At 69.9% G+C, this 56,497-nt stretch carries 56 protein-coding genes and 1 pseudogene (1 of these 57 running past the window's edge); 37 read left to right on the top strand and 20 right to left on the bottom strand.

Annotation, left to right across the window (positions count from 1 at the left end; genetic code table 11):
* The 3 genes in view from SPF06_RS08525 to SPF06_RS08535 are tightly spaced (at most 23 nt apart) and all read left to right on the top strand, a layout consistent with a single transcriptional unit that may run on beyond the window.
* A protein-coding gene (locus SPF06_RS08525; protein WP_323278612.1) for a flagellar biosynthesis protein FlhA crosses the window boundary here: on the top strand, positions 1–1,197 show its 3' portion. The gene continues 846 nt to the left of window position 1, outside the view; only the last 1,197 of its 2,043 coding nucleotides appear in the window; its start codon lies off the left edge, out of view; its stop codon occupies positions 1,195–1,197.
* Positions 1,175–2,047 (top strand): hypothetical protein, encoded by an 873-nt coding sequence (locus SPF06_RS08530; RefSeq protein ID WP_323278613.1) that lies wholly within the window; start codon positions 1,175–1,177, stop codon positions 2,045–2,047. Before SPF06_RS08525 ends, SPF06_RS08530 begins: the two co-directional genes overlap by 23 nt.
* Before the next feature lie 23 nt (positions 2,048–2,070).
* Positions 2,071–2,328 (top strand): carbon storage regulator, encoded by a 258-nt coding sequence (locus SPF06_RS08535; protein WP_323278614.1) that lies wholly within the window; start codon positions 2,071–2,073, stop codon positions 2,326–2,328.
* Between the two features lie 501 nt (positions 2,329–2,829).
* Here the strand turns inward: SPF06_RS08535 and SPF06_RS08540 are convergent.
* Positions 2,830–3,276 (bottom strand): annotated as a pseudogene (locus SPF06_RS08540) (hypothetical protein); the annotation flags it as partial.
* A gap of 339 nt (positions 3,277–3,615) precedes the next feature.
* On the opposite strand from SPF06_RS08540, the gene SPF06_RS08545 reads away from it, so the two are divergent.
* The 5 genes from SPF06_RS08545 to SPF06_RS08565 all read left to right on the top strand — a co-directional run bounded on the left by SPF06_RS08545 (position 3,616) and on the right by SPF06_RS08565 (position 8,975).
* The gene (locus tag SPF06_RS08545) at positions 3,616–4,461 is read left to right on the top strand and encodes a sigma-70 family RNA polymerase sigma factor (protein ID WP_323278615.1); all 846 of its coding nucleotides are present in this window, start codon (positions 3,616–3,618) and stop codon (positions 4,459–4,461) included.
* A gap of 117 nt (positions 4,462–4,578) precedes the next feature.
* Positions 4,579–5,799, top strand: coding sequence for an NAD(P) transhydrogenase subunit alpha (locus SPF06_RS08550; RefSeq protein WP_323278616.1), 1,221 nt, complete (start codon positions 4,579–4,581; stop codon positions 5,797–5,799).
* Positions 5,799–6,122: an NAD(P) transhydrogenase subunit alpha part 2 gene (locus tag SPF06_RS08555; RefSeq protein ID WP_323278617.1), complete on the top strand. Its 324-nt coding sequence runs from the start codon at positions 5,799–5,801 to the stop codon at positions 6,120–6,122. The genes SPF06_RS08550 and SPF06_RS08555 overlap by 1 nt, the downstream gene beginning before the upstream one ends.
* Positions 6,119–7,504, top strand: coding sequence for an NAD(P)(+) transhydrogenase (Re/Si-specific) subunit beta (locus SPF06_RS08560; protein ID WP_323278618.1), 1,386 nt, complete (start codon positions 6,119–6,121; stop codon positions 7,502–7,504). Before SPF06_RS08555 ends, SPF06_RS08560 begins: the two co-directional genes overlap by 4 nt.
* Positions 7,505–7,607: 103 nt before the next feature.
* On the top strand, positions 7,608–8,975 hold the full coding sequence (locus SPF06_RS08565; RefSeq protein ID WP_323278619.1) for an FAD-binding oxidoreductase: 1,368 nt from the start codon (positions 7,608–7,610) through the stop codon (positions 8,973–8,975).
* A 15-nt stretch (positions 8,976–8,990) separates the two neighbouring features.
* Here SPF06_RS08565 and SPF06_RS08570 read toward each other — a convergent pair whose 3' ends face one another.
* Positions 8,991–9,701, bottom strand: coding sequence for a DUF4386 domain-containing protein (locus SPF06_RS08570; protein WP_323278620.1), 711 nt, complete (start codon positions 9,699–9,701; stop codon positions 8,991–8,993).
* A gap of 116 nt (positions 9,702–9,817) precedes the next feature.
* Here SPF06_RS08570 and SPF06_RS08575 point away from each other — a divergent pair, with 116 nt between their 5' ends.
* Positions 9,818–10,534 carry a TetR/AcrR family transcriptional regulator gene (locus SPF06_RS08575; RefSeq protein ID WP_323278621.1) on the top strand — a complete coding sequence of 239 codons (717 nt, stop codon included), beginning with the start codon at positions 9,818–9,820 and terminating at the stop codon, positions 10,532–10,534.
* A gap of 34 nt (positions 10,535–10,568) precedes the next feature.
* Here the strand turns inward: SPF06_RS08575 and SPF06_RS08580 are convergent, their stop codons facing one another.
* The 3 genes from SPF06_RS08580 to SPF06_RS08590 form a co-directional block, all read right to left on the bottom strand.
* Complete coding sequence (locus tag SPF06_RS08580; RefSeq protein ID WP_323278622.1) at positions 10,569–11,270, bottom strand: hypothetical protein; 702 nt, start codon at positions 11,268–11,270, stop codon at positions 10,569–10,571.
* A 152-nt stretch (positions 11,271–11,422) separates the two neighbouring features.
* Positions 11,423–11,983, bottom strand: a complete 561-nt coding sequence (locus tag SPF06_RS08585; RefSeq protein ID WP_323278623.1) for a TetR/AcrR family transcriptional regulator — start codon at positions 11,981–11,983, stop codon at positions 11,423–11,425.
* A 1-nt stretch (position 11,984) separates the two neighbouring features.
* Positions 11,985–12,320 carry a hypothetical protein gene (locus SPF06_RS08590; protein ID WP_323278624.1) on the bottom strand — a complete coding sequence of 112 codons (336 nt, stop codon included), beginning with the start codon at positions 12,318–12,320 and terminating at the stop codon, positions 11,985–11,987.
* Positions 12,321–12,639: 319 nt separating this feature from the next.
* Between SPF06_RS08590 and adh the strand changes: the two genes are divergently transcribed.
* The 3 genes from adh to SPF06_RS08605 all read left to right on the top strand — a co-directional run bounded on the left by adh (position 12,640) and on the right by SPF06_RS08605 (position 15,695).
* Positions 12,640–14,163, top strand: a complete 1,524-nt coding sequence (gene adh / locus SPF06_RS08595) for an aldehyde dehydrogenase (RefSeq protein WP_323278625.1) — start codon at positions 12,640–12,642, stop codon at positions 14,161–14,163.
* Between the two features lie 108 nt (positions 14,164–14,271).
* A complete protein-coding gene (gene adhP / locus SPF06_RS08600; protein WP_323278626.1) occupies positions 14,272–15,291 on the top strand; it encodes an alcohol dehydrogenase AdhP in 1,020 nt (339 codons plus the stop codon).
* Entirely contained in the window at positions 15,291–15,695 is a 405-nt protein-coding gene (locus SPF06_RS08605; RefSeq protein WP_323278627.1) for a DUF779 domain-containing protein, read from the top strand. Before adhP ends, SPF06_RS08605 begins: the two co-directional genes overlap by 1 nt.
* Positions 15,696–15,794: 99 nt before the next feature.
* Here the strand turns inward: SPF06_RS08605 and SPF06_RS08610 are convergent, their stop codons facing one another.
* Complete coding sequence (locus SPF06_RS08610) at positions 15,795–17,147, bottom strand: MFS transporter (protein ID WP_323278628.1); 1,353 nt, start codon at positions 17,145–17,147, stop codon at positions 15,795–15,797.
* Positions 17,148–17,244: 97 nt separating this feature from the next.
* Entirely contained in the window at positions 17,245–18,222 is a 978-nt protein-coding gene (locus SPF06_RS08615) for a LacI family DNA-binding transcriptional regulator (RefSeq protein ID WP_323278629.1), read from the bottom strand.
* Between the two features lie 404 nt (positions 18,223–18,626).
* Here SPF06_RS08615 and ftsH point away from each other — a divergent pair, with 404 nt between their 5' ends.
* From ftsH to panC, 8 genes are read left to right on the top strand one after another with little or no spacing between them, the layout of a single operon-like run.
* Positions 18,627–20,759: an ATP-dependent zinc metalloprotease FtsH gene (ftsH, locus tag SPF06_RS08620; RefSeq protein ID WP_323278630.1), complete on the top strand. Its 2,133-nt coding sequence runs from the start codon at positions 18,627–18,629 to the stop codon at positions 20,757–20,759.
* 23 nt (positions 20,760–20,782) lie between these two features.
* Entirely contained in the window at positions 20,783–21,397 is a 615-nt protein-coding gene (folE, locus tag SPF06_RS08625) for a GTP cyclohydrolase I FolE (protein ID WP_428985735.1), read from the top strand.
* 3 nt (positions 21,398–21,400) lie between these two features.
* Positions 21,401–22,306, top strand: a complete 906-nt coding sequence (gene folP, locus SPF06_RS08630) for a dihydropteroate synthase (RefSeq protein WP_323278631.1) — start codon at positions 21,401–21,403, stop codon at positions 22,304–22,306.
* A gap of 10 nt (positions 22,307–22,316) precedes the next feature.
* Positions 22,317–22,694 (top strand): dihydroneopterin aldolase, encoded by a 378-nt coding sequence (gene folB / locus SPF06_RS08635; protein WP_323278632.1) that lies wholly within the window; start codon positions 22,317–22,319, stop codon positions 22,692–22,694.
* On the top strand, positions 22,691–23,242 hold the full coding sequence (gene folK / locus SPF06_RS08640) for a 2-amino-4-hydroxy-6-hydroxymethyldihydropteridine diphosphokinase (protein WP_323278633.1): 552 nt from the start codon (positions 22,691–22,693) through the stop codon (positions 23,240–23,242). The genes folB and folK overlap by 4 nt, the downstream gene beginning before the upstream one ends.
* The gene (locus SPF06_RS08645; RefSeq protein ID WP_323278634.1) at positions 23,239–23,754 is read left to right on the top strand and encodes a DUF3180 domain-containing protein; all 516 of its coding nucleotides are present in this window, start codon (positions 23,239–23,241) and stop codon (positions 23,752–23,754) included. The genes folK and SPF06_RS08645 overlap by 4 nt, the downstream gene beginning before the upstream one ends.
* A 60-nt stretch (positions 23,755–23,814) precedes the next feature.
* A complete protein-coding gene (locus tag SPF06_RS08650; protein ID WP_323278635.1) occupies positions 23,815–24,756 on the top strand; it encodes a Rossmann-like and DUF2520 domain-containing protein in 942 nt (313 codons plus the stop codon).
* The gene (panC, locus tag SPF06_RS08655) at positions 24,757–25,707 is read left to right on the top strand and encodes a pantoate--beta-alanine ligase (protein WP_323278636.1); all 951 of its coding nucleotides are present in this window, start codon (positions 24,757–24,759) and stop codon (positions 25,705–25,707) included.
* Positions 25,708–25,724: 17 nt separating this feature from the next.
* Here panC and SPF06_RS08660 read toward each other — a convergent pair whose 3' ends face one another.
* On the bottom strand, positions 25,725–26,573 hold the full coding sequence (locus SPF06_RS08660; RefSeq protein ID WP_323278637.1) for an alpha/beta hydrolase: 849 nt from the start codon (positions 26,571–26,573) through the stop codon (positions 25,725–25,727).
* Positions 26,574–26,657: 84 nt separating this feature from the next.
* On the opposite strand from SPF06_RS08660, the gene lysS reads away from it, so the two are divergent.
* From lysS to SPF06_RS08710, 10 genes are all read left to right on the top strand, one after another.
* The gene (lysS, locus tag SPF06_RS08665) at positions 26,658–28,139 is read left to right on the top strand and encodes a lysine--tRNA ligase (RefSeq protein ID WP_323278768.1); all 1,482 of its coding nucleotides are present in this window, start codon (positions 26,658–26,660) and stop codon (positions 28,137–28,139) included.
* A 1-nt stretch (position 28,140) separates the two neighbouring features.
* Positions 28,141–28,308: a hypothetical protein gene (locus SPF06_RS08670; protein WP_323278638.1), complete on the top strand. Its 168-nt coding sequence runs from the start codon at positions 28,141–28,143 to the stop codon at positions 28,306–28,308.
* Positions 28,309–28,457: 149 nt separating this feature from the next.
* Positions 28,458–28,799: a histone-like nucleoid-structuring protein Lsr2 gene (locus tag SPF06_RS08675; protein ID WP_323278639.1), complete on the top strand. Its 342-nt coding sequence runs from the start codon at positions 28,458–28,460 to the stop codon at positions 28,797–28,799.
* A gap of 213 nt (positions 28,800–29,012) precedes the next feature.
* Positions 29,013–31,532: an ATP-dependent Clp protease ATP-binding subunit gene (locus SPF06_RS08680; RefSeq protein WP_323278640.1), complete on the top strand. Its 2,520-nt coding sequence runs from the start codon at positions 29,013–29,015 to the stop codon at positions 31,530–31,532.
* Between the two features lie 197 nt (positions 31,533–31,729).
* Positions 31,730–32,731: a dihydroxyacetone kinase subunit DhaK gene (dhaK, locus tag SPF06_RS08685; RefSeq protein WP_323278641.1), complete on the top strand. Its 1,002-nt coding sequence runs from the start codon at positions 31,730–31,732 to the stop codon at positions 32,729–32,731.
* 1 nt (position 32,732) lies between these two features.
* Entirely contained in the window at positions 32,733–33,380 is a 648-nt protein-coding gene (gene dhaL / locus SPF06_RS08690) for a dihydroxyacetone kinase subunit DhaL (RefSeq protein WP_323278642.1), read from the top strand.
* Entirely contained in the window at positions 33,377–34,054 is a 678-nt protein-coding gene (dhaM, locus tag SPF06_RS08695) for a dihydroxyacetone kinase phosphoryl donor subunit DhaM (protein ID WP_323278643.1), read from the top strand. Before dhaL ends, dhaM begins: the two co-directional genes overlap by 4 nt.
* Before the next feature lie 126 nt (positions 34,055–34,180).
* Entirely contained in the window at positions 34,181–36,361 is a 2,181-nt protein-coding gene (locus SPF06_RS08700; RefSeq protein WP_323278644.1) for a prolyl oligopeptidase family serine peptidase, read from the top strand.
* Between the two features lie 2 nt (positions 36,362–36,363).
* Positions 36,364–36,837, top strand: a complete 474-nt coding sequence (locus SPF06_RS08705; RefSeq protein WP_323278645.1) for a GNAT family N-acetyltransferase — start codon at positions 36,364–36,366, stop codon at positions 36,835–36,837.
* Positions 36,838–36,899: 62 nt separating this feature from the next.
* Positions 36,900–37,460, top strand: a complete 561-nt coding sequence (locus tag SPF06_RS08710) for an amino-acid N-acetyltransferase (RefSeq protein ID WP_323278646.1) — start codon at positions 36,900–36,902, stop codon at positions 37,458–37,460.
* Between the two features lie 7 nt (positions 37,461–37,467).
* On the opposite strand, the gene SPF06_RS08715 is transcribed toward SPF06_RS08710, so the two are convergent.
* The 3 genes from SPF06_RS08715 to SPF06_RS08725 all read right to left on the bottom strand — a co-directional run bounded on the left by SPF06_RS08715 (position 37,468) and on the right by SPF06_RS08725 (position 39,409).
* Positions 37,468–37,932: a hypothetical protein gene (locus tag SPF06_RS08715; protein ID WP_323278647.1), complete on the bottom strand. Its 465-nt coding sequence runs from the start codon at positions 37,930–37,932 to the stop codon at positions 37,468–37,470.
* A gap of 124 nt (positions 37,933–38,056) precedes the next feature.
* On the bottom strand, positions 38,057–38,554 hold the full coding sequence (locus SPF06_RS08720; RefSeq protein ID WP_323278648.1) for a hypothetical protein: 498 nt from the start codon (positions 38,552–38,554) through the stop codon (positions 38,057–38,059).
* Between the two features lie 27 nt (positions 38,555–38,581).
* Positions 38,582–39,409 (bottom strand): HhH-GPD family protein, encoded by an 828-nt coding sequence (locus SPF06_RS08725; RefSeq protein ID WP_428985736.1) that lies wholly within the window; start codon positions 39,407–39,409, stop codon positions 38,582–38,584.
* Between the two features lie 338 nt (positions 39,410–39,747).
* Between SPF06_RS08725 and SPF06_RS08730 the strand changes: the two genes are divergently transcribed.
* Positions 39,748–40,359, top strand: a complete 612-nt coding sequence (locus tag SPF06_RS08730) for a hypothetical protein (protein ID WP_323278649.1) — start codon at positions 39,748–39,750, stop codon at positions 40,357–40,359.
* A 24-nt stretch (positions 40,360–40,383) separates the two neighbouring features.
* Here the strand turns inward: SPF06_RS08730 and disA are convergent, their stop codons facing one another.
* Positions 40,384–41,460, bottom strand: a complete 1,077-nt coding sequence (gene disA / locus SPF06_RS08735; RefSeq protein WP_323278650.1) for a DNA integrity scanning diadenylate cyclase DisA — start codon at positions 41,458–41,460, stop codon at positions 40,384–40,386.
* A gap of 167 nt (positions 41,461–41,627) precedes the next feature.
* On the opposite strand from disA, the gene SPF06_RS08740 reads away from it, so the two are divergent.
* Positions 41,628–42,851 (top strand): MFS transporter, encoded by a 1,224-nt coding sequence (locus SPF06_RS08740; protein WP_323278651.1) that lies wholly within the window; start codon positions 41,628–41,630, stop codon positions 42,849–42,851.
* Between the two features lie 35 nt (positions 42,852–42,886).
* Here the strand turns inward: SPF06_RS08740 and radA are convergent, their stop codons facing one another.
* Positions 42,887–44,293, bottom strand: coding sequence for a DNA repair protein RadA (gene radA, locus SPF06_RS08745; RefSeq protein WP_323278652.1), 1,407 nt, complete (start codon positions 44,291–44,293; stop codon positions 42,887–42,889).
* A 66-nt stretch (positions 44,294–44,359) separates the two neighbouring features.
* Positions 44,360–45,523, bottom strand: coding sequence for an FUSC family protein (locus SPF06_RS08750; RefSeq protein WP_323278653.1), 1,164 nt, complete (start codon positions 45,521–45,523; stop codon positions 44,360–44,362).
* A gap of 229 nt (positions 45,524–45,752) precedes the next feature.
* On the opposite strand from SPF06_RS08750, the gene pstS reads away from it, so the two are divergent.
* From pstS to pstB, 4 genes are all read left to right on the top strand, one after another.
* The gene (gene pstS / locus SPF06_RS08755; protein ID WP_323278654.1) at positions 45,753–46,871 is read left to right on the top strand and encodes a phosphate ABC transporter substrate-binding protein PstS; all 1,119 of its coding nucleotides are present in this window, start codon (positions 45,753–45,755) and stop codon (positions 46,869–46,871) included.
* 71 nt (positions 46,872–46,942) lie between these two features.
* Complete coding sequence (pstC, locus tag SPF06_RS08760; protein ID WP_428985737.1) at positions 46,943–47,965, top strand: phosphate ABC transporter permease subunit PstC; 1,023 nt, start codon at positions 46,943–46,945, stop codon at positions 47,963–47,965.
* A gap of 1 nt (position 47,966) precedes the next feature.
* A complete protein-coding gene (gene pstA, locus SPF06_RS08765; protein ID WP_323278656.1) occupies positions 47,967–49,076 on the top strand; it encodes a phosphate ABC transporter permease PstA in 1,110 nt (369 codons plus the stop codon).
* A 32-nt stretch (positions 49,077–49,108) separates the two neighbouring features.
* A complete protein-coding gene (gene pstB / locus SPF06_RS08770; RefSeq protein WP_323278657.1) occupies positions 49,109–49,888 on the top strand; it encodes a phosphate ABC transporter ATP-binding protein PstB in 780 nt (259 codons plus the stop codon).
* 175 nt (positions 49,889–50,063) lie between these two features.
* Here the strand turns inward: pstB and SPF06_RS08775 are convergent, their stop codons facing one another.
* The 6 genes from SPF06_RS08775 to SPF06_RS08800 all read right to left on the bottom strand — a co-directional run bounded on the left by SPF06_RS08775 (position 50,064) and on the right by SPF06_RS08800 (position 53,719).
* A complete protein-coding gene (locus SPF06_RS08775) occupies positions 50,064–50,474 on the bottom strand; it encodes an arsenate reductase ArsC (protein ID WP_323278658.1) in 411 nt (136 codons plus the stop codon).
* Positions 50,474–51,169: an aquaporin gene (locus SPF06_RS08780; RefSeq protein WP_323278659.1), complete on the bottom strand. Its 696-nt coding sequence runs from the start codon at positions 51,167–51,169 to the stop codon at positions 50,474–50,476. The genes SPF06_RS08775 and SPF06_RS08780 overlap by 1 nt, the downstream gene beginning before the upstream one ends.
* Positions 51,166–51,516 carry a metalloregulator ArsR/SmtB family transcription factor gene (locus tag SPF06_RS08785; protein ID WP_323278770.1) on the bottom strand — a complete coding sequence of 117 codons (351 nt, stop codon included), beginning with the start codon at positions 51,514–51,516 and terminating at the stop codon, positions 51,166–51,168. The genes SPF06_RS08780 and SPF06_RS08785 overlap by 4 nt, the downstream gene beginning before the upstream one ends.
* 71 nt (positions 51,517–51,587) lie before the next feature.
* Positions 51,588–52,598: an inorganic phosphate transporter gene (locus tag SPF06_RS08790; protein WP_323278660.1), complete on the bottom strand. Its 1,011-nt coding sequence runs from the start codon at positions 52,596–52,598 to the stop codon at positions 51,588–51,590.
* A gap of 1 nt (position 52,599) precedes the next feature.
* Positions 52,600–53,217, bottom strand: a complete 618-nt coding sequence (locus tag SPF06_RS08795) for a DUF47 domain-containing protein (protein ID WP_323278661.1) — start codon at positions 53,215–53,217, stop codon at positions 52,600–52,602.
* Between the two features lie 106 nt (positions 53,218–53,323).
* Entirely contained in the window at positions 53,324–53,719 is a 396-nt protein-coding gene (locus SPF06_RS08800; protein ID WP_323278662.1) for a VOC family protein, read from the bottom strand.
* A 155-nt stretch (positions 53,720–53,874) separates the two neighbouring features.
* On the opposite strand from SPF06_RS08800, the gene SPF06_RS08805 reads away from it, so the two are divergent.
* Positions 53,875–56,460, top strand: coding sequence for a helix-turn-helix transcriptional regulator (locus tag SPF06_RS08805; RefSeq protein WP_323278663.1), 2,586 nt, complete (start codon positions 53,875–53,877; stop codon positions 56,458–56,460).
* Positions 56,461–56,497 lie beyond the last annotated feature (37 nt).

Below are 56,497 nucleotides of genomic sequence, written 5' to 3' on the forward strand. Positions count from 1 at the left end.
ATGGCGCTCATCCCGGGCATGCCCCCGCTGCCGTTCCTTGGCGTCGGCGGCGCGCTGATCGTCGCGTCCCGCCGCATTCGGCCCGCGCACGACGGCGATGCTGCCGCCAGCTCTGCGGCAGCCGCGACGCAAAGTGCCGAGGACCCCAACCAGCGGCTCATGGAGGAGATGCGCGTGCATCCCCTTGAAATCCTCTTGGCGCCCGACCTCGTCGACCTCGTGGGCGGTTCAACGGACGATCTGCTCGCGCGCGTCAAGTCGCTCCGGCAGAAGGTCGCGATGGACCTCGGCGTCGTCATCCCGCCGGTGCGTACCCGTGACTCCGTGGAACTCCCGCCGTCGACCTATGCGATCCGCATCGCCGGCGTCGAAGCGGCCAGGGGCGCGGCGCCGTCGGGCAAGCTCCTCGCGCTCGGCGACTTCCTCGACGCGCTGCCGGGGGTCGCCGTCGTCGAACCTGTCTTCGGGCTCGCGGGGAAGTGGATTCCCGCCGAGATGCGGCACAGCGCCGAGATGACGGGGGCCACGGTGATCGATCGCGTGAGCGTGCTCGTCACTCATCTGTCCTCGATCGTGACCTCGAGCGCCGCGCGCCTGCTCTCGCGCGAGGACGTGCGGGTCCTGACGGAAGGGGTCAAGGCCGCGAGCCCGGCGGCCGTCGACGAGCTCACGCCCGGCCTGCTCTCCCTCGCCGAGATCCATCGCGTGCTCCAGGGGCTCCTCGCCGAGCACGTGCCGATCAACGACCTCACGCGGATCTACGAGTCGCTCACGCTCCGTGCGAAGGCCTCGACCGACCCCGAGGGGCTCATCGAAGCGGCCCGCCTCGCGCTCGGCCCTGCGCTCGTGGGGCGCCTCATGGACGGGGAGCGGCTCACGGTCATCACGATCGAGCCGGGCCTCGAGCAGAGCCTCGTTCAAGACCTCCGCCCGGCCGAGGGCGGGACACAGCTCGTCATGGAGCAGTCCAAGCTCGACGCCATCATGACGTCCCTCAGCTCCGCCGTGGCCGCGGCCGAATCAGCTGGGAAGAGCCCCGTGCTCGTCTGCGCGCCGGTGCTGCGGCCAGCCATCCGGAAGCTCGTTCCGCTCCCGCCGTCGGGGGTGCCCGTGCTCTCGTACGCCGAGGTCACGTCCACGACCGTGAACATCGAGACGATCGGGGTGGTGCGCCTTGGCACAGCAGTACCGGCTTAGCGGCGGCACGCTTGAGGCCGTGACCCGGCGGGCGTGCGAGCTGTACGGGCCGACGGCGCGGATCGTGAGCGCCGAGCGGGTGCTCGACCAGGGGCTCGGCGGATTCCTCGGCCGTCGTCACGTCGAGGCCATGGTGCTCGTGCCCGACCACGCCGAGGCGCCGCCGTCGTTCACCCCGCATACCCTCCCCGCAGCGCGCGGCGGGATTGCCGCGCTCCTCGATGAGGCCGAGCGCGTCGAGGACGAGTTCCAGGACGAGCCGCCCGAGGCGACCCACGCCCCGCCCTCTGTGTCGACGCAGTCGGAGATCTTCGACGTCGTCCTCGCCCGGCTGCGCGAGGACACGGCGGCGGACGACGAGCCTGTTCCGGCCCTCCTCGGCGAGCCCGGGGATCTCGTGCTCGTCCTCGGCCCACGCCCCGCGGCGTACGACGCGGCCCGCTCGATGGCGGACAGCGCGTCCCGGTGGGAGCTCGCGGCCGTCGGACCGGGTGCGGGCGCCGACTGGCCGGCCCTCGCCGGGGCCCGCGGGGCCAACGCCGCCCGCGCCCGAGCCGTCGAGGACGGAAGGGCGGTGCTCGCGGTCGCGGCACTGGATCCGCTTGAGCCCATCGAGCCGCAGCTCCGGGCGGCCTACGCGCTCCACGCCGACCAGGTCTGGCTCGCCGTCGACGCGCGCCACAAGCCGGACGAGACGGCGGACTGGGTCGACGCCGTCGCCGAACTGCTCCCGGTCGACGCGCTCGCCGTCGTCGGGGCGCGCGAAACCCGCACGGCGTATACCGTGAATGGCCTCGGGATCCCCATAGGCTGGGTCGACGGCCACGCTGCACCACGGACGGTGCTCTGACAGCGCTCCACGGAAGGAAAGCCATGCTCGTTCTCACACGCAAGCCCGGCGAGAAGATCATGATCGGGGACGACATCGTGATCACGTTCCTCGAGAGCAGGGGAAACGAGGGCATTCGGATTGGCATCGACGCCCCGCGCCACCTCGCGATCAAACGCGAGGAGATCTTCGAGGCCGTCGCAGGCGCCAACCTCGAGGCCACGCAGGCCGAGGCCGGGGATATCCTGCGGGGGCTTCCCGGGCTTCCCGGGCTTCCAGGGCTTCCCGGGCTGGGGGCGTAGGGCGGGCCTTCTCCGCCACTTCCCTCCTCCCCAAGGTTCGCGCCGTCCTCCCCAACTTTCCCGCCGTCCTCCCCAACTTTTTGCGTCCAGTCCGCTCCTCCGCGTCCCCGGAAGGCCCGGATTTCCGCGGAACGCGCCCCCGCCGTCGTCCGGAGAAGTGGGGGAGGTCGGAACAAGAAGTGGGGAGGACGGATGTGATGTCTCATGTTCCAGAGGATGTGGACGTTCTGGCCGGTCATGGCGCTGCCGATCTGGACCTTCACGCCGCGGATCGTGATGCCGCCGTTGGCGGGCACGGCGCGGGTAGCGGAGCCTTCCACTCCCGGGCGGATCCGTGTTTCCGGTGCGGGCTCGGGCGTCGGGATCGTGGGCCGGACCGGTGCGTGCTTCGGCCTGGGCGGTTCGGCCTTCGGGGTCGCCTCCCAGGCTTGCAAGGGGCGTGGTCCTGCCGGGTAGGCCCTGATGTGGGCGCTGGGTGTTGTAGATGAGATCGAACGCATCGACCTGTTCCTGGAGCTGGGCGATCGTCTCGGCGAGCAGCTGCCTGTCCAGCCAGCGGAACAGGGTCTGGCGGAACCGCTCGTTCTTGCTCTGGGTGGTCGGCTTGTAGGGCTTGCCCGTGATCGGCTCCACCTCCCAAGGAGGTGACGTATGCGACCAGCTGGTCGGTCGCGTCCGGCTGCCAGCACGCGTTCGGCGCCGGATACACGAACCGGCGGAACGCAGCCCGGGGCTTCTTCTTCGGCTCCGCCCGGGCGACCCCGCCTCGCGGAAGATCCGTGCCAGAGAGGCCGGCGAGGGGACCGGGGTCATGCCCAGGGAGCACATCTTCTCGTGCACGCTGATCGGCCCGTGATCCAGCCCGGAGCGCTCGAGCGCGGCCCGCACCCCGACGGCCTGCTGCCTCAGGTTGTCCGAGAGCCTGGCCGGGCTGTTCTGCGGGCGCATGGACCGCGACTCCAACACTGCGGCCGGCCCGTCCACCAGGCTCCGCCCTCCCGGATCTCGTAGAAGGTCTTCCGCGAGATCCCAAGCTCGGCACAGAACGTGCTCATCGCACCCCGCGGGGCGTCATCTGGCCACTGCCCAATCGCAAGCCGGACACGAGGAGGTGGAACCTCCGCGAGCCTGCGCCGTGACTGCGCCTGTCACACACACGACACGCAGAGATTAGACATGTACAACCTCGTCTTTGACATGTACAAATGGACATGTCTAACGGGACGGTCGGTTTTGAACTGCCCTCACCCCTGCGGACTCCGGTTCGCAGGCTCTGGAGGGAAGCACATGAACATCGACGAGCGGAACCGTCTCGTGGTGGAGAATCTGCCGCTCGTCGGCTATCTCGTCTCCGACCTCTGCGCGCGCGCCACGCATCTCTCGCGCGAGGAGATGGCCTCGGCGGGATCGCTCGGCCTGGTCCTCGCCGCGGAGGCGTTCGACCCCACGACCGGCGTGCCCTTCGGGGCCTTCGCGCGCCGGCGCATCACGGGCGCGCTCATGGACGAGCTGCGCTCGCTCGACTGGGCCGGGCGTGGAGCGCGCAAGCGCATGAAGGCGGTTCAGGCTGTCGTCGAGACCCTTTCCGGGGCCCTCGGCCGCCGCCCCACGAACGACGAGATCGCCGCCGCCCTCGGCGTCTCCCTGAACGACGTCGAGACCGCGGCCGCGGACGCCGCCCGCACCGTCGGCCCGCTCGACGAGTTCGTCGCCGAGACGCTCGTCGCGGAGACGCTCGCCCCGGAGGAGGCCGCCCTCGCGGGCGAGCAGACCCGCTACGTGCGGGCCGCCGTCGCGTCCCTCCCCGAACGCCTCCGGCACGTCGTCACTGCGATCTACCTCGAGGGGCGCAGCGTCAAGGACGTCGCCGACGAACTCGGCATCACGTCGTCGGCCGTCTCCCAGCAGCGCAGCGAGGCGATCCGCCTCCTCCGCGACGGCCTCACCCTGCACTATGCGGATGCGCCCGCCGCGGCTGTAGCCCCGGGGTCGGGCCTCGAGCGGCCGGGCCCCGAGCGGCCGATGTCGGCCCGCCACGCCGCCTACCTCGAGGCCTTTGCCGACTCGGTCCGCGAGATCAAGCGCATGAGCCTGCCCTCGGCCGCGCCGCTCGTGGCCCGCGCGGCCTCCTGAGCGCGCATCCTCGCGCCGGCGCCTGAGCACACGAGCGGGGCACGGGCGCCAACCCGGACGAATGTCGGTGGCCCGCAATACACTTCACCCGTAGGCTCAGCGTCGAGGGAGACTCTTGTGGACGTCGGCATTGCGAGGGAACGGATCGAAGGGGAGCGGCGCGTCGCCGCGACCCCCGAATCTGTGCGGCAGCTCGTCGGGCTAGGCCTCGGGGTGAGGATCGAGGCCGGTGCCGGTGCTGCCGCGGGCCATGCCGACGGCGAATACGAGGCCGCGGGCGCGCACATCGTGCCGGAGCTCGACTACGGCGCGATTGACGTCCTCACCCACGTCCGGCCCCTCGACCCGATGACGGCGGCCCGCCTCAAGCCGGGCGCGATCACCGTGGGCCTCGCCTCGCCGTCGACCGAGCTGCCCACGGTCCGCGCGCTCGCCGAGGCGCGGGTCGGGGCGTTCGCGCTCGAGCTCGTGCCCCGCATCTCGCGCGCACAGTCGATGGACGCGCTCACGTCCCAGGCCCTCGTGACGGGCTATCGGTGCGTGCTCGAGGCCGCGATCCGCCTCCCCCGCTTCTTCCCCCTCTACATGACCGCCGCCGGCACGGTCCCGCCCGCGCGCGTCCTCGTGCTCGGGGCCGGGGTCGCGGGCCTTCAGGCGATCGGCACGGCGAAGCGCCTCGGCGCCCGCGTCTCCGCGAACGACATCCGCCCAGCCTCCGCCGACGAGGTCGCGTCGATGGGCGGCACGTTCATCCGCCTCGACCTCGAATCTGCGGAGGCAACCGCGGGGCCGGGCGGCTACGCGCGCGAGCTCACGGCCGACCGCGGCGCGCTCCAGCGGCAGCTCCTCGCGCCGCACGTCGCCGAGGCGGACGTCCTCATCACGACGGCCGCGGTCCCCGGCCGCCGGGCTCCGCTGCTCGTCACGAAGGGCATGGTCGCGGCGATGCGGCCGGGCTCGGTTGTCGTGGACATGGCGGCGGAGTCGGGCGGGAACGTCGAGGGCTCGGTCCCCGGCGAGGACGTCGACGTCCCGACGGCCGACGGCGCGGGCCGGGTCACCCTCGTCGGCCTCAAGGATGCCGCGTCCGCGATGGCGTCGGACGCGTCGCGCCTCTACGCGAAGAACGTCGCGAACTTCATCGCCCTCATGGCCGCCGACGGCGAGGTGGTGCCGGACTTCGCCGACGAGGTCGTCGCGGGGGCGTGCCTCACGTACGACGGCGACGTGCGGCACGAGCCGACGGCGGAGGCGCTCGCGGCGCTCGCCTCGGCGACGGCCCGCCCGGAGGGGCACGTGGGCGTGCTTGACGAAGAGATCGAGGGAGGGGCGGGCTGATGGGCGGAATCGAGCTCCTGACGATCACGGTCCTGGCGGTGTTCGTGGGCTTCGAGGTGGTCTCCAAGGTCTCGAGCATCCTGCACACGCCGCTCATGTCCGGGGCGAACGCGATCCATGGCATCATCCTCGTCGGCGCGATCACGGTCGCGGGGCAGGCGACGGACGGCTGGGTGCTCGCCGTCGCGCTCCTCGCCGTCGTCCTCGCCACGGCCAACCTCGTGGGCGGGTTTGTCGTGACGGACCGGATGCTCGAGATGTTCCGGGGGCGCACAGCCGTCGGCAAAGGCAGCAAGGAGACCATCGAGGGGGAGGCCAAGTGACTGTGTCCGGCGCGATTCTCGACCCCACCTGGACGGCATTGCTCTATCTCGTCGCTGCGGTGTGCTTCATCCTCGCCCTCAAGGGCCTCAGCTCGCCCAAGCACGCACGGCGCGGGAACCTCGTCGGCGCGTTCGGGGCGCTTGTCGCGCTCGTGACGGTCTTCCTCTCGAGCCGGGTCGAGAACGTCGCGTGGATCCTCGGGGCGATCCTCGTGGGCGCGGCGGTGGCCGCGCCCGTCGCGCGCCGCGTCAGGATGACCCAGATGCCGCAGCTCGTCGCGATGTTCAACGGCGTGGGCGGCGGCGCCGCGGCCCTCGTGGCGCTGCTCGAGCTCCCGCACGCCGAGGATGGCTGGCTGCGGCTCGCGATCGTGTTCACGCTGTTCGTCGGCGCCGTCTCGTTCGCGGGCTCCGCCGTGACGTTCGCGAAGCTCCAGGAGCTCATGACGACGCGCCCCGTCGTGTTCCCGGGGCTGCCGGTGCTCATGGGCGTCGTGCTCGTCGCGGCGGTGGGTGCGGCGGGCGCCGTCGTGATGGGCGGCTCGCTGGGCGTTGCCGTCGTGCTTCTGCTCGTGGGGCTCGTGACCGGGGTGTTCCTCGTGCTCCCGGTGGGCGGGGCGGACGTGCCGATCGTCATCTCGCTGCTCAACGCGTTCACGGGTCTCGCGGTCGCGGCCTCGGGGCTCGTGCTCGGCAACGTGCTCCTGGTCGTCGCGGGCACGCTCGTGGGCGCCTCCGGCACGATCCTCACCCGCCTCATGGCTGCGGCCATGGGCCGCAGCGTCACCGGCATCATGTTCGGCGCGTTCCGCGGGGGCTCGACGGCGGGGTCCACGGTCGTGAGCGAGCGGCCCGTGCGGTCGTCGAGTGCGGAGGACGTGGCGATCCTGCTCGGGTACGCGCAGCGCGTCATCATCGTGCCGGGCTACGGGCTCGCCGTCGCGCAGGGCCAGCACACGGCTGCCGAGCTCGCGCAGGCCCTTGAGATGCGCGGCATCGACGTCGAGTTCGCGATCCACCCCGTGGCCGGCCGCATGCCCGGGCACATGAACGTTCTCCTCGCCGAGGCAAACGTCCCATACGAGTCGCTCAAGGAGATGAGCGAGGTCAACGGCGACTTCAAACAGGCCGACGTCGCGCTCGTGGTGGGCGCGAACGACGTGGTGAACCCCGCCGCGAAGTCCACGCCCGGCTCGCCGATCTACGGCATGCCGATCCTCGAGGCCGGCGACGCGCGGCAGGTCGTGTTCCTCAAGCGGTCCATGCGGCCGGGGTTCGCGGGCATCGAGAACGAGCTCCTCTACCAGTCGCAGACCACACTCCTGTTCGGCGACGCGAAGGAGTCCCTGACGAAGGTGCTCACGGCGGTGAAGGCGCTCTAGCTTTGGGCTGCGAGCGGGCCGAGCCGCGTTCCTCGCCTGGCCCGTCACGTACTCGTAAGCCTGCGCCATTGTCCCCGCACGCGGTCGGTGCGACCTTGGGTGCGTGGTCGACTTCAACCTCCTCCAGATGCAGTGCCGCGGACGGGTCATCACCCCCGCGGATGATGACTACGACGGCGCCCGTCAGGTGTGGAACGGCTCGATCCAGAAGCGTCCCGCCGCCATCCTCAAGTGCGCCGGCTCAGCCGACATCGTGCTCGGCGTCCGCTTCGCCGCCGACCAGGGCCTCACCCTCGCCGTGCGAGCAGGCGGCCACAACATCGCGGGGCTCGGAACATGCGACGGCGGCCTCGTGCTTGATCTAAGGGACCTGCAACGGGTCCGGGTGGACCCCGTCTTGAAGCGTGCAAGGGTGCAGCCCGGCGTGACCTGGGGAGTCTTCGACCGCGAGGCACAGGCGTACGGACTCGCGACGACGGGCGGGGTGATGTCGACGACCGGCGTCGCGGGGTTCACCCTCGGCGGCGGGATCGGCTGGCTCATGCGGCGTTACGGCGTGGCCTCGGACAACCTTCGCGCGGCCCACCTCGTCACGGCAGACGGCGAGCTCGTCGCCGTCGACGGCGACAGCGAGCCGGACCTCCTCTGGGCCCTGCGCGGCGGCGGGGGAAACTATGGCGTGGCGACGTCGCTCGAATTCGAGCTTCACGACGTGGGCCCTGAGGTCATCGCCGGGCCGGTCATCTATCCCCTCGACCAGGCCCGCGACGTGCTCGGCGAGTGGTCCGCCGTCGCCCCTTCGCTCCCGGATGACGCGATGAGCATCGCGATCTTGCGCACGGCGCCCCCTGACCCGCCTTTTCCCGAGCACTTGTGGGGGCACCCCGTGCTGTCGATCAGCATGATGTGGCTCGGCTCCCCGGACGAGGCCGCTTCCGCGCTCGCTCCCATCCGGTCGCTGGGCCGGCCGGCCGTTGACGCCGTGGGTCCCAAGCCGTACGTCGCCCAGCAGTCCTCCCAAGACCGCTACTGGGCGCCGGGCGCGCAGAACTACTGGAAGGCGGACTACCTCACGAAGCTCGACGACGCCGCAATCGCGGGCCTCGTCGACGCGGCCGCCCATTTCACGTCGCCGCTCTCCGACATCAAGCTCGCCACCCTCGGCGGTGCCCTCGCCCGCACTCCCGAGGACTTCAGCGCCTACGGCAACCGCGGCGCCGAGATACTGCTCAACATCAACACGCGCTGGGATGAGGGCGACGGCGACGGCCACATCGGCTGGACCCGCGCCTTGTGGACCGAGCTGCACCGCCTCGCGAGCGGGGTCTACGTGAACTTCCTCGGAGAGGAGGGCGCCGGGCGGGTTCTCCAGGCGTACGGCGAGGAGAAGTACAAGCGGCTCGTCGAGCTCAAGCGGCGCTGGGATCCGGAGAACCTCTTCCACGTGAACCAGAACATCCCGCCCGAGTAGGCGCTTGCCTCTCTCTCAGGCCTGCGCGGCGATGGTCCGGGCGGAGGTTGAGCGCTGAGGCGCATCCCGGAACTCCCGGAATCCGCGGAACACCAGATACAGGGCCAGGCTGACCTCCCACGCGAAGACGGGAATCGCCGCGAGGGCGGCCGCTGTCGAAGCCTGGGGGAGCGCCCCGAACATCTGCGCGAGTCCGGAGACGAAGACCAGCGGGCCGCCCACGAGCCCGAGGGCCGGGATGAAGCGCGGCACGAGGCGGGAGCGGAACAGGACGGTTGCGAGCACCACGGTGTTGACGCCGCAGACGAAGCTCGGCCCGATCAGGAACGTCCAGTTGTGGAACGATGCGAGGGCCTGGATCAACGCGGCGTCCCCGACGCCGCCGGACTGGACCAGAGTCACCGCCGCCATGAGCGGTGTGATGCCGACGGCGATCACGGCGGCCTCCAGCGTGCGCAGCCCCGCGTAGCCGAGGGCCTTGCCCTCGTTGAACCGCCTGATGACGGGATAGAACGCGACGCCTGTGCCGACGATCGCGAGGCTGAGGACCACTTCGAGGAATCCCCCGACGAGAGCTCGCGCGCTCGCGCCCGGGCCCGCCAGATAGTCGGCGTACGCGGTGCTCGTGAGCACGGGGCCGTAGAGCGCGAGTCCCGCGACCGACGTGACGTGGGTGGTGAGGTAGAGCGCTCCGATGACGATCGCACTGCGTCGCGTGGTGGCCATGAGAATTCCGTTCCCTTTTTCTCGGCAGGTGTACGGCGTACACCTCTCATGGACCGACGATAGGTGTACGTCGTACACTTGTCAATCACGGTGTTGCAGGTTCAAGGGAGCTGGTTGTGGCGAAGGCGGACGACGGCGGGCAGCGGCAGCCGCTCAGCCGTGACCGAGTGCTTCGGGCCGCCGTCGCCCTCGCCGACGAGGCGGGACTCGAGGCCATCAGCATGCGCAAGCTCTCGCAGACCCTCGGCGTGGTGCCGATGGCCCTCTACAAGCACGTGGCCAACAAGGAGGAGCTCCTCGACGGGATGATCGACGTCGTCGTGGGCGAGATCGAGCCGGCCATGGGAGATTCCGACTGGAAAGCCGCCGTTCGACGCCGGATCCTCTCCGCCCGGACGGTCATGCTGCGGCACCCGTGGGCGCGGCGCGTCATGGAAGCACAGGCCGCCCCGACACCCGTGATCCTCGCCTACACCGACTCGGTGATCCGCACTTTCCTCGCGGGGGGCCTCTCTGCGGACCTGGTGCACCACGTCATGCATGCGCTCGGCAGCAGGATCTTCGGATTCACGCAAGAGCTGCACGAGACGGCGCCCACGGCGCCGGCCGATCTCACGCCCGAACAGGCGGCGTACATGATGGCAGCGTTCCCCGGGATCGCCGCCGTCGCGATGAGCCGCCCCCACGATCCGAACAGCGTCGTGGGGTCCGGCTGCGACGACGAGTTCGAGTTCGAGTTCGGGATCGACCTGATGCTCGACGGCGTCGAACGGCTCCAGCGCAAAGGCTGGGACTCAAGCGACCACGACCGCGAGGACGCCTCGGTGCTGTAGGCGTCCGGTGCGGCCGGCCTAGAGCGGGCCTGGTTCAGGCGGTCTCCTTGGTCCGCACTGCCTCGAAGACGGTTCTGACGGGAGGCAAGGGCTGGTTGAAGTCGATCCCGAAAGCGTCAGCCACGGTCTTCTTGAAGTACATGCCGAAATCGGAAGCGTCCGCCGCGAACCGCCGGTTGGCCTCGGCCGGGTCGGGCGCCTCGAAGTAGACGCTCGCAAAGTCGCCCATCGGAGTCGAAATGATGTACGCCCGGTGGAGCGTCACGCCATTGTCGCGGTTGAGGGTTTCCCACTCCGCCTTTCTGGCCCCGGCTGTCTCGCCGCCGAGGCTGCGGAGCTGCTCTGTCTTCCCCGGCAGGATCGGCGCCGAGAACCCGAGGCCGGGATGCCGTGAACCGGCTGGCTCCGAGAACTCCAGCCACTGCTCGGCCGCTGGCGGCGGTTGCGTTGCGATGTCGATTCCGTGGGCGTTCTTGACGTGGTCCCGCAGGAGTTGTGCCACTTCCGAAGCGTCGTTCGCCTGGTTCTCGAAGGCCCGCTCCATCGACTCGGCTTCCTGATACGTCGTGACCACGTCCCCCATGGGTGTCGTCATTTGGTACACGCGGGCAAGGCTGACCGTGCTGTTGGCCAGGAAGTCCTGCAGCCCCGGATGCTCGGCCAATCTCGCGCCCATTTCCGCGGGTGCGGCCTCCTTGCCGGGAATGACAGGGGAGGGAAATGCTAGCGATCCCATTGTTCTTACCTCCGGTTCATCCTGTGGATGCCAGCGTGCTGTGGGCATGCCGACTGCACCTCGTGGGGTGCGACGTGGTGTCAGCCACCATTGCGCGCCCCGCGTTCGGTCTTGTCAACAGGTCGAGAGGTGTTCCGCACGCAATCCATCCCTCAAGGCTGTTTCGCCCACAGCCGTGTCAGCACGCCCTTGAGGTCGGCTGCCGTGACGCTGCCGGGATCAGCGAGTTCCGCGGCGTCGGCGGCCGAGATGACCCCGACAGTGGCCGCCTCGAGCAGTGCGCGGCCAGGGGTCGTGTCGACTAGCCCGAGGTCGAGGGCGTTCTTGAACGCGTCATGGATCCAGCGCTTGAGCTCCGGAGAGGAAGCGAGGCCCGCAAGAAGTGCCCGATCGTCGGGGTTCTCGGCGAGGGATGCCGCGAGCCTCTCGTGCGTCGCGGCGAAGGTCCTCCACAGGCTGTCGGCGTCCTCGGCCGGCTTCCATGGGCCGATGGTGTCGGCGAGGCGGGTGAGGAGTTCTGCATTCACACTCGCGAACAGGTCCTCCTTCCCGTCGAAGTAGTTGTAGAAGGCCGAGCGGGAGAGCTGTGCCGCCGCCGCGATCCCGTTGAGCGATGCGCCGTCGAACCCGTTCTCGGCGAAATGGTGTCTCGCGATCGCGAGAATCCTCTCCTTCTCCGTCTCGGGAAGCCTCTCGAAGCGTGGGAGCGGCAATTCAGACCTCCTTTGACAATGCAGGAACAGGGGCGGCGAGCTGGCGCCGGAGTCGGGACGAGTGTGTCCAGTTCGCGGCCCACACGAGCAGGGCGAGGACGCCTGAGGCCACCCCAATCGGACCCGGTAGGAGCGACGCGATCTGGAGGCCGCACCACGCGTGGCCCGTAGCAGCCCACAGTTTTCGGCTGCGGCTGGCGGCCCTCCCGTCCGCTCGCAGGCTGCGGTCGACGGCGGCGACGATGAAGAAGTCCTCGGCGAAGTTGAACGGGACGGCGAACATGAGCCAGACCGAGCGTGGCGTGCCCGCTCGCGCCGGCGGCGGCACTTCGGACACGAGTAGTGCGAGCGTCCGGCAGTACAGCGCGACGAGCCCGAAGAAGACCCGGCTGGGTGAGCAGAGCGAGGATCGGGAAGGTCAGGATGATGGTTGCCCTGCGCATGAGCCCCCCTTGTGTACAGTACGTGTGAACACACTGTACACGGAATGGCGTCTCGGGCGGGAGGCCACAGGACCCCTCGCCGCGGCCATCGTCCGCTGTGACCCGCGCCACACCGTTGCAACCAAGCCGCAACCCACCCACTCCTACGCTCAAGCCAGTCGCCGGCACCACCGGCCCCCCGTGAAGGGGATCCAGAGACAAAGGAGTTTCGCCATGACCGTCTACGCATTCCCCGGAACCGAGGGCAGCAAGGTCACCTTCAAGGACCGGTACGAGAACTTCATCGGCGGCGAGTGGGTGGCCCCCGTCGGCGGGAAGTACTTCGAGAACATCACGCCGGTCACCGGGAAGGTGTTCTGTGAGATCCCGCGCTCGCAGGCCGCAGACATCGAGCTCGCCCTCGACGCCGCGCACAAGGCCGCCCCCGGCTGGGGCAAGACCTCCGCGGCCGAGCGCGCCCTCGTCCTGCACCGCATCGCCGACCGGATCGAGGAGAACCTCGAGCTGCTCGCCGTCGCCGAGACGTGGGACAACGGCAAGCCCGTCCGCGAGACGCTCGCCGCGGACCTGCCGCTCGCCGTCGACCACTTCCGCTATTACGCCGGCGCAATCCGCGCCCAGGAGGGCTCGCTCTCCCAGATCGACGAGACGACGACGGCGTACCACTTCCACGAGCCGCTCGGCGTGGTCGGGCAGATCATCCCGTGGAACTTCCCGCTCCTCATGGCCACGTGGAAGCTGGCCCCCGCGCTCGCGGCGGGCAACGCCGTCGTCCTCAAGCCCGCGGAGCAGACCCCGGCGAGCGTGCTCGTCCTCGCGGAGCTCATCCAGGATCTGCTCCCCGCAGGCGTGCTGAACATCGTCAACGGCTTCGGCGTCGAGGCTGGCAAGCCGCTCGCGTCGAGCCCGCGCATCCGCAAGATCGCGTTCACCGGCGAGACGACCACGGGCCGGCTCATCATGCAGTACGCCTCGCAGAACCTCATCCCGGTCACGCTCGAGCTCGGCGGCAAGAGCCCGAACATCTTCTTCGACGACATCGCCGCCGCCGACGACCCGTTCTACGACAAGGCCCAGGAGGGCTTCACGCTCTTCGCGCTCAACCAGGGCGAGGTGTGCACGTGCCCGTCGCGCGCCCTGATCCAGGAGGGGATCTACGAGAAGTTCGTCGGTGACGTCGTCGAGCGCACCAAGAAGATCAAGCAGGGCAACCCGCTCGACACCGAGACGATGATCGGCGCCCAGGCCTCCAACGACCAGCTCGAGAAGATCCTCTCCTACATCGAGATCGGCAAGGCCGAGGGCGCGAAGGTCCTCACCGGCGGCAAGCGCGCCGAGCTCCCCGGCGAGCTCGCGGGCGGCTTCTACGTCGAGCCGACCATCTTCGAGGGCAACAACACCATGCGCATCTTCCAGGAGGAGATCTTCGGGCCCGTCGTTTCCGTCGCGAAGTTCGCCGACTACGAGGAGGCGCTCGAGATCGCCAACGACACCCTCTACGGCCTCGGCGCCGGGGTCTGGAGCCGCAACGGCAACACCGCCTACCGGGCCGGGCGCGAGATCCAGGCCGGGCGCGTGTGGGTGAACAACTACCACGCCTACCCCGCGCACGCGGCGTTCGGCGGCTACAAGTCCTCCGGCATCGGCCGCGAGACGCACCTCATGATGCTCGAGCACTACCAGCAGACCAAGAACCTCCTGGTCAGCTACAGCGAGAACAAGCTGGGCTTCTTCTAAACCCCGCCCAGCCCCAAACCTGGGCAAGACGGACGACGGCGGCGCGCACCGCCGTCGTCCGTGTCGCCTTCTCCTGCCTCACCGGAATCAATGCAAAGGAGCATGACCATGACCACCTTCAAAGCCGCCGTCGTCCACGCCTTCGACCAGGAGCTCAGCGTCGACGAACTCGAAATCCCCACGCCCGGTCCGGGCCAAGTCCTCGTGAAGCTCATCGCGAGCGGCGTCTGTCACACCGACCTCCACGCGGCGCAGGGTGACTGGCCTGTCAAGCCCAAGCTGCCACTCGTTCCGGGGCACGAGGGCGTCGGGACGGTCGTCGCACTCGGAGAAGGCGTGAGCGATCTCGCGGTCGGCGACCTCATCGGCAACGCGTGGCTCTGGAGCGCGTGTGGCACGTGCGAGTTCTGCCGGACAGGCTGGGAGACTCTGTGCGAGTCCCAGCAGAACGGCGGATACAGCGTGGACGGCTCGTTCGGGGAGTACATGCTCGTCGACGCTAAGTTCGCGGCGCGAATCCCCGAGGGCTCCGATCCGTACGAGATCGCGCCCGTCCTGTGCGCCGGCGTCACGGTGTACAAGGGGCTCAAGCAGACCGAGGTCCGGCCGGGGGAGTGGGTGGTGATCTCCGGCATCGGCGGGCTCGGGCACATCGCCGTTCAGTACGCCGTCGCGATGGGCATGCGGGTCGCCGCCGTCGACGTCGCCGACGAGAAGCTCGCCCTCGCCCGCAAGCACGGCGCCGAGGTGACGGTCAACGCGTTCGCCGAGGACCCGGCGTCGGCCATTCAAGCCGCAACGGGCGGCGTGCACGGCGTCCTCGTCACCGCTGTCCACCCGGCCGCGTTCGGGCAGGCGATCGGGATGACCCGCCGCGGCGGCACGATCGTCTTCAATGGCCTCCCGCCTGGGGACTTCCCGGCGCCGATCTTCGACATCGTGCTCAAGGGCCTCACGATCCGCGGCTCGATCGTCGGCACGCGGCAGGACATGGTCGAGGCCCTCGACTTCTACGCCCGCGGCCTCATCCACCCGACGTACCACACGCGCGACCTCGGGGAGATCAACCAGGTGTTCGACGAGATGCACCACGCGAAGATCGACGGCCGCGTGGTCATCAAGTACTGATGGACACGCAGCCCGCGTCAGCGCTCGACGCCCGGCCGGTGCGCCCGGGGGAGGACTTCTCCCGGGTCGCGCTGACCGAGCCGGCCGCGGCGCTCCTTGACGCTCTCTGGGAACGTCACGGTCCGCTCATGTTCCATCAGTCGGGCGGCTGCTGCGACGGCTCGGCGCCCATGTGCTACCCGGCGGGGGAGTTCTTGACGGGCGACGCCGACGTCCTCCTCGGCGTCTTCGACCTCCCCGGGCGGGGCGAGCTTGGCTTCTGGATGTCGAGGGAGCAGTTCGCGTACTGGTCGCACACGCACCTGACGGTCGATGTGGTGGTGGGCCGCGGGAGCGGGTTCTCGCTCGAGGCGCCGGAGGGGAAGCGGTTCCTCATCCGGAGCGAGATCCTCGACATCCCGTAGGCCCGGCGTCCGGCGAGATCTGGCCACGCGTCCGATGAGGACGCGTGGCCAGATGTCGCCCCACGCGTGGCCAGATGTCGCCCCACGCGTGGCCACCTGCTACTTCGAGCCGTGCACCTTGTTGCCGAGTTCGTGGATCGGCGTGCGGAACGTCTCGCGGGCCCACAAGGCGCCGATGATGGCGAGCACCGACGAGCCGGCGACGATCCAGGCCGCAGGGCCCCAGTTCGCGGGCACGCCGTTGACGAGCGCGGTGCCGAGAAGCGGCGTGAAGCCCGCGCAGAGGATGCCGATCTGCAGACCGATCGCCATGCCCGAGTACCGGACGCGCACGTTGAACAGCTCCGCGAACCACGCGGGGTAGATCGCGTTCGACATCGCGTACGTGCCGGCCGTGATGAGGGTGCTCGTCAGGAAGATGAGCGGGATGTTCTGCGTCGAGATCGACGAGAAGTACACGAAGATGAGCGCGCCGGAGCCGATCACGCCGCTGATGAAGAGCGGCTTGCGGCCGAACCTGTCGGCGAGGAACGCGGCGAACGGCTGCGTGGCGATCGCCACGACGTTGCCGAGTGCGCTCACCCACAGCATCGTGGGCGCCGGGACTCCCACGGCCACCGCGTAGGCGATGCCGAACGACTGCATGAACGTGTTCGTGACCGTCTCGAAGGACATGAGCGCGACCTGGAAGAACTGCGGCGTGTGCGTGCGGAACATGTCGACGAACGGAAGCTTCACGAGGTCGTGGTGCTGGGCCTTCTCCTCGAAGACCTCGGGCTCCTCGAGCGAGCGGCGCACGAGGTAAGCGACGATGAGCACGATGAGGGAGCTCCAGAACGGGATGCGCCAGCCCCACGAGAGCTTGTCGGCGTCGCTCATCGCCGAGACCGGGAGGAACACGAGCGAGGCGAGCACGATGCCGGCCGAGATGCCGCTCATGGCGAACGAGGGGAAGAACGCGCGGCGCCCGACCGGCGATTCTTCCATGGTCAGCGCCGACGCCCCTGCCGTCTCCGCGCCGGCCGAGAGGCCCTGGAGAAGGCGCAGCACCACGAGGAGGACGGGGGCGAGGTAGCCCGCGGCGTGGAAGTCCGGGAGGACGCCGATGAGGAACGTCGCGCCGCCCATGAGGACGAGCGTGAGGACGAGGGTGTTCTTGCGGCCGATCCGGTCGCCGAGGTGGCCGAAGACAATCGCGCCGAACGGCCTCGCGACGTACGCGACGCCGAACGTCGCGAACGAGGAGATGAGGGCGATCGTCGGGTTGCCGGACGGGAAGAAGATCTTCGAGAACACGAGCGACGCCGCCGTGGCATACACGAAGAAGTCGTAGTACTCGAGGGCGCCGCCGAGGAACGCGGCGAGGGCCGCCTTCTTGGCGCGCCGGAGGCGGCGCTCCTGCTCTTGGGGCGTTGAGATGTCGGGGTCGGCGATGCCGGTGAACTTGGCCATGGCTCCTCTTTGGGCGAATGGTAAGGGCGGTGCGGGTGGGCGAATGGTATGGGTGGGCGAACGGTAAAGCTGGCGCGGAGGGCTTACGCCGGTGGCGTCAGCTGACGGGGACCTTCGACGGCGCGGTGCTGGCACGGACGATGAGGTCCCCCGAGAGATGCACCGTGTTGGCCGGGCGGGCCGGGTCCGCGATGCGCTCGGTGAGGAGGCGGAGGGCGACGGCGCCTCCGCGCTCGTAGGGGGTGTTGACGGTCGTGAGGCCCGGGCGCGTGGTCGAAGCGAGCCACGTGTCGTCGAAGCCGATGACGCTCATGTCCTCGCCCACCTGGACCCCGCGGTCGGCGAGGCGGTTGATGCAGCCGAAGGCCATGAGGTCGTTGTGGGCGATGACGGCGGTGACGTTCTCGGCGAGCACAAGGTCTCCCGCCCGGACGCCCGCCGCGTACGTGGGCTCGGAGTGGGTGAGGACCACGAGCGTGCAGTCGAGGTGGTCCGCGGCTTCCTCGGCGGCAGCGAGGCGGACCCGGCTTGAGTAGTTGTCCTCGTAGCTCGCCAGGTAGGCGATGCGCCGGTGGCCCAGGGCCGCGAGGTGTTCTACCGCCTGACGTGCGCCCTCCGGTGCCGAGAGGACGACGGCGGGCAGCCCCTCCGCGACGTGGTTGATGAGGACGACGGGCGAGACGGCGTCGAGTGCCCGGAGCCGCTCGGTGTCCATGCGCGGTGCGAAGACGATCGCGCCGTCGACGCGCCCGATGATTCGCTCGAGCTCCTCGGCGTCCGCCTCCGGATCGTCCTCGCCGTCCACGATGAGCAGCGAGAGTGATTGGCGGCGGCAGGCCGACTGGATTGCCTTGACGAGGGGTGGGTAGTACGGGTTCGCGATGTCCGGGATGAACAGCGCGATGGTTCCCGTGGTCTCGGCCTTCACGGGGGCAGGGGTGTAGCCCATCTCGGATGCGACGGCGAGGATGCGGTCCCGGGTCTCTTCGTTGACCGAGTCAGGACGGGTGAACGACCTCGAGACGGTCGACTTGGAGACGCCTGCAGCCCTCGCGATGTCGGCGATCGTCGTCATTCCCCACCTCCTTGTGCGGCTGGTCGTGCTTGTGCGGCTGGTCGTGTCCGGTCAATGTGTCCGGGGTCACGTGAGCTTGATTTCACAAGACTGACATCGTTTCTGCAACAAGTCAATGGGTTGCTGCAACATAATGGGTCGGAACACGTCATGCCCGCCTGCCGCAGACGGGCCCAACGGGCCCGGATCTGAGCCGCTGGATGACGCGTTCGCCCTCGGCGCACACGCCTCGGGGGAACTTTTGACTTCGACTGTGCGTGATGCTGTCCGAACGGTATAGCTTGTTGCGGTACTGCTCGCCAGCAGGAGCCTGCCGGGCGGCAGAACCTGGGTGCATACAGCGGGGAACTCAGCGCCACCGGCGCCGCGGCACAACAGAAGGGACGGGGCTTGGCCCCGATTTCATGAACGTCAAAAGCTTCGTCAAGGGTCCGGGGATCTGGATCCTCGTCGTGATCGCTCTTCTTCTCATTGCCTTCGGCACGTTGGCTCCCGGTGGAAGCGCGACGATCGATACGCAGGTCGGCCTCCAGCTCCTCAAGGACGGCAAGGTCGATTCCGCGAAGATCTACAACGGCGAAGAGCGTGTCGACATGGTCCTCAAGGACAACTACGTCGACAACGGGCAGAACAAGGGCAAGAACGTCCAGTTCTACTACGTGGATCCGCGCGGCAACGAGGTGGTCCAGGCCGTCGAGAACGCGAACCTCACGCACGGCTACAACGACGTCCCGACCGGCAACAACTGGTTCGGCTCGATCCTCTCCCTCATCATTCCCGTCCTCCTGCTCGGCGCCCTGTTCTGGTTCCTGCTCTCGCGCATGCAGGGCGGCGGCTCCCAGGTCATGAAGTTCGGCAAGTCGCGCGCGAAGATGATCACGAAGGACATGCCCCAGGTGACCTTCGTCGACGTCGCGGGCGCGGAGGAAGCGGTCGAGGAACTCCACGAGATCAAGGAGTTCCTCCAGGAGCCGGGCAAGTTCCAGGCCGTCGGCGCGAAGATCCCGAAGGGCGTCCTCCTCTACGGCCCTCCCGGTACCGGCAAGACCCTGCTCGCGCGCGCCGTCGCGGGCGAGGCGGGCGTGCCGTTCTTCTCGATCTCCGGTTCTGACTTCGTCGAGATGTTCGTCGGCGTCGGCGCGTCCCGTGTCCGCGACCTCTTCGAGCAGGCCAAGTCCAACGCGCCGTCGATCGTGTTCGTCGACGAGATCGACGCCGTCGGCCGTCACCGCGGCGCGGGCATCGGCGGCGGCAACGACGAGCGCGAGCAGACGCTCAATCAGCTCCTCGTCGAGATGGACGGCTTCGACGTCAAGACGAACGTCATCCTCATCGCGGCGACGAACCGCCCCGACGTCCTCGACCCGGCGCTTCTGCGTCCGGGACGCTTCGACCGCCAGATCCCGGTTGAGGCCCCGGATCTCGTGGGCCGTGAACAGATCCTCAGCGTCCACGCCAAGGGCAAGCCCATGGCGAGCAACGTGGACCTCAAGGCCGTCGCGAAGAAGACGCCCGGCTACACGGGTGCGGACCTCGCGAACGTCCTCAACGAGGCCGCCCTCCTCACGGCCCGTTCGAACGCCCAGCTCATCGACGATCGAGCGCTCGACGAGGCCATCGACCGCGTCATGGCCGGGCCGCAGAAGCGCAGCCGCGTCATGAAGGACCTCGAGCGCAAGATCACGGCGTACCACGAGGGCGGCCACGCCCTCGTGGCGGCCGCGCTCCGGAACTCCGCGCCGGTCACGAAGATCACGATCCTCCCGCGTGGCCGGGCCCTCGGCTACACGATGGTCGTTCCCGAAGCGGACAAGTATTCCGTGACGCGCAACGAGCTCCTCGACCAGCTCGCCTACGCGATGGGCGGCCGTGTCGCCGAGGAGATCGTGTTCCACGACCCGTCAACGGGTGCGTCGAACGACATCGAGAAGGCCACCTCGACGGCCCGCATGATGGTCACGCAGTACGGCATGAGCGAGCGCGTTGGCGCCGTCAAGCTCGGGCAGGGCGGCGGCGAGCCGTTCCTAGGCCGCGACGCGGCCCACGAGCGCAACTACTCGGACCAGGTCGCGTATGTCGTCGATGAAGAAGTGCGTCGGCTCATGGACCAGGCCCACGACGAGGCCTACGCGATCCTTACGGACAACCGCGACGTCCTCGACCGCCTCGCGGCCCAGCTCCTCGAGCACGAGACGCTCAACCAGCGCGAGATCGCGGACATCTTCAAGGACATCCGCAAGCGCGACTTCCGCGAGGTGTGGCTCTCCAAGGAGTCCCGCCCGGTGCAGAACATCCCGCCGGTCGAGACGGAGAACGAGCGCCGCGAGCGGGAGGCCCGCGAAGTGAAGTCCCGGCAGGACCATGACGAGGCCACCGAGGCCGAGCGCAAGGCCCAGGAGGAGGCCGCGGCCGCCCGCCGGAACCAGCCCCTCGACACCCAGCATCCGCATGTCCACGCGGGCGGGGAGCAGGACTTCTCGGGCGGCGCAGGGACCTCGCACGACGGTCACGCTGGCGACTCGCTGCCCGGCGCGTGAGGTGCCCCCGCTAGGATCATGCCGTGACCCACATTGACGACGACGACGTAGCCGCCGCCGACGGCCTCGACACCGCCATGGACCTTGAGCGGATCGAAGCAGCCGTTCGGGAGATCCTCATCGCGGTCGGGGAAGACCCCGACCGCAGCGGCCTCCGCGACACTCCCAAGCGAGTGGCGCGTGCCTTCGCCGAGACTTTCGCAGGCCTCCACCAGACACCTGAGGACGTCCTCGGCGTGACCTTCGACCTCGACCACGAGGAGCTCGTTCTCGTCAAGGACATCCCGTTCTACTCGACATGCGAGCACCATCTCGTCCCGTTCCACGGTGTCGCCCACGTCGGGTACATCCCCTCGCACGATGGGCGCGTCACGGGTCTGAGCAAGCTCGCGCGGCTCGTCGACATCTATGCCCGCCGCCCGCAGGTCCAGGAGCGCCTGACGACGGACGTCGCCGAGGCCCTCGTGGAGCACCTGAAGCCGCGCGGCGTGATCGTCGTCGTCGAGTGCGAGCACATGTGCATGTCGATGCGCGGGGTCCGCAAGCCCGGCGCGAAGACCGTCACGAGCGCCGTGCGTGGGCAATTGCACGACCCCGCAACCCGCGCTGAGGCCATGAGCCTCATTCTCGGAAGGTAGACCATGGACACCCTCGCCGCAGCGCCCGGGACCGGGCCCAACACCTCCCCGCTCCCCGTTCTCCGCAAGCCTCGCCCGAGGGCCACGTTCGAGTCTCTCCCGACGGACCGTGCGGTCGTCATGGGCATCCTCAACGTCACGCCGGATTCGTTCAGCGACGGCGGCCAGCACGCCACGGCGGATTCCGCGATCGCCGCAGGACTGCGGATGTTCTACGGCGGCGCGGACATCATCGACGTCGGCGGGGAGTCGACGCGCCCGGGGGCCGAGGAGGTGCCCGAGGACGAGGAGCAGCGCCGCGTGCTCCCGGTGATCGAGGCGCTCGTGAAGGCCGGCGCCCTCGTGTCCGTGGACACGCGCCGCGCGAGCACGGCGGCCAAGGCGCTCGACGCGGGCGCGCTCATCGTCAACGACGTCTCGGGCCTCACGGTGAGCCAGGACATGATCGATCTCGTCGCCGAGCGCGGCGCGTACTACATCCTCATGCACAATCGCGGCACGTCCCGCCACATGGACGAGCTCGCGACGTATGCCGACGTTCTCGGAGACGTGCTCGCCGAAACAGCGACGGTGCGCGACCGCCTGCGCGAGGCCGGCGTCGAGGACGGCAAGATCATCCTCGACCCGGGCCTGGGCTTCGCGAAGAGGGCCGAGCACAACTGGACCCTTATTGCAGGGATCGAGCGCTTCCTCGGCCTCGGCCACAAGGTCCTCGTCGGCGCCTCCCGCAAGCGCTTCCTGGGCGAGCTCCTCACGACGGCGGGCAAGGCGGCCCCGTTCGAGCAGCGCGACGCGGCGACGGCGGCGATCACGGCGCTCACCGTCGCGAAGGGCGTGTGGGGCGTCCGCGTGCACGACGTCGCCTCGAACCTCGACGCCGTCAAGGTCGTCGCCCGGGCGAGGGGCTGAGGGCTGGCGAGTGGGCACCCGAGTCGATCTCATCACACTCCGGGGCGTCTCCGCCGTCGGCCATCACGGCGTCCTCGACTTCGAGCGCCGCGACGGGCAGACGTTCGTCGTCGACGCGATCCTCCACAGCGATTTCGCGCGGGCGGCCGCCAGCGACGACCTCGCGCACACGGCGAGCTATGCGGAGATCGCGGAGCGGATCACGGAGATCATCGAGGGTGATCCGGTGAACCTCATCGAGACGCTTGCCGTCCGGATCGCCGAGATGGTCCTCGGCGAGTTCGCCGCGATCGACGCGGCCGAGATCACGGTCCACAAGCCCAAGGCTCCCATCGAGGTCCCGTTCGACGACGTCGCCGTCACGGTCTTCCGGGGACGCCAGGCATGAGCGCAGTCCCCTTGACCGACGAAGTGCCGGCGAGCCGCTCCGAGTACACGCGCGCCGTCCTCGCCCTCGGGAGCAACCTCGGGGCCCGGGCCGAGACCCTCGCCGAGGCGATCTCGGACCTCGTGGACCGGCCCGAGGTGCGCCTTGTCGACGTCTCGCCGGTTGTGCAGACGAAGGCCGTGGGCGGCCCGGAGGGGCAGCCGGACTTCCTCAACATGGTCGTCATCGTGCAGACGAGCCTCGGCCCGTACGAGCTGCTCGCGCACTGCCATGCGGTCGAGGCCAAGCACCACCGCACGCGCGAGGTTCGCTGGGGCCCGCGCACGCTCGATATCGACATCATCACGTACAACACGCTCAGCCAGGACGATCCGGTCCTCACGCTCCCGCACCCGCGCGCGGCGGAGCGCGCCTTCGTGCTGTACCCGTGGCTCCTCATCGATCCGACGGCCGTGCTCGAGGGGCATCCGATCGTCGAGCTCCTCGAGGACTGCGCGGACGCCGACGGCGTGGAAGGCTACGACCTGCTCGACGAGGGGCAGCCGTGAAGCCGCTCCGCCTCACGATCCTCGCCGTCATCGGCATCGTCCTCGGCCTCGCGGGCTTCGCGGCGACCGAGCTCGCCGACCGCTCGTCGGGAACGACGCCGGTCCTGCCCTACAGCGCGCTCGGCAGCATGGCAGTCATCGCCGTGTTCACGCTCGCGCTCGGCATCCGTGTGCTGCGCTGGCGGAACAGCGAGAAGCGCACTCGCATGATCGACCCGATCTTTGCGGCGCGCACGCTCGTCCTCGCGCACGCGTGCGCGTATGCGGGCGCCGTGCTGCTGGGCTGGCACGCTGGGGTCCTCGCCGATCAGCTCCCCGTCTGGGCCGTGCGCTCGACGAGCCCTGTGATCCTCCAGGCGATCGCGATGATGGGCGGCGGCGTCATCATGGTGGCGATCGGCCTGCTCGTCGAGCGCTTCTGCCGCGTCCCTCCCGAGGACGGCGAGGAGCCGAAGGACGGCCGCGAGGCCGGTCCCAACCGCGCGGGCGACGCCGAGGGCGGCTATGCGTGAAATCCTCCTCGCGCGGGCCCGCCTCTCCCTGAGGACGAGGCTTCCCGAAAGGACGACGGCGTGACGCGCCCGGGGCGCCTCGGCGTCGGGATCATCGGGGCCGGCCGGGTGGGCGCAGTGCTCGGTGCGGCGCTGCGCGCAGCCGAGCACGCCGTCGTCGGCGTCTCCGCGGTCTCGGAGGCGAGCCGGGAGCGCGCGGAGATGCTCCTCCCGGGGGTGCCGATCCTCGAGATCCCGGACGTCGTGGAGCGTTCCGAGCTCGTGCTCCTCGCCGTCCCGGACGACGCCCTCGGCCCGCTTGTCGAGGGCCTCGCGAAGCTCGGCGCGTGGCAGCCCGGCCAACTCGTCGCGCACACCTCGGGCCGGCACGGCGTGGGCGTCCTCGCCCCCGTGCGCGCGGTGGGCGCGATCCCGCTCGCGCTCCACCCCGCCATGACGTTCACAGGCATGAGCCTCGACCTCGGGCGGCTCATGGACTGCCGCTTCGGCGTGACCGCGGATCCGGCCATGCTGCCGATCGCCCAGGCCCTCGTCGTCGAGATGGGCGCGGAGCCCGTCGTCATCGCGGAGGCGGACCGCGTGGCCTATCACGCCGCCCTCGCCCACGGCTCGAACCATCTCGTGACGATCGCGGCTCAGGCTGCGGAGATCCTCGCGCGCATCGGCGTCGACGAGCCCGACCGCCTGCTCGGCCCGCTCCTGCGCGCATCGCTCGAGAACGCGCTCGCGGCCGGAGAGTCGGCGCTCACGGGCCCGGTCGCGCGCGGGGACGTGGGCACCGTGGCCGCGCACGTCGAGACCCTCTCCGAGCTCGCCGCCCCCGGGCCGGGCGCGGGCGCCGCCGACATCCTCGACGCCTACCGGGCCATGGCCCTCGCGACCGCCCGCCGGGCGGAGCGTCGCGGGCTCTACGGGCCGGACGTGCGCCGACGGCTCGAGGCCGCGCTCGAACCGCGCGAGGACGACGGCGGGGCGGAACCGACCGCACGAAAGGAACCGTAGATGCCCCTCACCGTCGTGCACACGAAGGCCGAGCTGCGCTCCGAGGTCGCGCGCCTGCTCGGCGAGCACGCGGGGCGGCGCGGTGGCGTGCCCTCGCTCGGGCTCGTCGACCCCCCAGCCCCCAGGGCCTCGCTCGGCCTGGTCCCCACCATGGGCGCCCTCCACGACGGCCACCGTCGACTGGCCGAAGCCGCAGTCGCGGCGAACGACGTCGTCGTCGCGAGCATCTTCGTCAACCCCCTCCAGTTCGGCGACCCCAAAGACCTCGAGCGCTACCCTCGCACCCTCGATGCCGATGCGTCGCTCCTCGACGAGATCGGCGTCGACCTCGTCTTCGCGCCGAGCGTCGAGGAGATGTACCCGGGCGGGGACCCGCTCGTCCGCGTGACGGCAGGCCCGCTCGCCGAGAAGTGGGAGGGCGCCTCCCGCCCGGGGCATTTCGACGGAGTGCTCACGGTCGTCGCGAAGCTCTTCCACCTCGCACTGCCAGGCCCCGTCGCGGGCCAGCCTGCCGCGTTCCGCGCGTACTTCGGCCAGAAGGACGCCCAGCAGCTCGCGATCGTGCGGCGCATGGTCAAGGACCTCGACTTCCCGGTCGACGTCGTCGGGGTCCCGATCGTCCGCGCCGAGGATGGCCTCGCCCTGTCGAGCCGCAACCAGTTCCTGAGCGACGAGGAGCGCAGGGCGGCGCTCGTCCTCTCCCGCGCGCTCCGCCTCGTCGACGCCCGGGCAACGGCCCACGAGCCGCTCGAGCCGGACGACGCCGTCGCCCTCATCGAGTCCCAGCCCGGCGTCGAACTCGACTATTTCGACGTCGTCGATCCCGACACCCTCGAGCCCCTGGCCTTCAACTGCCGAGAGGCGCCGTTCACGGGCGAGGCGCTCGCGATCGTGGCGGCCCGCGTCGGGGACGTGCGCCTCATCGACAACATGCCGCTCAAGGCCAGCTGACCCCCTCCGGCGGGCCGCTAGCTCGAGAAGAACTCCGCGAGCCGGTCCACGAGGGCCTTCGCGGGGCGCTCGGGGGCGTCGTGCGCGAGCTTCGGGAGCACGTCGAAGTCCGAGGCGGGCAGGATGCCGTCGAGCTCTTCAGCGGCCTCGGCGAAGTATTCGGGGCTCGCGCCGCCCACCAGGAAGAGCGTCTCGAGCGGAAGCTGGTCGAACGTCCCGGCCTTCGAGTCGGCGGCGACGACGGCGCGGATCTCGCGCGGTCCCGTCGGCAGGAGCCGCGTGAGGACCTTGCCCGGCTGCGTCCGGCTCCCGATGCGGTTGAGGACCGTGAGGATCGGGAGGGGGAGCTTCGAGATCGGCCCCGCGGTCTGAAGGCCGCGGAGGAGCACGGCGAGGGCCTTCTCCTCGTCCTTGCCGCCAAGCGCCGCCTCGTAGTCGTCGAGCCAGTCGGCGTTGTAGCTGCCGTTGAAGGAGATGATCGGGTCGTAGACCGCGATCTGCGTGACGTCGAGCGTGCGGCCCGCGTGGAGGGCGATGCAGCCGCCGTAGTTGTGGCCGAAGACCGCCTGCGAGCCCGTGTGCTCGAGGATCGCGCCGAGGTCCGCGATCTCGACCGCGAGCGAGTAGTCGTCTGGCTGGGGCGACGATGCCCCGCGCCCCCGGCGGTTGTAGACGTGGACCGGCGCATGGAGGGCCTCGGCGAGGCGCAGCGCGAGCTCGCGGTACAGCTCCGCGGTCACCATCGATCCATGGACGACGACGACGCCGCCCTTCGTCTGCCCGTTGCCCGCAGGTGCGGTCAGGAGCTCGAGGACCGCGCCATCGCGGGTCGAGACGGTCGAGGCATGGATCTGGGAAGCCGCCATGCAACGAGCCTAGCCCACGGGGTGCCGGCAGATGACTTGAAGTTAGAATGGAACATTGTGACTGCAGAGAATGCCGCTCCGGGAATGGAGCCTGCCGACGCCAGCGAGCAGATGCACATTCGCATCGAGAAGCGCGGAAAGCTCCTCGCGAGCGGGGAAGACCCGTATCCCGTCAAGCTCGAGCGCAGTCACTCGCTTGCCGAGATCCGCGCGAAGTACCCCGATCTCGAGCCGGACTCCACGACGGGGGATGTCGTCGGCGTCGTCGGCCGCGTCGTCTTCGTCCGGAACACGGGCAAGCTCTGCTTCGCGACCCTCCAGGAGGGAGACGGCACGCGCCTCCAGGCCATGCTGAGCCTCGCGAACGTCGGCGACGAGCGCCTCGCCGACTGGAAGGCCCTTGTGGACCTCGGCGACCACGTGTTCGTGCACGGCGAGGTGATCTCCTCGAGGCGCGGCGAGCTCTCGATCATGGTCGACGAGTGGAAGATGGCGTCGAAGGCCCTCCGCCCGCTCCCGACCCTGCACGCCGAGCTCAACGAGGAGACGCGCGTCCGGCAGCGGTACGTCGACCTGCTCGTGCGCGAGGAGGCGCGCCAGATGGTCTATACGCGGGCCAAGATCACGAAGTCGGTCCGCGACACCCTCGATTCCCACGGCTACGTGGAGGTCGAGACGCCCATGCTCAACCTCATCCACGGCGGCGCGACAGCGCGCCCGTTCGAAACGCACCTCAATGCGTTCGACCAGCGGATGACGCTCCGCATTGCCACCGAGCTGTACCTCAAGCGCTCCGTGGTGGGCGGAATCGAGCGCGTGTACGAGATCGGGCGCGTGTTCCGCAACGAGGGCGTCGATTCGACGCACAGCCCTGAATTCACGACCCTCGAATGCTACGAAGCGTACGCCGACCAATTCACGATGGCCGAGCGGATGAAGGAGATCATCCTCAACGTCGCGGATGTCGTGGGAACCCGGCAGATCGAGACGCCGCAGGGAACGATCGATCTCGATGGCGAATGGCGCTGGCTCGGCGTTTACCCCGGCCTCTCGGAAGCCGTCGGAGAAGAGATCACGCCCGAGACCCCGCTTGAACGCCTTCTTGAGATCGGTGACAAACTCGGCGTAAAGACGGATCCTTTGTGGACCACCGAAAAGGCCGTCATCGAGCTCTTCGGGGATATCGTCGAGCCGACGCTCCTGAATCCGACGTTTGTGTACGATTACCCGCCGTCGGCGCAGCCGCTCGCGCGCCCGCACCGCGACGACCCGCGCCTCATCGAGGCATGGGACCTCATTATCGGGGGAATGGAACGCGGAACCGCGTTTTCCGAGCTCATCGACCCCGTGATCCAGCGCGAGCGGCTCACCGAGCAGTCCCGCCTCGCCGCAGAGGGCGACGACGAGGCCATGCAGCTCGACGAGGACTTCCTCCGGGCCCTCGAATACGGCGCCCCGCCCATGGGCGGCATCGGCCTCGGCATTGACCGCCTCGTCATGCTCTTCACGCAGGCAGGCATCCGCGAAACCATCCTCTTCCCCCTCCTCAAGCCCGAGGCGAACTGACATGGATTACGTAGCCGTCCTTCTCCCGCCCATCGTCGTCGGCCTGATTTTCTGGTTCGCGATTCGGGCGATTTTCAACGCGGACAAGTCGGAGCGAGAAGCGCTGGCCCAAGCGGAAAGAGAAGCGGAACGCGGCGGCGAGGGGAATAGTTCCCCGTCAGCTGGGTGATTCGTTTTGACGAGGTGCTGGCTCGGAAGCATAATGGAAGTGCAATAGCGGCGGCCTGATCGGGCAGTTAGATCTTCGAATTGTTCTCGGACCGCAGCGCGCAGTGCTTGAGCATGCCGTTCCCCAGCGCCGACAGAGAGAGAACGCCCGTGGCACAGAAAGTCAAGATCATCCTCGTTGACGACCTCGACGGCGGTTCTGCAGACGAAACCGTGCGTTTCGGCCTCGACGGATCCAGCTACGAGATCGATCTTTCCCACGCAAACGCAGCGAAGCTTCGCGAGTCCCTCGTGGATTACGTTGCCGTGGCGCGCAAGTCGACGGCTCGCCTGGGCCAGGCGCCGCGGGCCCGTGCGGCCTCGGGCAGCAGCTCGCGCAATTCCGAGTCCGCCAAGATCCGCCAATGGGCCCGCGACAATGGGTACGGCGTGAACAGCCGCGGCCGCATCCAGGCCGAGATTCAGGAAGCGTACCGCAAGGCCAACGCCTGATCGGAGTTCGCAGACTCACACGGAAACCCGGTGCCAAGCACCGGGTTTCCTGCTGTTTCGGCAGGTTACGGGTGCGGCGGAGGCCGTTTGCCGTGCGTTCACCCTGTGGCGAACAGCGCTGTGCACCGAGCGCTCGGCACGTAGCATCGAACTACGCGCCAGTGCCGCCTTTGACGGCATTGCACCCAACAGCAAGACCGGGGAGTTCGAGCGATGTTCGAGAGATTCACAGACCGCGCCCGCCGCGTGGTCGTGCTGGCCCAAGAAGAGGCCCGCATGCTCAACCACAACTACATCGGCACCGAGCACATCCTCCTGGGCCTCATCCATGAGGGGGAAGGAGTGGCCGCCAAGGCCCTCGAGTCCCTGGGCATCTCCCTGGACGGTGTGCGCGAGCAGGTGCAGGAGATCATCGGGCAGGGCCAGCAGGCCCCGTCCGGCCATATTCCGTTCACGCCGCGCGCCAAGAAGGTCCTCGAGCTCTCGCTGCGCGAGGCGCTCCAGCTTGGCCACAACTACATCGGCACCGAGCACATCCTTCTCGGCCTCATCCGTGAGGGCGAAGGCGTTGCGGCTCAGGTGCTCGTCAAGCTCGGCGCGGATCTCAACCGCGTCCGTCAGCAGGTCATCCAGCTCCTGTCCGGCTACCAGGGCAAGGAGGCTGCGTCTGCGGGCTCCGGCGCCGGCCAGCCCGAGGGCAGCCCGGCCGGTTCCGTGGTGCTCGACCAGTTCGGTCGCAACCTCACTCAGGCTGCGCGCGAGAACAAGCTCGATCCCGTGATCGGGCGCGAGCATGAGATGGAACGCGTCATGCAGGTCCTCTCGCGCCGCACGAAGAACAACCCCGTGCTGATCGGCGAGCCCGGCGTCGGCAAGACCGCCGTCGTCGAGGGCCTCGCGCAGGCGATCGTGCGCGGCGACGTCCCCGAGACGATCAAGGACAAGCAGCTCTACACGCTTGACCTCGGCTCCCTCGTGGCCGGCTCCCGCTACCGCGGCGACTTCGAAGAGCGCCTCAAGAAGGTGCTCAAGGAGATCCGCACGCGCGGCGACATCATCCTGTTCATCGACGAGATCCACACCCTCGTGGGTGCGGGTGCCGCCGAGGGCGCGATCGATGCCGCGAGCATCCTCAAGCCGATGCTGGCCCGCGGCGAGCTCCAGACGATCGGCGCGACGACGCTCGACGAGTACCGCAAGCACATCGAGAAGGACGCCGCGCTCGAGCGCCGCTTCCAGCCGATCCAGGTCTCGGAGCCCTCTGTTTCGCTGACCATCGAGATCCTCAAGGGCCTCCGCGACCGCTACGAGGCGCATCACCGCGTGACGATCACGGACGGCGCCCTCGCCGCTGCGGCGAACCTCTCGGAGCGCTACATCAGCGACCGCTTCCTCCCGGACAAGGCGATCGACCTCATCGACGAGGCGGGCGCGCGCCTGCGCATCCGCCGTATGACGGCCCCGCCCGAGCTCAAGGCCCTCGACGAGCGCATCGCGAACCTCAAGCTCGAGAAGGAGTCCGCGATCGACGCGCAGGACTTCGAGGGCGCCGCGTCGCTCCGCGACAAGGAGCAGAAGCTCATCTCCGAGCGCGCCGAGCGCGAGCGCGCGTGGAAGTCCGGCGATATGGACGGCGTCGCCGAGGTCGATGAGGAGCTCGTGGCCGAGGTGCTTGCGAACTCGACGGGCATCCCGGTGTTCAAGCTCACCGAGGAGGAGTCCTCGCGACTGCTCCACATGGAGGACGAGCTGCACAAGCGAGTCGTGGGCCAGGACGACGCGATCAAGGCGCTCTCGCGCTCCATCCGGCGCACGCGTGCGGGCCTCAAGGACCCGAAGCGTCCGGGCGGATCGTTCATCTTCGCGGGCCCGACGGGTGTCGGCAAGACCGAGCTCGCCAAGGCCCTCGCGGAGTTCCTCTTCGGCGAAGAGGACGCGCTCATCACGCTCGACATGTCCGAGTTCTCAGAGAAGCACACGGTCTCGCGGCTCTTCGGTGCCCCTCCGGGCTACGTCGGCTACGAAGAGGGCGGCCAGCTCACCGAGAAGGTGCGCCGCCGGCCGTTCTCGGTGGTCCTGTTCGACGAGGTCGAGAAGGCCCACGCGGACCTCTTCAACTCGCTCCTGCAGATCCTCGAGGACGGGCGCCTCACGGACAGCCAGGGCCGGGTCGTGGACTTCAAGAACACGATCATCATCATGACGACCAACCTCGGCTCCCGGGACATCTCGAAGGGCGTCATGACCGGCTTCCAGTCCGGCACGGACACGAAGACGACATACGAGCGCATGAAGGCCCGTGTGACGGAGGAGCTCAAGCAGCACTTCCGCCCCGAGTTCCTCAACCGCGTCGACGATCTCGTCGTGTTCCCGCAGCTCACGCAGGAAGAGATCATCGAGATCGTGGATCTCATGATCGACCGGCTCGAGAAGCGTCTCCGGGACAAGGACATGGGCATCGAGCTCACGCAGAAGGCGAAGGTCCTGCTCGCGACGCGCGGCTACGACCCCGCGATGGGCGCCCGGCCACTGCGCCGTGTGATCCAGAGCGAGATCGAGGACCAGCTCTCGGAGAAGATCCTCTTCGGCGACCTCTCCGCGGGGGACATCGTGCTCGTGGACGTCGAGGGCGAGGACGAGACCGCGCGGTTCACCTTCACCGGCACCCCGCGTCCGCGCGTTCCCGAGGTCGTGACGGCCGCGAAGAGCGGCTCGAAGGAAATCGGCGCCTGATCCGCATTGCCCCGAACGGCGGCCCCTCACCGGCAAGGTGAGGGGCCGCCGTCGTTCGCTGCACAGCGGCTCCCCGCCGCGCGAGGGCAGGCCGCACCCGGCCTACCCCTGCGCTGCCCCTCCCGGTAGGCTCCAAGAACCGGCCCCATCCGCACGCGTCGATGGCGCGACGGCCGGCGACCGATCGAAGGAGCAGTGTGAAGAAGCTCATCAATGATCCGAGGGCGGTGGTCGGCGATACGGTGCGGGGCCTCGCGAGCGCCCACCCCGATCTGGTGACCGTTCACCGCGACCCGCTCTTCGTGACGAGGGCGGTCGGCCCCGCCCACGGAAGGGTCGCCCTCGTCTCCGGCGGGGGGAGCGGGCACGAGCCGCTGCACGCGGGCTTCGTGGGCCTCGGAATGCTCGACGCCGCCGTGCCGGGGGCGGTGTTCACCTCGCCGACGCCGGATCAGATCATTGCCGCGACGCAGGCGGTGGACGGCGGCGCCGGGGTGATCCACATCGTCAAGAACTACACGGGGGACGTGCTCAACTTCGAGACGGCCGGCGAGCTGTGCGAGGCCGAGGGGATCGAGGTCAGGACGGTCCTCGTGAACGACGACGTCGCGGTGGAGGACTCCCTCTACACGGCGGGTCGGCGCGGGGTCGCGGGGACGGTGCTCGTCGAGAAGATCGTGGGCGCGGCCGCCGAGCGCGGGGACTCGATCGACGCCGTCGAGAAGCTCGGGCGCAAGGTCGTCGAGAACGTGCGCTCGATGGGTCTCGCCCTCGCGCCCTGCACGGTTCCGCATGCCGGCAAACCGAGCTTCGAGCTCGCCGAGGACGAAATCGAGATCGGCATCGGGATCCACGGCGAGCCGGGCCGCCGCCGCGTAGGCCTCGAGCCCGCGGATGCGCTCACCGAGCACCTCGTCACGCCCGTGCTCGACGACCTCCACGTCGTCGCGGGGGACCGCGTGCTGCTCTTCGTGAACGGTATGGGCGGCACGCCCCTCTCCGAGCTGTACATCGTGTTCGGCCGTGCCGCGGAGCTTGTCGCCGAACGGGGCGCGACGGTCGAGCGCAGCCTCGTGGGCAACTACGTGACGTCCCTCGAGATGCAGGGCTGCTCGGTGACCGTTCTCCGCCTCGACGACGAACTTGCCGAACTCTGGGACGCGCCGGTGCTCACACCGGCCCTTCGATGGGGAGTGTGACATGACCGACCTGAATGCCGCGTGGGCGGACCGCTGGCTGCGCGAATGCGCGCGTGTCCTCGCCATGCATCGGGAGGAGCTCATCGAGCTCGACCGGGCGATCGGCGACGGCGATCACGGCGAGAACATGGACCGCGGCTTCCAGGCCGTGGTCGAGAAGCTCGGCGACGGGCCGAGTGAGTCCGTCGCGGCGGCGCTCAAGGTCGCGGCGATGATGCTCATGAGCAAGGTGGGCGGCGCCGCAGGTCCGCTCTACGGGACGGCGTTCCTGCGCGCGTCCGCCGCCGTGGGGGAGCGGGATACGCTCGACGGCCCCGCGGTCGAGGCCATGCTTGCGGCCGCGCGGGACGGCATCGTCGCGCGCGGCAAGGCCGATCTCGGCGACAAGACCATGGTAGACGCCTGGTCTCCCGCCGTCGTCGCCGCGGGGCATGCGGCCGACGGCGAGGCGGCCTTCGCTGCCGCGGCGGCGGCTGCCGAAGCGGGCGCCCTCGCGACGATGCCCCTCGTGGCACGCAAGGGCCGGGCGAGCTATCTCGGCGAACGCAGCGCGGGTCATCTCGATCCGGGCGCCGTCTCGACGTCGTACATCCTGCGGGCCGCGGTGACCGCCGCCGTCTCCGAGATCAGCGCGGGAGGCCGCTCATGAGCCCCGTCGGACTCGTCGTCGTCTCGCACAGCGCGCGCCTCGCGGAGGGCGTGATCGAGCTTGCAGCCCAGATGGCCGGCTCGGTGCCGCTCGTCGCCGCGGGAGGCACCGACGAAGGCGGCCTCGGCACGAGCTTCGACAAGATCATGAAGGGAATCGACGAGGCCGATCAGGGCCGGGGCGTCGTGATCATGACCGATCTGGGCTCGGCCGTCATGACGGCAGAGTCCGTGCTCGAGTTCCTCGAGGACGGCCAGCGCTCGCGGGTCCGCCTCGCGGATGCGGCGCTCGTCGAGGGCACCGTGGCCGCTGCGGTGGCGGCTGAGGCGGGAGCGGAGGTCGACGCCGTCGTGCGGGCCGCCGAGGAGGCCATCCCCGGCGCCGCCCCGGAGGAGGCGCCGGAGGTCGGCGAGCCGACGGCGTCGGCCATCCTCACGCTGCCCAACCGCGCGGGCCTGCACGCGCGCCCCGCCGCGATCCTCGCGGGCCGGCTCTCGCAGTTCGACGCGGAGATCACGATCAACGGCGCCGACGCGCAATCCGTCATGGCGCTCATGGCCCTCAACGCGCGGAAGGGGGCGGAGCTCGTCGTGGAGGCATCGGGGCCGGACGCGGACGAGGCGGTGCGGCTCGTGCGCGAGCAGGTCGAGCACGGCTTCGGCGAACCGGCCTGAACGTCCGGTGGTCACGTCCCGCGGGTCCTCACTCACGGGGCGTATCGACGGACGGTGTGAAAGAAGTGTTTCACCACGAGTGAACGCCCCTGTGCTCCACGCCACTTTCCGGGTTGAATCGGAGCCATGAGCGCCGACCCCCAGATCGCCATGCCCCGCACCGGCGAGTCCCAGCCCGAACCGCACGACGGCGGGAACCAGCCCGAGCCTGCGCCGCAGCCCGAGACTCCCTTCCACGACCTCGACCACTATGTCGCGATCCCGCGCCTCTCGGGGCTCGTCCTCAGCCCCGACGGGACGCGCCTCGTGACGACCGTTGCGACCCTCAGCGGCAAGGGCACCGAGTACGGCACGGCCCTGTGGGAGCTCGACCCCGCGGGCGAGCGGCCCGCCCGGCGCATCACGCGCAGCGCTAAGGGCGAGGCCGGCGCCGCGTTCGCCGCGAACGGCGACCTTTTCTTCACATCCGCCCGGCCCGATCCCGAGAAGCCGGACGACGAGCCCGTGAGCGCCCTGTGGCTGCTCCCTCACGAGGGCGGCGAGGCGCGCGTCGTCCTCAGCAGGGCCGGCGGCGTTTCATCGGTGCTCGCGGCGCGCTCCGCGGACGCGACGTTCGTCCAGACGTCGGTCCTGCCGGGGAGCACCGACGAGGCCGACGACGAAGCCCGCCGCACCGCGCGGAAGGACGGCAAGGTCGCGGCGATCCTCCACTCGGGCTACCCCGTGCGCTTCTGGGACGCGGACCTCGGGCCCGCCGAGCCGCGCCTCTTCGCCGTCGAACGCTCGTCGAAGGAGCCCGAGCCGGGCAAGCCCTCGACTCTCGACGAGGGGCCCGCCCTCGAACTCCGCAACCTGACCCCCGGCGTCGGCGGGCGTCTCCGCTTCGCCGAGGCGAGCGTGAGCCCCGACGGCGCCACCCTCTACGCGGGCCTCGCGAAGCCCCTCGCGAAGGCGGACCTGCGCGACGAGATCGTCGCCGTCGACGTTGCGAGCGGAACCCACCGCACGCTGCTCTCCGAGGAGCTCAAGGACTTCTTCCCGGGGCCCGCGAGCCCGGACGGCAGGATGCTCGCCGTCGTGGTCGAGCCCCACACGACGCCCACCCAGGCCTACACGAGCGAGCTGCACCTCCTCGACCTCGCGAGCGGCGAGCTGCGCCGCCTCGCCCCCGCATGGGACCGCCTGGCCCACCCCGCGGCGTGGCTCCCCGACGGCTCGGCCCTCCTCGTGACCGCCGACGACGGCGGGCGCTCGCCGATTTTTCGGATTGACGTCGCAAGCGGTGCGGTCACACGCGTGACGCACGACGACGCCGCGTACAGCGACGTCGTCGTCTCGCCTGACGGGGCCCACGCCTACGCGCTCCGCAGCTCCTACCTCCTCCCGCCCGAGGTGGTGCGGATCGAGCTCGCAGGCGGGGGCGTGTCCCGGCTCAAGAACCCTGCCGAACGGCCCGAGATCCCGGGCCGCCTCCACGAGGTGACGACGACCGCGGAGGACGGCACGCCGCTGCGCGCTTGGCTCGCGCTCCCGCCGTCGTCCGCTGAGTCGGCCTCCCCGGGCGACGGCGCCGCCGTCGTCAAGCACCCGCTGCTCGTGTGGATCCACGGCGGGCCGATCGGCTCGTGGAACGCGTGGACCTGGCGATGGAACCCGTGGCTCATGACCGCCCAGGGCTACGCCGTGCTGCTCCCCGACCCTGCGCTCAGCACGGGATACGGCCAGGACTTCATCCAGCGCGGCTGGGGCCGGTGGGGCGCGGAGCCGTTCTCCGACATCATGGCCCTCACCGACGCAGCGCTCCGGCGGCCCGACCTCGACCCCACGCGGACCGCGGCGATGGGCGGATCCTTCGGCGGGTACATGGCCAACTGGGTCGCGGGGCACACCGACCGCTTCCGCGCGATCGTGACGCACGCGAGCCTGTGGGCGCTCGAGGGCTTCGGGCTCACGACCGACATGGCGCACTACTGGGCCAAGGAGATGGACGCCGCGATGACGGAGGCGAACTCGCCCCACCGCGCGGTCGGCGAGATCCGCACGCCCATGCTCGTCATCCACGGCGACAAGGACTATCGCGTGCCCATCGGCGAGGGCCTGCGCCTCTGGTATGAGCTCCTGAGCGCCTCGCAGCTCGCTGCGGACGCCGACGGCGCGAGCCCGCATCGGTTCCTCTACTTCCCGGACGAGAACCACTGGATCCTCAAGCCGCAGCACGCGAAGGTGTGGTACGGCGTCGTGAACGCGTTCCTCGCGGAGCACGTGCTGGGCGAGGAGCGCGAGCTCCCGCGGGAGCTGGGGCTCTAGCGATGCCCGGCGAGCCGCCGCGGGTCGCCGCGCCGGGCGAGGCGGTCGTCGTCGCCGAGCTGCTCGATGCTTTCAACCGTGAGTTCGACAGCCCGACGCCGGGGATCCGCGCCCTCGCCGATCGACTCGTCGGGCTCCTCTCGGGCACGGACGTGTTCGCCGTGCTCGTAGGGGAGCCCGCGGCCGGCGTTGCGCTCGTCACGCTGCGGCCCAATGTCTGGTTCGACGGGCGCGTTGCGCTGCTCGACGAGCTGTATGTCGTCCCGTCGCGCCGCGGCGAGGGCCTCGGCGGCGACCTCCTCGCGGCCGTCGAAGCGGAGGTACGCGAGCGCGGCGGGGAGCTCCTCGAGATCAACGTGGACGGGGAGGACGTCGACGCGCGGCGCTTCTACGAGCGGCACGGCTACGCGAATCACGACGCCGGGCAGGCGGAGCCGCAGCTCTACTACTCGAAGGAGCTCGCGCCGGGCGGCTGAGCGGGGCGCGGCCGGTCCGGTTGACGGTCAAGGCGGTGAGGCCCGGCCACTAGGATTGCTCCATGACTGCCGCCCTTCCCCTCGTCCCTGAATCCGTCGCGTCGACCTTCCGGATCCGGCGCGCGCGGACGAGCGACGTCGCGGCGATCAAGCGGCTCGTCGCCCCCCTCGCCGAGCGGCGGATCCTCATCTCGAAGGAATCCGTGGCCTATTACGAGTCGATCCAGGAATTCCGCGTCGCCGAGACGGCCGACGGCGAGCTCATCGGCTGCGGCGCCCTCCACGTCATGTGGGAGGACCTCGCCGAGGTCCGCACGCTCGCGGCCGCCGACGACTGGCGCGGTCACGGCGTGGGGCACGCGCTCGTCGAGCAGCTCCTCGCGGAGGCTGCCGAGATCGGCGTCCAGCGCGTCTTCTGCCTCACCTTCGAGGTGCGCTTCTTCGAGCGGCACGGTTTCGAGGTCATGGCCGACCAGTCGGCCGTGGACCCCGAGGTGTACTCCGAACTTCTGCGCTCCTCCGACGAGGGCGTTGCGGAGTTCCTCGACCTCGCCCGCGTCAAGCCGAACACGCTGGGCAACACCCGCATGATCAAGTGGCTCGCGGGGCGCGCGAAGGAGTAGGCGCCTTTCAGCGCGCGTGCAGCCCGGCGTCGTCGAACGTCGTCTCCGCGATCACGACGCGCGGGCACTGCGGCCCCCACGGGTAGTCGATCCGCGGGCTGAACCGGAGATGCGGATCGCCGATCGACGCGCCTGAGGTGTCCTTGCCCGAGACGGTGAGGTCGATCGGGTTCTCCGTGAGGGGCTTCGTCATCTGGATCATCGCGACGTACGAGGGCACCGGTGTGGCCTGCGTGCTGTCGCCGCCCTCGGCGCGCAGCTCGAGCGGACCGCCGTAGCAAGCGCCATCCTGGCACGCCTCGCCCGTGAGCGACGCGTGGTCGAGGGTTGCCGCACGGTGTTCTGCGACATGGATCGTCACGACCGAGGCGAGCGAGATGGCCGGGCAAGCGGCTGGGTGCGAGCACGCGGCGAGTGGGAGCGCGGCAAGGCCAGCCGCGAAGGCCGCCGCGAGGTGCCGGGAGCGCGCCATGACCTGAGGCTAGGCCCCGTGGGGCTGTGGCTCAATGCCTTCGGCTCGATCCGCCACAATTCAGGGCTGAAACGCGCCGAATTCGGCCCGATCAGCGCCTGAGTTGTGGCGCAAGACTCCGATTCTAGGAGGGCAGCTGGTGGAGGCCCGAGAGATCCCAACGGACGGCGGCGGTGATGCGCTGGCCGCACGTCGGGCCGTCGGGGTAGTCGACCTTCGGTGTGATCGTCACGTGCAGCGGTCCCACGGACTCGCCCTGAACGGTCGTGCCGGAAACCGTCAGCCCGGCGGGGCTCGCGGTGAACTGCGGCGGGGTTGCGAAGGCCAGCGCCGGACCGGACGCCGGTGGGCGCGGGGATGCCGACGGGGGGAGCGGCGCGGAGACCAATCGAGGCCCCAGCTGAAGCGGTGCCTCCCGGCACGCGCCGTCTTGGCAGGCCCGGTATTCGAGGGAATCGGGGTCGAGCGTCACGATCCGCTCGGGAGCGATCGAGATGCTGATCGCCGAGACATATCCGACCGCTGGGCACGCTGTGCTGAAGGGAAGGCACGCCGTCAGCGGGAGGGCCGCCAGCGCAAGCACCGTGGCAAGCAAACCGACGCGGATGCGAGCAACCCCCATGCAGGCAGGGTAGGCGCTCGGGAAACGCTACGGAAGGGCGAGGCCGCCCGGGCGCTCTACGGCGAGGCCGTCCGCGAGAAGGCCCGCGACCGCGCGCTCGAGCTGCTCGGGCCCCGCCGCGAGGGCGTGCAGGCGCGCGAGCTCGATGCCCACGGACCCGGAGTGCGCGGCATCCGCGTTTGTCGGCCCGTCGAAGAACCCGCGCGGCACGGGCCGCGAGGCGGCGCGGAGCACCGCCATGACGGCGCCCCGCACCTGCCGGTCGGTGCCGTGCCAGGCCTGGCCCTTCGGCACGTAGGACGGCGGGGGCTCGCCCGCCGCGCGCCACGCACAGGCACCGGCGACGGGGCACGCGTCGCATCGCGGCGACCTCGCTGTGCACACGAGCGCGCCAAGCTCCATGACCGCCGCGTTCCAGCGCACGGAGGCGGCGTCGTCGTCCGGGAGAAGCTCACCGGCGAGCCGGCGCTCGTCGGCCGTGAGGGATGGAGCCGGGAGCGCCTCGCCGCCCACGAGGCGGGCGTGGACTCGGCGGATGTTGGTGTCGACGACGGCGGCGCGGCGTCCGAACGCGAAGGCCGCGACGGCGGCGGCCGTGTATCCGCCCACGCCGGGGAGCCCGAGGAGGCTTTCCTCGGTGTCCGGGAGCTCGCCGTCGTGCTCGCGCGCGATGACGGCCGCGGCGGCGTGGAGCCGCAGCGCGCGGCGGGGATAGCCGAGGCGGCCCCACGCGCGGACGGCCTCGCCAGCGGGTTCCGCGGCCAGGTCGGCGGGATGCGGCCAGCGCTCCATCCACTCGCGCCACACGGGGAGCACTCGCACCACGGGCGTCTGCTGGAGCATGACCTCGCTCACGAGGATGCCCCACGGCGAGCACGCGGGGTCGCGCCACGGGAGATCGCGGGCCTCGTCCGCGAACCAGCCGACGACGGCGCGGTGCAGGTCGCGCAGCTCGCGCGCGGTGGGCGCGGGGTCGGGGGCGATGGCGGTCAGGGGAGCTCCTTGCGTCCGGGTGGGCTATTCCACTCTAGTCGCGCGGCGCGGCGGCGCGACCCGAGGGGGTGTTGGTTCTTAGCCTTGGAAGCGTGGCAGCGCGTGGACAGGGCAGAGGCCCTCAGGGCAGGGGACAGGGGGGCGAAGGGGCATCCCGGAAGACCGGTGCCCGCCCTGGCGCGCGCCGGCCCAGCCCTGCGGTGTACCGACGGCGCCGCCTCGTCGCAGCGGTGCTGCTCGTCGTCGTGCTCGGGCTCATCGGGGGCGGCGCGTGGGCGCTCGTCCGCGCAGCGTCGCATTCGAGTGCGCCGGCCCGCGCGGCGGATGACGCCGGCCCCCTCACGAACCCCACCGCGAGCCCGACGGCCGACGGCGCTTCCTCGCCCGCGGCGTCGGACGCCCCCACGAGCGCCCCGCCGGCCACCCCGACGTGCGACCCCGCGAAGATCGAGGTCACGGCGGCGACCGACAAGCCCGCCTACGCGTCCACCGAGAATCCCGTGCTGACGCTCAAGGTCATGAACAAGAACGCGATCCCCTGCCCTGTGAACGTCGGGACGTCGCAGATGGAGTACCTCGTCATGAGCGGCGCGGACCGCATCTTCGACTCGAAGGACTGCCAGTCGGACGCCTCGGATCTCGTCAAGACCATCGCCCCGGGCGCGAGCGAGACGGCGAATTTCCCGTGGCCCAGGATCCGCTCGACCGAGGGATGCAAGGCCGTGACGGTCAAGCCGCGCCCGGGGATCTACGTGCTCACGACGTCCCTCGGCCCGCTCCAGAGCCCGAAGGCGGTCTTCAAGCTCGATTAGTCCCCGGCCTGCCGCGGCGGCGGATCAGAGGAACCGGTCGAGGAGGCTCGCCTCGGCCATGCGGCTCAAGCCCTCGCGCACGGTGCGGGCGCGCTGCTCGCCGATGCCGTCCACCGTCATGAGGTCTTCGATCGTGGCCGCCATGAGGTTCTGGAGGCCCCCGAAGTGGTCGACGAGCCGGTCGGCGACCGCGCGCGGCACGGGTTTGAGGCCCGTGATGAGTCGGTAGCCGCGGGGCTCGACGACGGCGTCGAGCGTCGCCTCGCCGCCCGCGTACCCGAGGATCGCCGCGATGCGGTTGAGGTCGATGAGGTCCGTCGCCGAGAGCTCGGCGAGGGCTTCGACGGCGCCGTCGATCGTCTCGGGCGTCGCGTCGTCGCCCGCATAGTCGCGGATGACGACGTCGCTGCCTGGCCCGCGCCCGACCGTGAGCTCTTCGAGCTGGAGCGAGAGCAGACGGCCATCCTCGCCGAGTTCGAGGACGTACTGGCCGATCTCCTCCGAGATGCGGCGGACCATTTCCTGGCGCTGGAGCGTCTGGGCGACGTCGCGGACCGTCACCATGGCCTCGATCTCGAGCGCCGAGAGTGAGTTCGTGACCTGGTCGAGGCGCGCGCGATAGCGCTCGAGGGTCGCGAGCGCCTGGTTTGCGCGCGCGAGGACCTTCTCCGAGCCCTCGAGCACGTAGCGCAGGCCCCGCACGTACAGGGCGATGATCTGCATCGACTGGCTCACCGAGATGACGGGGAGGCCCGTCTGGATCGCGACGCGCTCGGCCGTGCGGTGCCTCGTGCCGGATTCCGACGTCGGGATGGTCGAATCGGGGACGAGGTGCACCGCCGCGCGGATGATCGTCTTCGCTTCGCGGTCCGTCACGATCGCGCCGTCCATTTTCGCGAGCTCGCGCAGACGTGTGGGGGAGAAGTCGATTCCGATTTCGAAGCCGCCCGAGCAGATTGACTCGACCGTGCGGTCGAAGCCCAGGACGATCAGGGCGCCGGTGCGTCCGCGGAGGATGCGCTCAAGTCCGTCACGGAGGCCCGTCCCCGGTGCGACGCGGCCCAGCGTGTCGGCTAGCACGTCCTCGGGGGTCCGAGCCATATGACATTCCCTTTCGTGGCACAACAAAGGCACCCACGTGGGCACTGAATCCCATGGTATATGCGCGTTCGCGCACAAAAGTGCGCCAGAATAACAATTCGGCGTCAAGGTGCGCGGGTATTGTGACCGTCCGACCTGTCGCGTTCGAGTCCGAGCAGAGGAGCTTTATGGCCCAGCAGGGAACCCCGGTCTCCGGTTCCTCGAATCGCATCGGCCCGACCGGCTTCGTGCTTGCCTTCGGGGTGGTCAGCATGCTCGCCGACGTCGTCTACGAAGGGGCCCGATCGATCACGGGCCCGTTCCTCGCGACTCTGGGCGCCTCGGGCGCGCTCGTTGGCTTCATCACGGGCCTCGGCGAAGCCGCAGCGCTCGTCCTGCGGCTCGCGACGGGACCCCTCGCGGACCGGACGCGACGGTACTGGCCCCTCACGATCGCGGGCTACGCGCTCACCGTCGTGGCGGTTCCCGTCATGTCCCTCGCCGCGAGCCTGTGGCAGGCGGCGGCCCTCGTCGTCGCCGAGCGTTTCGGCAAGGCAGTGCGCACCCCGGCGCGGGACACGATGCTCGCCAACGCGGGAGGCTCCATTGGGCACGGGATGGCGTTCGCTGTCCACGAGGCGCTCGATCAGGTGGGTGCCTTCCTCGGCCCGCTGCTGGTCGCGCTCATGGTCGCGGTCTCCGGCTATCACCTGGGCTTCGGGGTCCTTGCGATCCCCGGCGCGCTGGCCCTCCTCGCCGTCGTTCTGCTGCGCCGCGCCGTCCCCGCGCCGGATCACTATGACAGCCCCGTACGCGCCGAGCCCGGCGGCGACGGGCAGGTCACCGCTAGCCGGCTTCCGCGGACGTTCTGGTGGTACAGCGCCTTCACGGCCGCCTCGATGCTCGGATTCGCGACGTTCGCGGTCATCTCGTATCACCTGGAGGTCCGCAGGGTCCTGCCCGAGCCCCTCATCCCGGTCGTCTATGCCGTTGCCATGGCGGCGGCCGGGCTCGCGGCCCTCGGCTCGGGTGCGCTCTACGACCGGTTCGGCCTCCGCGGGCTCGTCGCCGCGCTGCCCCTCACGGCGGCGGTCCCGTTCCTCTCCTTCAGCACAGAAGCCGCCCTCGTGTGGATCGGCGCGGCGGTGTGGGGTGCTTCGCTGGGGATGCACGAGGCCACCTTCCGCGCCGCCGTCGCGAAGCTCGTGCCGCGAGACAGGCGAGCCACGGCCTACGGCGTCTTCACGGCGGTCTACGGCACGGCGTGGCTCGCGGGATCTACGGCCATGGGTGCCCTGTACGAGGTGTCGATTCCGGCCGTCGCTGCCTTCGCCGTCGGGACCCAGCTCGTGGCCCTCGTGCTCTTCGTCCCGCTCGTGTGGGGCGCGGGCGCGCGAGCCATCGAGGCTTAGGGCCTCGGTGAGCCGCGTCGCCCGGCCGATGCCGGTCAGGACGGCGTGATGAGCAGTCCCAGGGCCTCCGCGACGTGCCCCACTTCGCGGACCGAGAATCCGGGCGGGATCTCCCCGGGGCCGGTCGGGCTCGCGGGCACGATCGCGTGCGTGAACCCGAGCCGATGGGCTTCCTGGATGCGCCGGTTGATGCCTGGCACGGGACGCACCTCGCCCGCGAGCCCGACCTCTCCGAACGCGATGAGCCGCTGGGGGAGTGCCTGCCGCGTCTTCGCGGACGCGACGGCGAGGGCCACGGCGAGATCGGTCGCAGGCTCTGTGAGCCTCACGCCGCCCACGGTCGCGACGTAGCTGTCGTCCTTGTGGAGCACGCACCCCGCGCGCTGCTGGAGGACCGCGAGAAGCATCGCGACGCGCGAGGAGTCGAGGCCGCTCGTCGCGCGCCGCGGCTGGCCGTTCGCGCTCTCGGCGAGGAGCGACTGCACCTCGGCGAGGAGCGGCCTGCGGCCCTCGAGCGTGACCGTGATGCACGTGCCCGAGACCGGTTCGCGCGTGCGGGAGACGAAGAGGCCCGAGGGGTCCGTGACGCTCGCGATCCCATCCTCGGCAAGGTCGAAGCATCCGACCTCGTCCGTCGGCCCGTACCGGTTCTTGACCGCCCGGAGGAGCCGCAGGCGCGAATGGCGCTCGCCCTCGAACTGGCACACGACGTCGACGAGGTGCTCGAGGAGCCGTGGCCCCGCGATCGAGCCTTCTTTCGTGACGTGGCCGACGAGGAGAGTTGTCATGTTCCGCCGTTTGGCGGCAGCGATGAGCGACGCCGTCACCTCCCGCACCTGGGAGACGCCGCCCGCGCTGCCTTCGACTTCGGCGCTCGAGAGCGTCTGGACCGAGTCCACGACGAGCAGCCGCGGCTCGAGCTTCTCGACGTGGCCGAGCGCCTGCGCGAGATCGGTCTCGGCCGAGAGATAGAGGCCCTGGGCGACGGCGCCGATGCGCTCGGCCCGCAGTTTGACCTGCGCGGCTGATTCCTCGCCCGTGACGTAGAGAACACCCGAAGGCGCAGCGTCGCCTGCGGAACCCGCCGATGCGACCTTGGCCGCGACGTCGAGCAGGAGCGTCGACTTGCCGACTCCGGGCTCGCCCGCGAGGAGAATCACGGCGCCCGGCACGAGCCCACCGCCGAGCACACGGTCGAGCTCGCCGACGCCTGTGGGCAGGAACGCCGCCTCCGTCGCGTCGATCTCGGCAATCTGGCGGGCCGGTTCGCGCACGGTCGCGGCCGCCGTCGTCCGGGCCACCGCCCCGCCGACCTCTTCGACCGTGCCCCACTCCTGGCACTCGCCGCAGCGGCCCACCCACTTCGCGGTCGTCCAGCCGCATTCGGCGCAGCGGTAGCCGGGCGCACGCGTGGTTGTACGGGTGGAGGTCTTCGAAGCCATAGCCCAAGGCTAGTTCCGGGCGCCGACATTCTTGGCCGTGCCGCGCAGACCGCGGCGGCGCAGGCGTCAGAGGCCAGGCAGGAGCGCGACGGCGTCCTCATGGTCGTACCCCGTTGCCTCGAGCAGGTCCACGAGCATGGGCCGGATGAGGATCACGAGGGCCTCACCCTCGAGCCGTTCGACGTGGAGCTTGCGCGGGTGTGCGCGGGACGCGATGTCCTCGAGCATGAGGCCCGCGGAGCGAAGGTTGATGCGACGGGACTCCCGGTCCCACGTCGAGAGGCCCGCCGCCACGAGGTCGAGCGACTCGGCCGTATCCGAGAGCAGCCCCGCGATGCCCTCCGCTGCGCGCTCCGAGAGCGCCGCGTTGTTGATCGTGCTCGTGAGCCGACGCGCGACGACGCGACCGTTGCGCAGCGCGAGATCGAGATATTCGACGGCCCGCGCGAAGTCCTCGATCTCGCCGCGGTACCGGCGATATGCGGGGGCGATGCGCGTGACCTCGCCCGAGGTCTTGAGGGTCGCGCGGATCGTGTCGACGAGCCCCTGCGACCCGCGCCCCCGGACGAGGGCGTGCCACGCGCGGGTCGAGTCGCTTTCCGCAAGGGCCTCGGCGCACTCGCGCAGCATCTCCGAGAACGCGGCGACGAGCTTCTCGAGGTCGTCGCGCGGCTGGACGCGCGGATCCCGGGGCAGGAGCGCCGTGATGAGGAGCGAGACGAGGCCGCCGACGACGGCGTCGAGGCTGCGCGTGAACGGCCCGCCGACGGGGGCCGGCAGGAGGACGACAAAGAGCGACTGGATACCGAGCTGCGTCGCGAAGATGACCCCGCGGTCGAGGAACCTCGCGACGAGGAGGGAGATCATGAGCACGACGCCGGCCTGCCAGATTCCCGCGCCGAACACCGTCACCATGAGGTCGCCGAGAACGATGCCGAGGGTGCAGCCGACGGCGACTTCGAGCACCTTGCGCACCGTGAGGTCGCGCCCGAAGCCGAGCGAGATAAGCGCGGACGTCGCGGCGAAGATCGGGCCGACATGCCCAAGCAGGTAATACGCGATGAGATAGGCGACGACGGCGCCGACGGTCATGAGGAGCGCGGGAAGCAGCGAGGCGCGCGTGCGGGCCCATCCCGCGCGGGCGCGCTCGCGGGCCAGCGAGGGGAGCCCCGCGAGGTGGGCGCGGTCCTGCTTCGCCTGGTCGGGTGCTCCATGCGCAGGGGTTTCCACACCTGCAGTTTAGGGAGGCGCACGCCAATACTCAGTGGAGGTGTGATGTTCAAGACACCAGCCCGTGTTGTCACCCGACCTCCGCTTTCCGTTCACCTTCCGTTTACCTACGCCCCTGAGTTTCGTTACCTGCGAACCCTAACTTCGATTGCAGTACGACCTCGTACGCACCCGTTGGGACGCGCCAGTCGCACGGCGCACCTCAATCACCCTGGAAGGGGTCAATTTCGTGAAGGCTATCCGTTTCGGCCGCCTCTCGGCCGTTGCTGTCATCGCGGCAGGCGCGCTCGCGCTCTCCGCGTGCGGCTCTGACAACGCCGCCGGCACTTCCGGCGCGACGAACTCGGCGTCGGGCCCGAAGGTCACGGGCACGCTGACCGGCACCGGCTCGAGCGCCCAGGCCTCCGCGGTCGACGCGTGGAAGCAGGGCTTCACCCAGGCGAACCCCGGCGTGACCGTCCAGTACTCGCCGGACGGCTCGGGCGCTGGCCGCAAGACGTTCATCTCGGGCGCGAGCCAGTTCGCCGGCTCCGACGCCGCCATGTCGACGGACGAGCTCACCTCCGCGAAGGCCGTCTGCGGCGCCGACGGCGCGCTCGACCTCCCGGTCTACATCTCCCCGATCGCCGTGACGTTCAACCTCCAGGGCATCACGTCGCTCAACCTCACCGCCGACACGATCGCGAAGATCTTCCGTGGCCAGATCACGAAGTGGAACGACCCGGCGATCGCCGCGGACAACTCCGGCGTGAGCCTCCCCGACCTCAAGATCACGCCCGTGCACCGCTCGGACGACTCGGGCACGACGCAGAACTTCACCGACTACCTCGCGCAGGCCGCTCCCTCGGTCTGGACCGACAAGTCGAACCAGACGTGGCCGGCCTCGCTCCCGGGCGAGAACGCGAAGGGCACCTCGGGTGTCGTCAAGACCGTGACGGACACGCAGGGCGCGTTCGCGTACGCCGACGACTCTGCCGTGGGCGGCAGCCTCGGCAAGGCCAAGATCAAGGTCGGCGACAAGTTCGTCGAGCTCTCCGCCGACGCTGCCTCGAAGGCCGTCGAGCTCTCGAAGCCGGCCGACGGCCGCGCCGCGAACGACCTCGCGCTCAGCCTCAACCGCACGCTCACGGACAGCTCGGCCTACCCGATCGTCCTCGTCTCGTACCACGTCGTCTGCACGGCCTACAAGGATCAGGCCACCGTTGACCTCGTGAAGGCGTGGGAGACCTACGTTGCTTCGGACGCGGGCCAGAAGGCCGCCGCAGCCGCCGCGAAGAGCGCCCCTCTCTCCTCGGCCCTCGCTGCGAAGGTCAAGTCGGCCGTCGCCTCCATCAAGGTCAAGTCCTAATCGACGCCGAGCTAGCGCGAGCCCGCCCTGGACATGTTTTCAGGGCGGGCCTTGCGCTGGATGGAAGAATGATGAGTCAGAAGACGAAAGCTGCTGACGAGACCTCCCACGTTGTACGCAAGGGACCCGAAGTGACCACGACCCAGACAAAGACCCCCAAGCAGTCCGGTGGGACGCCCAGCCTCTCGTCCCAGAGCGGCGCGGCGGGAGACAAGATCTTCTCCGGCTCGGCTCTGACCGCCGGAATCATCATCCTCGTGGTGCTCTGCGCGGTCGCGGTCTTCCTCGTCGCCCAGGCATTTCCCGCGCTCGTGGCGCCCCAGGACCAGATTGCCGGAGGCAAGGGCTTCTGGCAATACATCCTGCCCCTCGTTGTCGGCACTGTGATCGCAGCCGCCGTCGCCCTCGTCATCGCGACGCCCATCTCCATCGGCGTCGCCCTCTTCATCTCGCACTACGCGCCGCGACGGGTCGCCCAGATCCTCGGCTACGTCATCGACCTCCTCGCCGCCATCCCGTCGGTCGTCTTCGGCGCGTGGGGCATCTCGTTCCTCGCGCCCGCGCTCGTGCCGGGGTACAACTGGCTCGCATCGGCCCTCGGCTGGATCCCGATCTTCTCCGGCCCCGCTTCGGCGACGGGCAAGACGCTCCTCACGGCCGCCGTCGTCCTCGCCGTCATGGTCATCCCGATCATCACCTCGATCTCGCGCGAGATCTTCCTCCAGACGCCCAAGCTGCACGAGGAGGCCGCGCTCGCGCTCGGCGCGACGCGCTGGGAGATGATCCGCATGGCGGTGTTCCCGTTCGCACGCCCCGGCATCATCAGCGCCGTCATGCTCGGCCTCGGCCGCGCGCTCGGCGAGACCATGGCCGTCGCGCTCGTGCTCTCCTCCGGGCCGCTCATCGCGAGCCTCATCCGGTCGGGCAACCAGACCATCGCGGCCGAAATCGCGCTCAACTTCCCCGAAGCGAGCGGCCTGAGCCTCAGCACGCTCATCGCGGCGGGCCTCGTCCTGTTCGTCATCACGCTCGTGGTCAACGTCATCGCGCGCTGGGTGATCAGCCGCCACAAGGAATTCTCGGGAGCGAACTGACATGACCACTGTTGCTGCGCGCACGCCGCGTCGCTCCGCCCTCACCCGCAACCGCCTCCCGCGATTCGCCCCGTGGGCCTCGCTCGCCGTCGCCCTCGTGGTGGGCGCCGCGCTCTCGACCCTCGTGGGGTTCAACGCGTTCGGCTGGGGCATCTTCGCAGCCCTCGTCTTCACCCTCGTCTTCGTCACGTGGAGCGGCGCCGTCGAAGGATCCCGCAAGGCGAAGGACAAGCTCGCGACGTGCCTCGTGGTCGGCGCATTCCTCGTCGCGCTCCTCCCGCTCGTCTCGGTCATCTGGACCGTGCTCGTCGAGGGCACGAAAGGGCTCACGACGCCGGGATTCCTCGGGACGTCGATGAACGGCGTGAGCGGCATCCAGGACAACGAGTCGGCAACCGACGGGACGCGCGTCCTCGGCGGCATCTACCACTCGCTCATGGGCACCCTGCTCATCACGCTGTGGGCCACGGTCATCTCCGTGCCGATCGGCCTCCTCACGGCCGTGTACCTCGTCGAATACGGCAACGACGGACGGATCTCGCGGGCCATCACGTTCTTCGTCGACGTCATGACGGGCATCCCCTCGATCGTCGCGGGCCTCTTTGCCGCCGCCTTCTTCGCGACGCTCTTCGGCCCCGGCACGAAGACCGGCTTCGTTGCCGCCGTCGCGCTCTCCGTGCTCATGATCCCGGTGGTCGTGCGCTCGAGCGAGGAGATGCTCAAGATCGTCCCGAACGAGCTGCGCGAGGCCTCGTACGCGCTGGGCGTGCGGAAGTGGCGCACGATCCTCAAGGTCGTCATCCCGACGGCGATCTCCGGCATAGCGTCCGGCGTGACCCTCGCGATCGCGCGCGTCATCGGCGAGACCGCGCCGATCCTCGTGACGGCGGGGTTTGCGACGAAGATCAATCTCAACGTCTTCGCCGACTGGATGTCCTCGCTCCCGACGTTCATCTACACGCAGATCCTCAACCCGACGTCACCCTCGAACCCGGGTCCGAGCCTCCAGCGCGCGTGGGGCGCCGCCCTCGTGCTCATCATCTGCGTCATGATCCTCAACCTCATCGCGCGTCTCGTGGCGAAGTTCTTCGCCCCGAAGACCGGCCGCTGACCCCTAGACCCGCACCGAAACTGAAGGAAATCATGTCCAAGCGAATCGACGTCAAGGACCTGAACGTCTACTACGGCAATTTCCGTGCCGTCGAGGGCGTGAACATCAACATCGCGGCCCGCTCCGTGACGGCCTTCATCGGCCCGTCGGGCTGCGGCAAGTCGACGTTCCTCCGGACGCTCAACCGCATGCACGAGGTGCTTCCGGGCGCCCGCGTCGAGGGCCAGGTTCTCCTCGACGGCGACGACCTCTACGGCCCGGGCGTCGACCCCGTGGCCGTCCGCTCGCACGTCGGCATGGTCTTCCAGCGGCCCAACCCGTTCCCCACGATGTCGATCCGCGACAACGTGCTCGCGGGCGTCAAGCTCAACGGCAAGCGGATCTCGAAGTCGGATGCGGACGAGCTCGTGGAGTCGTCGCTGCTCGGCGCGAACCTGTGGAACGAGGTCAAGGACCGCCTCGACAAGCCGGGATCGGGCCTCTCGGGCGGCCAGCAGCAGCGCCTCTGCATCGCGCGCGCGATCGCGGTCAAGCCGGATGTCATCCTCATGGACGAGCCGTGCTCGGCCCTCGACCCGATCTCCACGCTCGCGGTCGAGGACCTCATCAACGAGCTCAAGGAGAAGTACACGGTCGTCATCGTGACGCACAACATGCAGCAGGCTGCGCGCGTTTCGGACAAGACGGCGTTCTTCAACATCGCGGGCACGGGCAAGCCCGGCAAGCTCATCGAGTACGCCGAGACGACGACGATCTTCAACAACCCGAAGGAGAAGGCGACCGAGGACTACGTCTCGGGCCGCTTCGGGTGAACCGTTGAGCACACGCTGAGCACAAAGGAGCGAGGATTCGGACGGTACCGAATCCTCGCCCTTCTTGTTGCGGGGGCCGTCAGCAGCACGTCTCGTCGTCGCAGCAGCCGTTCTCGCAGCAGTCCGTGCTCACGCGATCACCTCCTTCTCGGTGTGGCCGCCGCCCGGCGGCGGCTCATGCGCCGGCGGGCAGGAGCTCGCCGATGAGGGTCTCGACCCGGGTCCGGATTTCGTCCCGGATCGGCCGCACGGCGCCGACGCCCTTTCCCGCGGGATCCGCGAGATCCCAGTCCTCGTAGCGCTTCCCGGGGAAGATCGGGCACGTGTCGCCGCAGCCCATCGTGATGACGACGTCCGAATCCTTGACTGCCTCGGTCGTGAGGATCTTGGGCGTCTCCGAGCGGATATCGATGCCTTCTTCGAGCATGGCCTCGACCGCGGCGAGGTTGACGCTCGCGGCCGGCTCAGAACCTGCCGAGCGGACTTCGATGCGGCCGCCCGCGAGGTGGTTCAGGTAGGCCGCGGCCATCTGGGAGCGCCCGGCGTTGTGGACGCACACGAACAGGACGGAAGGCTTCTCGCTCATCAGTGGACCTTTCGATCGGCCGCGAGGGCGGCGGGGGCAACGGAGGGGTACATGAGGCGGATCAGGATGAATGCCGCGGTTCCGCCCGCGAGCTGGGCGACGACGAACGCGGGCGCCGAGGCTGGGGCGATCCCGGCGAAGGTGTCGGTGATCGTGCGGGCCAGCGTCACGGCGGGGTTGGCGAAGCTCGTCGAGCTCGTGAACCAGTACGCGGCGGCGATGTAGCTCCCGACGGCGACGGCGATGCGCTCGCCGCGCCCCGTGCGGAGCGTGCCGAACACGATCAGCACGAGCCCGGCCGTGGCGACGATTTCGCCCAGCCACAGGCCGGGCCCGGTGCGCGCATGTGCAGAGATCGCGACGGCGTCGAGCCCGAACATGAGGTTCGCGGCCACCGTGCCGAGCAGCCCGCCGAGGAACTGCGCGGCGATGAGCGCTGCCGCGGTCCGCGAATTCAGCACGCCGAGGAACCGCTCGACGAGCGTCACGACGGGGTTGAACGAGGCCGAGATCGGCTGGAGTGCCGTGATGAGGGCGATGAGCGCCGCGCCCGTGGCAATGCTGTTCTCGAGGAGCGCGAGGCCTGTATCCGACGGGGACAGCCGCGACGCCATGATGCCCGAGCCGACGACCGCCGCGACGAGGAACGCCGTCCCCGCGAACTCGGCGGCGACGCGGCGAGCGAGTTGGCTCACTTCGCAGTCCCGCCCATGAGCGCGGCCAGGCCGTCGAGCGCTTCGAGCCGTGCCCGATAGTAGACCCACACACCGCGCTTCTCCCTGTCGAGCAGCCCGACCTCGTGCAGGACCTTCAGGTGGTGGCTGATGGTCGGCTGCGTCAGATCGAATGCGTCACTCAGGTCGCACACGCAGGCCTCGCCGCCTTCGTGCGAGGCCACGAGGGAGATGAGCCGGAGCCGCACGGGGTCGGCGAGTGCCTTGAGCAGCGGTGCGATCCGCTCGGCATCGGCCTCCGAGAGCGGGTCGCGGGCGAGCGGCGAACAGCACGCGACCGCCTGGACGGGCGTGATCTCCAGTTGCATAGACACACGTAAATATTCACGTACATCTATGTCTTGCGCAAGGGCTCATCCGGTGACTTTGTCGGCGTGCCCTACGATCCGAGCGGTTCGAGGGCGAGCGCGAACACGAGTCCGAGGGCGGCCGTGGCGAGCGGCGTCGCGATCCAGAACAGGATGAGCCGCACGAGGAGGCGCCCGTCAACCGCGGCGAAGCTCTGGTTGGTGCCCGCACCCAGGATCGATGCCGCGACCGTGTGGGTCGTCGAGAGCGGCCAGCGCAGCCCCAGGGCGCCGAAGAACAGGGTCGCGGTGGTGACGAGCTGGGAGACGAAGCCCCGCAAGGGATCCGTGCGCACGAGCCGGTGGCTCAGCGTGTACGTGATACGCCACCCGCCCGAGAGGGTTCCGACGCCGAAGACGAGCGCCGAAAGCGCGACGATCCACATCGGCACGGCACTCCAGTTCACGCCGGACCCGAGGGTCGCGATCGCGAGCACGGCGATGACGCGCTGGCCGTCCTGGAGCCCGTGGCCGAACGCGACGGCCGCCGTCCCGACCGATTGAGCGGCCCGGAGCGCGGCATGGGCCTGGCTCGGCTGGCTGTAGCGCGCGAGCCACGTGACGAGGCTCGTGAGGAAGAAGGACGCCCCGAACGCGAGCAGCGGCGAGATCAGGAGAGGGAGCCACACCTGGAGCCACAGCACGTCTCCGAGGCTCTGGCCGGTGCCGTGCCCGCGGAGGAGGGCCGCGAGGCTCGCTCCCGCGAGACCGCCGACGAGGGCATGGGTCGACGACGACGGGTAGCCGCGCCACCAGAGGAACACGTTCCACAGGGTCGCACTCGCCAAGGTGGCGAGGAGCAGCACGAGCCCGCGTGCGCCGTCGGGCGCTGTGAGCCAGCTGCCCCCGAAGTACGTGAGGAGCCACGCGCCCGAGACCACCCCTGCCATGTTGAAGACCGCGGCGAGGACGACGGCGATGCTCGGCGTGAGCGCCCGCGTGCGGACCGTGAGTCCCACCGCGGTCGAGGCATCACGGAAGCCGTTGAGGAAGCCGAAGACGCACGCGAACCCGACCACCGCGACCGTGAGCGCGAGGGTCACGTCACGATTCCTTGACGATGATCCGGCCCACGCGGGCGGCGACGTCCCGGAGCGCATGGGCCGCGGCCAGGAGCGCCCTGGCCATCTCCACGTTGCGCGCGTACGCGCCGAGCGAGAGCTCACGCATCGACTGCCCGCTCCAGACCCGGTGCGTGTGGTTCGCGCGCTTCGCGAGGCGGAGCATCTCGATCCAGTAGTCCTCGAGGTCGTCGAGCCGGCCGAGGCTGCGCATCGCAGTGACCGTGAGCTCGGCCTGCCGATTGACGATCTCGAGCTGATCCGACGCCTCGCGCGCGATCCGGTCAAGCCGGTTGACGACCGTGATCTCGCCGACCGCGACGAGCTGCTCTACCGCCTCGCCGAGCCCTTCCGAGAGGTCGAGGAGGTCTTCGCGGGGGAGCGGGTTGACGAAGCTCGTGCGGAGCTGGGTGAGGAGCGCCCGCTGGAGCTCGGCCGTGCGCGTATCGAGCTTGACGAGCTCCTCGAAGATGCGTTCATGGTCCTGCCGGCGGGCCCCGAACATCTCGGACAGCACCTGGACGGCGAGGACCGACTGCTGGGCGATGTCGGCGAGAAGCTCCAGCGCGGCCGTCTCCTGGGGGAAGAGGCGCAGCTTCATGGAGTCTCTTCCGTACGGGCCCGTTGGGGCAGGTGACAGGTTCGGCGGGGGCCGGTACACCGCATGGTACGCGACGAAGGTGAATCGTCCGCGGGGATCCGGGCGCTCACCGCGGCTGCGAGGCGACGATGACGTTGCCGTGCGGATCCGAGAAATGGAGCGAGTGTCCCTCGGCGTCCCGCCGCTCGGCCCACACATCGATGCCCTGCGCGACAAGGTGACGCCGCATCCGGGGAAGGTCGTCCGTGAGCATGACGAGGAGTGGGCGATGGCCCGCCTGACGGCCCACAAGCGCCGCCTCGTGCGGGCTGCTCGGGGCCATGAGCCACACCCCGAGCCCTGAGGCCCGCGCCGGCGGGTCATTGCGGCGCTGCGGCGGATGCGGGCGGTCGCCCCAGACGACGTCCAGGCCCAGGACATCCCGATAGAACCCGAGCGAGGCATCCGGATCGTCGACGAGGACGACGACGTGGCCGCATGACACAAGGCTCTTCCCCCACATGGAGTCCAAGCGTAGCCCCGGCCTGCGACACGGAGTGGGGTCACGGAGCGCGGCGTACGGGGCGCCTCCGAAATACCCGGCCCGACCCGCGTCATGATGGCGCCAGGCCGGAATCATAGAAGCACGGGGACGGGAAGCAGAGAAAGGCCTGGGGTTTGTTCGACCAGGAGATCCAGCGCGTTCTGCGCTACGCCGCGCGGGGCCTCGGCGTTCGCGTCGTCGGCGCGCCCGGAAGCGGGCGGACGAGCGTTGCGCGCGGGATCGTCTCGCAGCTCGAAGAGCGCGGCGCGCGGGCCTATCCGATCTTCGCCGACCCTGCGCTCGCATCAGTGCCGTTCGCGGGGATCCTCTCGCTCGGCCTCGACTTCCGCTCGCGGGCGGCCGGCATCCTCGGGGCGTCCGATGTGCTGGCCGGAGAGCTCTCCCGCCCCGGCCTGCGGGTCCTTATTGTGGACGGCGTCGAAAGCCTCGACCGCGAGTCACTCTCCGCGATCGACGTCGCCCACAAGCGGCTCGGCGTTCCCATCGTCGCGACGAGCGGCGACATCCCCTTCCAGTCCGGATCGTCGGCGACGGGGGTGCTCGGTCGCTGGGCCCAGGCCACCGTGTCGATTCCGCCGCTCCGCTACGAGCAGGTCAACGCGCTCGTCGCCGAAATGCTCGACGCACCGGTCGACGTCGACGTCGCCGCGCGAATCCTCGCAAAGTCCGGCGGCAATCTGCGGCTCGCCGTCCGCATCGTCGAGACGGCGCTCCTCGGCGACCGCCTTGCCGTCCGCGACGGGAGGTGGTGCCTCAACGGCCCGACGCTCATGACCGACCACCTCCACGGAACGGTCGAGGCCCTCCTGCACGGGCTCAGCCGCGAGGAATTCCGGGCGCTCAACACCGTCTCGCTGCTCGGCACGTGCCCCGTGGACCGCCTCGTCGGGACCATCGGCGCGGACGTCCTCGACGGCCTCGAGCACCGCGGCCTCGTCTCGGTCGTTCCCGGGCCCGACGGCGCCCTCCTCGCCTCCGTGTTCCCGCCCGTCGTCGACGACTACCTCCGGGAGCACATCGGCGCGTCCCGCCGCATCCTCCGGAGCGCCGTGACCGAAAGGTTCGCTGCGCCGTCGTCGTCCGCTGCCGTCCCGACCACGGCGTCCGGCGACGGAACGGATTCCGCGCCCGCGATCACCGCGCTCCGGGCGGAAATGCGGGGCAACCACGCCGCGACCGCCCAGTACTTCCGCAGCCGCCTCGACGCGCTCGAGCACCTGCACTACGGCGCGTGGGAGGCCGAGCGGAGCCTCGCGAACGCCGTCGCCTTCCTCCAGGTCTACTGGGGTGCGCCGATCGACCGCGCGCGCGTCCAGGCGGTCTTCGAGCACACCGACACCGACGACGGCGATCCCGCCGACGTCTTCTTCTTCACGCTCACGCGCTCGCTTTGGACCGTCCTCAACGAGGGGGACCTCGACAAGGCCCACCGGATCCTGGGCCGCTTCGCCGCCGACGTGCCCTCGTGGGCAGCCGAGGCCGAGGCCTGGGGCGTCATGCTCGACTTCTCATACCACCGGGCGCCCGCGGACATCGACGCCGCGGCCGCAGGCCTCAGGACTCAGAACCCGTCGAGCGGCGTCACGGCGACCGTGCGGGGGCTGCTCGCGGTGCACCGGTTCCAGCCCGAGGCCGCCCTCGCGGCCCTCGACTCCGCCTCAAGCTTCGAGACGCTGCCCCGCTTCGAGCCCGTCATCCGGGGCCTCGCGCTCTTCACAGGCGGGCGGGTCGACGAGGCGATCGCGTACGCGCTCGAACGACGGCGGGACGCCCTCCAGGCCGTCGACCAGTTCAGCCTCATGACCCAGAGCTACGTCGCAGCCCTCGCGCTGCTCTACCGCGGCCTGTTCGACGAGGCCGAGTACCTCATGGGCTCGGCGTTCGCGGTCGGGCGGCCGGGCTTCCTCCTCGAATCGTTCTACAACGCGATGCTCCGGCTCTCGTCCCTCCGCGGGGGAGGCGCGCCGGACGCGCTCGGCGGGCAGGCCGGGGTCGGCGCGCGGGACGTCGGGCCGCTGCCCGGGATGGGGAAGGGCGTCTACGAGCTCGTCACGCGGCGCCCCGAGAGCGCCGACGCGTTCGACGACGACGCGAGCCGCCTCGTCGACGAGAACCTTGCGCACGGGTTCGTGTTCGAGGCCGCCTATTCCGCCATCCTGTGCCTCTGCCTCCTCCCGGGCCCCCGGGTGCTGGCCCGCGCCGAGGCCATCCTGGAGGAGCGCGGCGTCGCCCGGTTCGCCCAGCTGCTCGCCTTCTCGCACGCCGTGATCGACGGCGATGCCGGGCGGCTCGATGAGCTCGTCCGCACCTACGTGCCCGCCGACGATACGTACCAGGTGGCGATGCTGCTGCGCGGCGGCGCGACCCGCCACCGCCTCGCGGGGAACTCGCGCGCTGCGTCCGCGGCCGAGAGGGCCGCCAAGGAGTTCACGGCCGGCGCCGGCCCGGACGCCCGCTTCATGGCGCTTGAGCCTGAACGGCCCGGCCCGCTCACGGCGCGCGAGACAGAGGTCGCGCTCCTCGCCGGGCAGCGCAGCAATCAGGAGATCGCCGTGCTGCTCCGTGTGAGCGTGCGCACGGTCGAGAGCCACATTTCGAACGCGCTCCGCAAGACCCACACGTCGAGCCGCGCGGCCCTCTCGGAACTCGTCCGCGAACTCGGGGACGAGCTCGGCTCCGGGAGCCACCGGACCGCGTGAACCGGTACTGAGGCCACACCCCGCGCACCACTGAGAT

This window comes from Sinomonas terricola (genome assembly GCF_034931225.1).
GTDB lineage: Bacteria > Actinomycetota > Actinomycetes > Actinomycetales > Micrococcaceae > Sinomonas > Sinomonas terricola.

Coding starts and splice junctions, on each gene's coding strand:
- folP (WP_323278631.1), top strand. CDS start 21,401: ATGGACACCCTCGCCGCAGCGCCCGGGACCGGGCCCAACACCTCCCCG.
- SPF06_RS08785 (WP_323278770.1), bottom strand. CDS start 51,516: ATGCAACTGGAGATCACGCCCGTCCAGGCGGTCGCGTGCTGTTCGCCG.
- SPF06_RS08610 (WP_323278628.1), bottom strand. CDS start 17,147: ATGGCCAAGTTCACCGGCATCGCCGACCCCGACATCTCAACGCCCCAA.
- SPF06_RS08570 (WP_323278620.1), bottom strand. CDS start 9,701: ATGGCCACCACGCGACGCAGTGCGATCGTCATCGGAGCGCTCTACCTC.
- pstC (WP_428985737.1), top strand. CDS start 46,943: ATGAGTCAGAAGACGAAAGCTGCTGACGAGACCTCCCACGTTGTACGC.
- lysS (WP_323278768.1), top strand. CDS start 26,658: ATGGAGCCTGCCGACGCCAGCGAGCAGATGCACATTCGCATCGAGAAG.
- SPF06_RS08535 (WP_323278614.1), top strand. CDS start 2,071: ATGCTCGTTCTCACACGCAAGCCCGGCGAGAAGATCATGATCGGGGAC.
- folK (WP_323278633.1), top strand. CDS start 22,691: ATGAGCGCAGTCCCCTTGACCGACGAAGTGCCGGCGAGCCGCTCCGAG.
- SPF06_RS08710 (WP_323278646.1), top strand. CDS start 36,900: ATGACTGCCGCCCTTCCCCTCGTCCCTGAATCCGTCGCGTCGACCTTC.
- SPF06_RS08715 (WP_323278647.1), bottom strand. CDS start 37,932: ATGGCGCGCTCCCGGCACCTCGCGGCGGCCTTCGCGGCTGGCCTTGCC.
- disA (WP_323278650.1), bottom strand. CDS start 41,460: ATGGCTCGGACCCCCGAGGACGTGCTAGCCGACACGCTGGGCCGCGTC.
- SPF06_RS08605 (WP_323278627.1), top strand. CDS start 15,291: ATGGACACGCAGCCCGCGTCAGCGCTCGACGCCCGGCCGGTGCGCCCG.
- adhP (WP_323278626.1), top strand. CDS start 14,272: ATGACCACCTTCAAAGCCGCCGTCGTCCACGCCTTCGACCAGGAGCTC.
- SPF06_RS08700 (WP_323278644.1), top strand. CDS start 34,181: ATGAGCGCCGACCCCCAGATCGCCATGCCCCGCACCGGCGAGTCCCAG.
- SPF06_RS08670 (WP_323278638.1), top strand. CDS start 28,141: ATGGATTACGTAGCCGTCCTTCTCCCGCCCATCGTCGTCGGCCTGATT.
- panC (WP_323278636.1), top strand. CDS start 24,757: ATGCCCCTCACCGTCGTGCACACGAAGGCCGAGCTGCGCTCCGAGGTC.
- SPF06_RS08615 (WP_323278629.1), bottom strand. CDS start 18,222: ATGACGACGATCGCCGACATCGCGAGGGCTGCAGGCGTCTCCAAGTCG.
- dhaM (WP_323278643.1), top strand. CDS start 33,377: ATGAGCCCCGTCGGACTCGTCGTCGTCTCGCACAGCGCGCGCCTCGCG.
- SPF06_RS08775 (WP_323278658.1), bottom strand. CDS start 50,474: ATGAGCGAGAAGCCTTCCGTCCTGTTCGTGTGCGTCCACAACGCCGGG.
- pstB (WP_323278657.1), top strand. CDS start 49,109: ATGTCCAAGCGAATCGACGTCAAGGACCTGAACGTCTACTACGGCAAT.
- SPF06_RS08580 (WP_323278622.1), bottom strand. CDS start 11,270: ATGGGATCGCTAGCATTTCCCTCCCCTGTCATTCCCGGCAAGGAGGCC.
- SPF06_RS08795 (WP_323278661.1), bottom strand. CDS start 53,217: ATGAAGCTGCGCCTCTTCCCCCAGGAGACGGCCGCGCTGGAGCTTCTC.
- dhaL (WP_323278642.1), top strand. CDS start 32,733: ATGACCGACCTGAATGCCGCGTGGGCGGACCGCTGGCTGCGCGAATGC.
- radA (WP_323278652.1), bottom strand. CDS start 44,293: ATGGCTTCGAAGACCTCCACCCGTACAACCACGCGTGCGCCCGGCTAC.
- SPF06_RS08680 (WP_323278640.1), top strand. CDS start 29,013: ATGTTCGAGAGATTCACAGACCGCGCCCGCCGCGTGGTCGTGCTGGCC.
- SPF06_RS08740 (WP_323278651.1), top strand. CDS start 41,628: ATGGCCCAGCAGGGAACCCCGGTCTCCGGTTCCTCGAATCGCATCGGC.
- SPF06_RS08720 (WP_323278648.1), bottom strand. CDS start 38,554: ATGGGGGTTGCTCGCATCCGCGTCGGTTTGCTTGCCACGGTGCTTGCG.
- ftsH (WP_323278630.1), top strand. CDS start 18,627: ATGAACGTCAAAAGCTTCGTCAAGGGTCCGGGGATCTGGATCCTCGTC.
- SPF06_RS08660 (WP_323278637.1), bottom strand. CDS start 26,573: ATGGCGGCTTCCCAGATCCATGCCTCGACCGTCTCGACCCGCGATGGC.
- SPF06_RS08800 (WP_323278662.1), bottom strand. CDS start 53,719: ATGTGGGGGAAGAGCCTTGTGTCATGCGGCCACGTCGTCGTCCTCGTC.
- SPF06_RS08545 (WP_323278615.1), top strand. CDS start 3,616: ATGAACATCGACGAGCGGAACCGTCTCGTGGTGGAGAATCTGCCGCTC.
- pstA (WP_323278656.1), top strand. CDS start 47,967: ATGACCACTGTTGCTGCGCGCACGCCGCGTCGCTCCGCCCTCACCCGC.
- adh (WP_323278625.1), top strand. CDS start 12,640: ATGACCGTCTACGCATTCCCCGGAACCGAGGGCAGCAAGGTCACCTTC.
- SPF06_RS08555 (WP_323278617.1), top strand. CDS start 5,799: ATGGGCGGAATCGAGCTCCTGACGATCACGGTCCTGGCGGTGTTCGTG.
- SPF06_RS08705 (WP_323278645.1), top strand. CDS start 36,364: ATGCCCGGCGAGCCGCCGCGGGTCGCCGCGCCGGGCGAGGCGGTCGTC.